Origin of the sequence: Spirulina sp. CCY15215 (genome assembly GCF_016888125.1) — a bacterium.
Lineage (GTDB): Bacteria > Cyanobacteriota > Cyanobacteriia > Cyanobacteriales > Spirulinaceae > CCY15215.
Window position 1 is genome coordinate 1 of sequence record NZ_JACSWA010000358.1, and the last position, 47,428, is coordinate 47,428.

50 protein-coding genes and 2 pseudogenes are annotated in these 47,428 nt (G+C 42.0%); 24 read left to right on the forward strand and 28 right to left on the reverse strand.

Translation table 11 applies throughout. The features are described 5' to 3' along the window. Nucleotides 1-375 precede the first annotated feature (375 nt). Nucleotides 376-1,227 carry a DUF547 domain-containing protein gene (locus JUI58_RS09165; protein WP_204103468.1) on the forward strand — a complete coding sequence of 284 codons (852 nt, stop codon included), beginning with the start codon at nucleotides 376-378 and terminating at the stop codon, nucleotides 1,225-1,227. A 71-nt stretch (nucleotides 1,228-1,298) separates the two neighbouring features. Here JUI58_RS09165 and plsY read toward each other — a convergent pair whose 3' ends face one another. From plsY to JUI58_RS09185, 4 genes are all read right to left on the reverse strand, one after another. Continuing rightward, nucleotides 1,299-1,931, reverse strand: a complete 633-nt coding sequence (gene plsY, locus JUI58_RS09170) for a glycerol-3-phosphate 1-O-acyltransferase PlsY (protein ID WP_204103469.1) — start codon at nucleotides 1,929-1,931, stop codon at nucleotides 1,299-1,301. A 344-nt stretch (nucleotides 1,932-2,275) separates the two neighbouring features. Beyond that, nucleotides 2,276-3,691, reverse strand: a complete 1,416-nt coding sequence (locus JUI58_RS09175) for a DUF3086 domain-containing protein (protein ID WP_204103470.1) — start codon at nucleotides 3,689-3,691, stop codon at nucleotides 2,276-2,278. Next, nucleotides 3,691-4,071, reverse strand: coding sequence for a DUF3119 family protein (locus JUI58_RS09180; RefSeq protein WP_204103471.1), 381 nt, complete (start codon nucleotides 4,069-4,071; stop codon nucleotides 3,691-3,693). The genes JUI58_RS09175 and JUI58_RS09180 overlap by 1 nt, the downstream gene beginning before the upstream one ends. A gap of 289 nt (nucleotides 4,072-4,360) precedes the next feature. Further along, nucleotides 4,361-5,959 carry a TerB family tellurite resistance protein gene (locus JUI58_RS09185; RefSeq protein WP_204103472.1) on the reverse strand — a complete coding sequence of 533 codons (1,599 nt, stop codon included), beginning with the start codon at nucleotides 5,957-5,959 and terminating at the stop codon, nucleotides 4,361-4,363. Nucleotides 5,960-6,053: 94 nt separating this feature from the next. Here JUI58_RS09185 and JUI58_RS09190 point away from each other — a divergent pair, with 94 nt between their 5' ends. From JUI58_RS09190 to JUI58_RS09200, 3 genes are all read left to right on the forward strand, one after another. Beyond that, a complete protein-coding gene (locus JUI58_RS09190; protein WP_204103473.1) occupies nucleotides 6,054-7,322 on the forward strand; it encodes a hypothetical protein in 1,269 nt (422 codons plus the stop codon). 146 nt (nucleotides 7,323-7,468) lie between these two features. Continuing rightward, the gene (locus tag JUI58_RS09195) at nucleotides 7,469-7,669 is read left to right on the forward strand and encodes a hypothetical protein (RefSeq protein ID WP_204103474.1); all 201 of its coding nucleotides are present in this window, start codon (nucleotides 7,469-7,471) and stop codon (nucleotides 7,667-7,669) included. Next, complete coding sequence (locus JUI58_RS09200; RefSeq protein ID WP_204103475.1) at nucleotides 7,656-7,994, forward strand: type II toxin-antitoxin system PemK/MazF family toxin; 339 nt, start codon at nucleotides 7,656-7,658, stop codon at nucleotides 7,992-7,994. The genes JUI58_RS09195 and JUI58_RS09200 overlap by 14 nt, the downstream gene beginning before the upstream one ends. A gap of 191 nt (nucleotides 7,995-8,185) precedes the next feature. On the opposite strand, the gene JUI58_RS09205 is transcribed toward JUI58_RS09200, so the two are convergent. Both JUI58_RS09205 and JUI58_RS09210 read right to left on the reverse strand, forming a co-directional pair. Next, the gene (locus tag JUI58_RS09205) at nucleotides 8,186-8,938 is read right to left on the reverse strand and encodes a hypothetical protein (RefSeq protein ID WP_204103476.1); all 753 of its coding nucleotides are present in this window, start codon (nucleotides 8,936-8,938) and stop codon (nucleotides 8,186-8,188) included. Nucleotides 8,939-8,945: 7 nt separating this feature from the next. Then, nucleotides 8,946-9,371 (reverse strand): hypothetical protein, encoded by a 426-nt coding sequence (locus tag JUI58_RS09210; protein ID WP_204103477.1) that lies wholly within the window; start codon nucleotides 9,369-9,371, stop codon nucleotides 8,946-8,948. An 86-nt stretch (nucleotides 9,372-9,457) separates the two neighbouring features. On the opposite strand from JUI58_RS09210, the gene JUI58_RS09215 reads away from it, so the two are divergent. After that, on the forward strand, nucleotides 9,458-9,682 hold the full coding sequence (locus JUI58_RS09215) for a hypothetical protein (RefSeq protein WP_204103478.1): 225 nt from the start codon (nucleotides 9,458-9,460) through the stop codon (nucleotides 9,680-9,682). Next, the gene (locus JUI58_RS09220) at nucleotides 9,679-9,987 is read left to right on the forward strand and encodes a type II toxin-antitoxin system RelE/ParE family toxin (protein WP_204103479.1); all 309 of its coding nucleotides are present in this window, start codon (nucleotides 9,679-9,681) and stop codon (nucleotides 9,985-9,987) included. The genes JUI58_RS09215 and JUI58_RS09220 overlap by 4 nt, the downstream gene beginning before the upstream one ends. Before the next feature lie 71 nt (nucleotides 9,988-10,058). Here the strand turns inward: JUI58_RS09220 and JUI58_RS09225 are convergent, their stop codons facing one another. The 4 genes and pseudogenes from JUI58_RS09225 to JUI58_RS09240 all read right to left on the reverse strand — a co-directional run bounded on the left by JUI58_RS09225 (nucleotide 10,059) and on the right by JUI58_RS09240 (nucleotide 11,473). Beyond that, on the reverse strand, nucleotides 10,059-10,289 hold the full coding sequence (locus JUI58_RS09225) for a hypothetical protein (RefSeq protein ID WP_204103480.1): 231 nt from the start codon (nucleotides 10,287-10,289) through the stop codon (nucleotides 10,059-10,061). 172 nt (nucleotides 10,290-10,461) lie between these two features. Beyond that, nucleotides 10,462-10,800 carry a XisI protein gene (locus JUI58_RS09230; protein ID WP_204103481.1) on the reverse strand — a complete coding sequence of 113 codons (339 nt, stop codon included), beginning with the start codon at nucleotides 10,798-10,800 and terminating at the stop codon, nucleotides 10,462-10,464. Then, nucleotides 10,785-11,205: pseudogene (locus JUI58_RS09235) on the reverse strand (element excision factor XisH family protein). The gene JUI58_RS09230 and the pseudogene JUI58_RS09235 overlap by 16 nt, the downstream one beginning before the upstream one ends. Nucleotides 11,206-11,311: 106 nt before the next feature. Beyond that, the gene (locus tag JUI58_RS09240; RefSeq protein WP_204103483.1) at nucleotides 11,312-11,473 is read right to left on the reverse strand and encodes a hypothetical protein; all 162 of its coding nucleotides are present in this window, start codon (nucleotides 11,471-11,473) and stop codon (nucleotides 11,312-11,314) included. A gap of 12 nt (nucleotides 11,474-11,485) precedes the next feature. Between JUI58_RS09240 and JUI58_RS09245 the strand changes: the two genes are divergently transcribed. Both JUI58_RS09245 and JUI58_RS09250 read left to right on the forward strand, forming a co-directional pair. Next, nucleotides 11,486-12,601 (forward strand): DUF262 domain-containing protein, encoded by a 1,116-nt coding sequence (locus JUI58_RS09245; protein ID WP_239121357.1) that lies wholly within the window; start codon nucleotides 11,486-11,488, stop codon nucleotides 12,599-12,601. Next, nucleotides 12,594-13,241 (forward strand): MAE_28990/MAE_18760 family HEPN-like nuclease, encoded by a 648-nt coding sequence (locus JUI58_RS09250; protein ID WP_204103484.1) that lies wholly within the window; start codon nucleotides 12,594-12,596, stop codon nucleotides 13,239-13,241. Before JUI58_RS09245 ends, JUI58_RS09250 begins: the two co-directional genes overlap by 8 nt. A gap of 368 nt (nucleotides 13,242-13,609) precedes the next feature. Here the strand turns inward: JUI58_RS09250 and JUI58_RS09255 are convergent, their stop codons facing one another. Continuing rightward, a complete protein-coding gene (locus JUI58_RS09255; protein ID WP_204103485.1) occupies nucleotides 13,610-18,376 on the reverse strand; it encodes a glutamate synthase-related protein in 4,767 nt (1,588 codons plus the stop codon). 369 nt (nucleotides 18,377-18,745) lie between these two features. Between JUI58_RS09255 and JUI58_RS09260 the strand changes: the two genes are divergently transcribed. From JUI58_RS09260 to JUI58_RS09270, 3 genes are all read left to right on the forward strand, one after another. Then, nucleotides 18,746-20,722, forward strand: coding sequence for a phosphodiester glycosidase family protein (locus tag JUI58_RS09260; protein WP_204103486.1), 1,977 nt, complete (start codon nucleotides 18,746-18,748; stop codon nucleotides 20,720-20,722). A 69-nt stretch (nucleotides 20,723-20,791) separates the two neighbouring features. Next, on the forward strand, nucleotides 20,792-21,643 hold the full coding sequence (locus JUI58_RS09265; RefSeq protein ID WP_204103487.1) for a Uma2 family endonuclease: 852 nt from the start codon (nucleotides 20,792-20,794) through the stop codon (nucleotides 21,641-21,643). An 82-nt stretch (nucleotides 21,644-21,725) separates the two neighbouring features. Beyond that, nucleotides 21,726-23,036 carry a tetratricopeptide repeat protein gene (locus JUI58_RS09270; RefSeq protein ID WP_204103488.1) on the forward strand — a complete coding sequence of 437 codons (1,311 nt, stop codon included), beginning with the start codon at nucleotides 21,726-21,728 and terminating at the stop codon, nucleotides 23,034-23,036. Nucleotides 23,037-23,055: 19 nt separating this feature from the next. Here JUI58_RS09270 and JUI58_RS09275 read toward each other — a convergent pair whose 3' ends face one another. Then, nucleotides 23,056-23,607, reverse strand: a complete 552-nt coding sequence (locus JUI58_RS09275) for a thioredoxin family protein (RefSeq protein WP_204103489.1) — start codon at nucleotides 23,605-23,607, stop codon at nucleotides 23,056-23,058. Nucleotides 23,608-23,683: 76 nt separating this feature from the next. On the opposite strand from JUI58_RS09275, the gene JUI58_RS09280 reads away from it, so the two are divergent. After that, nucleotides 23,684-24,088: an NIL domain-containing protein gene (locus tag JUI58_RS09280; protein WP_204103490.1), complete on the forward strand. Its 405-nt coding sequence runs from the start codon at nucleotides 23,684-23,686 to the stop codon at nucleotides 24,086-24,088. Between the two features lie 49 nt (nucleotides 24,089-24,137). Then, nucleotides 24,138-25,502: an ATP-binding protein gene (locus JUI58_RS09285; protein WP_204103491.1), complete on the forward strand. Its 1,365-nt coding sequence runs from the start codon at nucleotides 24,138-24,140 to the stop codon at nucleotides 25,500-25,502. 34 nt (nucleotides 25,503-25,536) lie between these two features. Here JUI58_RS09285 and JUI58_RS09290 read toward each other — a convergent pair whose 3' ends face one another. From JUI58_RS09290 to JUI58_RS09315, 6 genes are all read right to left on the reverse strand, one after another. Then, complete coding sequence (locus JUI58_RS09290; RefSeq protein WP_204103492.1) at nucleotides 25,537-25,923, reverse strand: DUF5615 family PIN-like protein; 387 nt, start codon at nucleotides 25,921-25,923, stop codon at nucleotides 25,537-25,539. After that, complete coding sequence (locus JUI58_RS09295) at nucleotides 25,916-26,248, reverse strand: DUF433 domain-containing protein (protein ID WP_204103493.1); 333 nt, start codon at nucleotides 26,246-26,248, stop codon at nucleotides 25,916-25,918. Before JUI58_RS09295 ends, JUI58_RS09290 begins: the two co-directional genes overlap by 8 nt. A 25-nt stretch (nucleotides 26,249-26,273) precedes the next feature. After that, on the reverse strand, nucleotides 26,274-27,128 hold the full coding sequence (locus JUI58_RS09300; protein WP_204103494.1) for a M56 family metallopeptidase: 855 nt from the start codon (nucleotides 27,126-27,128) through the stop codon (nucleotides 26,274-26,276). After that, on the reverse strand, nucleotides 27,128-27,550 hold the full coding sequence (locus tag JUI58_RS09305; protein ID WP_204103495.1) for a BlaI/MecI/CopY family transcriptional regulator: 423 nt from the start codon (nucleotides 27,548-27,550) through the stop codon (nucleotides 27,128-27,130). The genes JUI58_RS09300 and JUI58_RS09305 overlap by 1 nt, the downstream gene beginning before the upstream one ends. 32 nt (nucleotides 27,551-27,582) lie before the next feature. Beyond that, on the reverse strand, nucleotides 27,583-28,653 hold the full coding sequence (locus JUI58_RS09310; protein ID WP_204103496.1) for a glycosyltransferase family 1 protein: 1,071 nt from the start codon (nucleotides 28,651-28,653) through the stop codon (nucleotides 27,583-27,585). 116 nt (nucleotides 28,654-28,769) lie between these two features. After that, a complete protein-coding gene (locus tag JUI58_RS09315; protein ID WP_204103497.1) occupies nucleotides 28,770-29,624 on the reverse strand; it encodes a prephenate/arogenate dehydrogenase in 855 nt (284 codons plus the stop codon). A 176-nt stretch (nucleotides 29,625-29,800) separates the two neighbouring features. On the opposite strand from JUI58_RS09315, the gene JUI58_RS09320 reads away from it, so the two are divergent. Together JUI58_RS09320 and JUI58_RS09325 are read left to right on the forward strand one after the other, a co-directional pair. Next, nucleotides 29,801-31,420 carry a pentapeptide repeat-containing protein gene (locus JUI58_RS09320; RefSeq protein ID WP_204103498.1) on the forward strand — a complete coding sequence of 540 codons (1,620 nt, stop codon included), beginning with the start codon at nucleotides 29,801-29,803 and terminating at the stop codon, nucleotides 31,418-31,420. 80 nt (nucleotides 31,421-31,500) lie between these two features. After that, on the forward strand, nucleotides 31,501-32,448 hold the full coding sequence (locus tag JUI58_RS09325) for a methyltransferase domain-containing protein (protein WP_204103499.1): 948 nt from the start codon (nucleotides 31,501-31,503) through the stop codon (nucleotides 32,446-32,448). On the opposite strand, the gene JUI58_RS09330 is transcribed toward JUI58_RS09325, so the two are convergent. Beyond that, complete coding sequence (locus JUI58_RS09330) at nucleotides 32,435-32,623, reverse strand: hypothetical protein (RefSeq protein WP_204103500.1); 189 nt, start codon at nucleotides 32,621-32,623, stop codon at nucleotides 32,435-32,437. The genes JUI58_RS09325 and JUI58_RS09330 overlap by 14 nt on opposite strands. 415 nt (nucleotides 32,624-33,038) lie before the next feature. On the opposite strand from JUI58_RS09330, the gene lnt reads away from it, so the two are divergent. The 7 genes from lnt to JUI58_RS09360 all read left to right on the forward strand — a co-directional run bounded on the left by lnt (nucleotide 33,039) and on the right by JUI58_RS09360 (nucleotide 37,266). Then, on the forward strand, nucleotides 33,039-34,508 hold the full coding sequence (gene lnt / locus JUI58_RS09335) for an apolipoprotein N-acyltransferase (protein WP_348539867.1): 1,470 nt from the start codon (nucleotides 33,039-33,041) through the stop codon (nucleotides 34,506-34,508). 109 nt (nucleotides 34,509-34,617) lie between these two features. Further along, entirely contained in the window at nucleotides 34,618-35,700 is a 1,083-nt protein-coding gene (gene leuB / locus JUI58_RS09340; protein ID WP_204103501.1) for a 3-isopropylmalate dehydrogenase, read from the forward strand. Between the two features lie 78 nt (nucleotides 35,701-35,778). Next, the gene (locus JUI58_RS09345) at nucleotides 35,779-36,063 is read left to right on the forward strand and encodes a hypothetical protein (RefSeq protein WP_204103502.1); all 285 of its coding nucleotides are present in this window, start codon (nucleotides 35,779-35,781) and stop codon (nucleotides 36,061-36,063) included. Nucleotides 36,064-36,082: 19 nt separating this feature from the next. After that, entirely contained in the window at nucleotides 36,083-36,208 is a 126-nt protein-coding gene (locus tag JUI58_RS26970; RefSeq protein WP_275414329.1) for a hypothetical protein, read from the forward strand. Nucleotides 36,209-36,340: 132 nt separating this feature from the next. Further along, nucleotides 36,341-36,682 carry a hypothetical protein gene (locus JUI58_RS09350; protein ID WP_239121359.1) on the forward strand — a complete coding sequence of 114 codons (342 nt, stop codon included), beginning with the start codon at nucleotides 36,341-36,343 and terminating at the stop codon, nucleotides 36,680-36,682. Between the two features lie 6 nt (nucleotides 36,683-36,688). After that, complete coding sequence (locus JUI58_RS09355) at nucleotides 36,689-36,868, forward strand: hypothetical protein (RefSeq protein WP_204103504.1); 180 nt, start codon at nucleotides 36,689-36,691, stop codon at nucleotides 36,866-36,868. A 179-nt stretch (nucleotides 36,869-37,047) separates the two neighbouring features. After that, nucleotides 37,048-37,266 (forward strand): type II toxin-antitoxin system HicB family antitoxin, encoded by a 219-nt coding sequence (locus JUI58_RS09360; protein ID WP_204103505.1) that lies wholly within the window; start codon nucleotides 37,048-37,050, stop codon nucleotides 37,264-37,266. A 241-nt stretch (nucleotides 37,267-37,507) separates the two neighbouring features. Here the strand turns inward: JUI58_RS09360 and JUI58_RS09365 are convergent, their stop codons facing one another. The 6 genes from JUI58_RS09365 to JUI58_RS09390 all read right to left on the reverse strand — a co-directional run bounded on the left by JUI58_RS09365 (nucleotide 37,508) and on the right by JUI58_RS09390 (nucleotide 42,028). Then, nucleotides 37,508-37,666 (reverse strand): hypothetical protein, encoded by a 159-nt coding sequence (locus JUI58_RS09365; RefSeq protein WP_204103506.1) that lies wholly within the window; start codon nucleotides 37,664-37,666, stop codon nucleotides 37,508-37,510. A 27-nt stretch (nucleotides 37,667-37,693) separates the two neighbouring features. Next, on the reverse strand, nucleotides 37,694-38,353 hold the full coding sequence (locus JUI58_RS09370) for a retron system putative HNH endonuclease (RefSeq protein WP_204103507.1): 660 nt from the start codon (nucleotides 38,351-38,353) through the stop codon (nucleotides 37,694-37,696). Then, on the reverse strand, nucleotides 38,337-39,650 hold the full coding sequence (locus JUI58_RS09375; RefSeq protein ID WP_204103508.1) for an AAA family ATPase: 1,314 nt from the start codon (nucleotides 39,648-39,650) through the stop codon (nucleotides 38,337-38,339). The genes JUI58_RS09370 and JUI58_RS09375 overlap by 17 nt, the downstream gene beginning before the upstream one ends. A gap of 242 nt (nucleotides 39,651-39,892) precedes the next feature. Continuing rightward, nucleotides 39,893-40,666: a 1-(5-phosphoribosyl)-5-[(5-phosphoribosylamino)methylideneamino]imidazole-4-carboxamide isomerase gene (gene hisA / locus JUI58_RS09380; protein WP_204103509.1), complete on the reverse strand. Its 774-nt coding sequence runs from the start codon at nucleotides 40,664-40,666 to the stop codon at nucleotides 39,893-39,895. Between the two features lie 184 nt (nucleotides 40,667-40,850). Further along, nucleotides 40,851-41,660: a carbon-nitrogen hydrolase family protein gene (locus JUI58_RS09385; protein WP_204103510.1), complete on the reverse strand. Its 810-nt coding sequence runs from the start codon at nucleotides 41,658-41,660 to the stop codon at nucleotides 40,851-40,853. Between the two features lie 80 nt (nucleotides 41,661-41,740). Then, the gene (locus JUI58_RS09390) at nucleotides 41,741-42,028 is read right to left on the reverse strand and encodes a hypothetical protein (RefSeq protein ID WP_204103511.1); all 288 of its coding nucleotides are present in this window, start codon (nucleotides 42,026-42,028) and stop codon (nucleotides 41,741-41,743) included. A 67-nt stretch (nucleotides 42,029-42,095) separates the two neighbouring features. On the opposite strand from JUI58_RS09390, the gene JUI58_RS09395 reads away from it, so the two are divergent. Beyond that, nucleotides 42,096-43,133: a diguanylate cyclase gene (locus JUI58_RS09395; RefSeq protein WP_204103512.1), complete on the forward strand. Its 1,038-nt coding sequence runs from the start codon at nucleotides 42,096-42,098 to the stop codon at nucleotides 43,131-43,133. Between the two features lie 402 nt (nucleotides 43,134-43,535). After that, nucleotides 43,536-45,026 carry an adenylate/guanylate cyclase domain-containing protein gene (locus JUI58_RS09400; protein WP_204103513.1) on the forward strand — a complete coding sequence of 497 codons (1,491 nt, stop codon included), beginning with the start codon at nucleotides 43,536-43,538 and terminating at the stop codon, nucleotides 45,024-45,026. Nucleotides 45,027-45,094: 68 nt separating this feature from the next. Here JUI58_RS09400 and dusA read toward each other — a convergent pair whose 3' ends face one another. The 3 genes and pseudogenes from dusA to JUI58_RS09415 form a co-directional block, all read right to left on the reverse strand. After that, nucleotides 45,095-46,063, reverse strand: coding sequence for a tRNA dihydrouridine(20/20a) synthase DusA (dusA, locus tag JUI58_RS09405; RefSeq protein WP_204103514.1), 969 nt, complete (start codon nucleotides 46,061-46,063; stop codon nucleotides 45,095-45,097). Further along, on the reverse strand, nucleotides 46,038-46,979 hold the full coding sequence (locus JUI58_RS09410) for a shikimate dehydrogenase (protein ID WP_204103515.1): 942 nt from the start codon (nucleotides 46,977-46,979) through the stop codon (nucleotides 46,038-46,040). Before JUI58_RS09410 ends, dusA begins: the two co-directional genes overlap by 26 nt. Before the next feature lie 37 nt (nucleotides 46,980-47,016). Next, a pseudogene (locus JUI58_RS09415) lies at nucleotides 47,017-47,428 on the reverse strand (hypothetical protein); the annotation flags it as partial.

Here is a 47,428-nt window from a genome sequence, read left to right on the forward strand (position 1 = left end):
GTTTCTCGAATAATTAGAACTCTAGTTTCTCGAATAATTAGAACTCTAGTTTCTCGAATAATTAGAACTCTAGTTTCTCGAATAATTAGAACTCTAGGGAGCGAGACGCTCCCACTACAATACCCGATCGGTGAGGTAGTGGGAGCATCTTGCTCGCTGTTTTTAAAAACTTATGGCCTTTTCGCTGTTTTTAAAAACTTATAGCCTTTTCAGGATTTTCTCAGATCGTCATGGGATAAAGATAGTTAAGCTGTTACGCATTTAAAGCGCCGATTTTACAGGCTGAACCCTTTTGACAGCTTAGATCGAGCCAGAAATTTGAATGATTAACAGCTTATAAACATAGTAGTAAGTTCCAAACTCTTTCTTAAAACCATGAATTTAACTAAATATCTTATTATTGTCGGTTTTACGCTTCCTCTTCTCACGGGATGCAATTCTCTCCCTTTTCTACAAGCGGCTACTCCAGAAAATGCGATCGAAGAAACGCGATCGCAAGATTTTAATTTTACTTACGATGAATATGCCGATGTTCTGAAAACCTATGTTGATGAGGATGGTTTTGTGGATTATAAAGGACTACAACTCAATCGACAAAAACTAGATCGCTTTAATCAATCTCTCGCTTTGGTTTCCCAAGAAATGTATGATTCTTGGAATGAAAAGGAACAAATCGCATTTTGGACTAATGCTTATAATTCTTTTACTTTACAATCCATTATCGATCAAGAACCTTTAAAAAGTAGTATTAAGGATATTTTAGGGGTTTGGAAAGGCCGCCGTTTCCAAATTGCTGAACAATCCAAAACTTTAGATGATATCGAACATAAAACCTTACGACCTAATTATAATGAACCGCGAATTCATGCTGTCATTAATTGCGCTTCGATTAGTTGTCCCATTCTCCGAACTGAACCCTATACTGGAGAGAAATTAGAGGAACAACTAGAAGAACAAACACAAAACTGGATTTCTAGCCCTCACGGTATGCAAATCGATCGCGAAAAAAATATTGTTTCTCTCTCTTCTCTTTTTGATTGGTTTGGTAGCGATTGGGAAAAAGATTATAGTGTAGAAGAAGGCAAATTTACGGGTAATAACAAACAACGGGCAACTTTAAACTTTATCAGTAACTATGTTAGCGATCGCGATCGCCAATACCTAGAAGCGGGAGAATATGAAATTCGCTATCTCGATTACAATTGGAATCTAAACATTCAAAAATAACTGACAAGGCAATACTCTACAATTGTAGAATATTGCCCCTATTGTTTAACATTTGTCTAACATTGAGTTATTTAGATTTGTTTGCCGATCGCAGGTTCTGTACCTATTAGCAAGCGTTCGATGTTACTGCGATGGCGTATAATAACATAAAACCCTGCAATGGCTGCGAAGAGGCAATAAGGTAGGGGTTGATGAAAGAAAACCATCAAAATATTAACCGCAAATGCCCCAGAGATAGAACCTAAAGAAACAATATGACGGAGTGCCAATACCAGTCCAAAAACGGTTAAAGTTCCCAAAGCAACCAAAGGATTCATAACAAATAAAACCCCCAAACTGGTTGCTACAGATTTTCCTCCTTTAAATTGTAGCCAAATAGATTTGCTATGACCGAGAATAACTAATATACCTACTAAAGTTACTAACCAAGGTTGCCAACTTAAAGGTAAAAGATCGCCGTTGGTCATCTCATAAAATACACGAACGAAAAGTAAGGCGATCGCGCCTTTCAAAATATCAATCGCCAATACTGCGATCGCCGCTTCTTTGCCGACGCTTCGTAATACATTTGTTGCCCCCGTCGAACCAGAACCGCATTGCCGAATATCAATTCCTTTGAGGGATTTAGCGATTAAATATCCCGTAGGTAAAGATCCTAACAAATAAGCGGTTAACCCAAAACATCCGCAAATTATCCAAGCCATTGACAAATTCCCCAATTTGTAAAAAAACGGTGTTAATTCAGTTTTATCCGACAGATTTTCAGTTAGCAGACCTGCCAACGCGATCGGAATAAATTCTTAATAAAAACAGGGGTGACTTAACCTTGCCTCTTGAAGATTAGTTTCGAGTACAAGGTTATTACCCAAATTATTACCCAGGTTATTACCTGAGAGAAAACGCAAAAAATTGCTTAATTCACAATACAACACTACAAAACCTAAATTTCGTCCTGCCTGCCCAATTTTGAGGCAGGCATAATTGCCAACTGCAAATTCGATCCAACTCTATGCGAGATTAACAGTTATCCTATCACTCAATTTGCAAATTAATACCCATAGCTAGAAATTTGGGTGGGATCTGGGGCAAATGCCAGCCACAAGGGGAATTGCAACAGGGATAAATTTACCATATCTTCGGTTTCATCCATCAGGATTAAGGGAAGTTGCTTCTCCTCAACCAAGCGATCGGCTTTCTGTACAAGGGCTTCTGGCGACTCAAACAAACTAATGCCTCGGTTTGGTCCAAAATCGCTACGAGAAATGCCCAAACAGTCTTGTAAACCCCTGCGCCATTCTCCTAAGCGTTCAGGTGTATTGGCAAGGACTAGAATTCGCAGGCGATCGTCGTAGATTTGCCGGAGTGAGGAAATTGTCGCCGAGGCAATAAGGATATTTTGCAAGCGACTTCCCATCGATCGCACGGTACCGCGTCCCCCTTGTTTAAAAAACCACTGTTGCACTCGTTCTGCGTGAATCGGTTCAAATGTTCGCCGCAGTTGCCAGGGGGGACCGTAATAGTCGGGACGAGTGCGATAGCGATCGAGAATACTATTAATTTGCCGTTGCTGTTCTTTAAAGCCTTGTTTTGCAAATTGGGGGTTGGGGGCTTCTGGTTCGGAAATGCGTGGCGATCGCCCTTCTCGGGGTGGTTGTTCTCGGGGGGCGCGATATTCCGGTAAGTCCAATTGTTCGGCAGTGGTCGCTAAATCTTGCAGGCTTCCCACCAGATAGTTTTTGAAACTCTGAACGCGAATGGAGATATCTTGGGAAACTCCCGAGAAACTCTTACTAATTTCTTCTCGCACGCGATCGCGTCGTTTGTACAGTTTTTCGAGTTCCGCTTGTAAGTTTTCTCGCCGTTCTTCCAGTTCTTTTGTTCCACTAAGAATCATCGAGGCGATCGCCTCTTGCACAGCAGTTGTTTCCGAGGCCAGCAAAAGTTCTCGTTTCCTATCAAGGGCATTCACTTCAGCTTCGAGTGAGGCTTTGCGCTGTTCTAGATCGGCAATACTTTCCTTGAGAGTTTCTTTACGTTGTCGGTTTTCTGTATTGTCTTCTTCGGGAGGAATGGGTTCTGCTTCGATAACCCGAAAAGCAACCGATTCAATTTCTACATCTTCCGGTTTTTCCTCAGCACTTGCTAATATTTCCTCTGTTTCTGATGTTTCTGAGGAAGATATTTCTGGCTGAGTTTCTGATGATTTGACAACGGGGGATACGCGATCGGGCAAGGGTTGTAAGGGGACATCTGCCGAAGCGGTTTCCGGTTCGGATACTGCGGGAGAAGATCCTAATTCTAAATTTTCTAAATTGACTGCTTTCGACTCAGAGGAAGAACTTGCAGAGGAAGTCCCCAAAGTTGTTAATTCAGGGAGGGGTTGTAGCTTGCTTTCCTCGGCTGCATCTTCAGAAGGCCAATTGCTAGATTCTTGTTCGGGGAGAGAATGTTCGTCTGAATTCATCAATCAACGCGAGGTAACGGTTCTAGGCAGTTTTTCAAGGCTTGAGGGTCAAAAAGAACGGGCAGAAAATGAATGCTTTTAACTTCTTTAAAATAGAACAAAATGGGAACAGGATGCCAATAAATTCGCCAATTTAGCCAGTCTTGATAAGGAAAATGGCGGATTAATTTTTCTCCTCGATAGACATCTAACGCTGTTTTGCCAAAGCGCAAGCGCAGGGTAGCGGCTTGGAAGAGGAGAAATAAACCAAAAAGGGCGATCGCACCTCCCAGCCAAGGCAGAAAGAGAATTAACGGTAACGACCCAATTACTACCGCTAACGGTAAAGTATAGCTGGGTGTCAGTTCAATTGTCCCAGAAGCAGAATTCACAGCCGTCATAATTATTCATAATTGTTTACCAAAAAAAGCCCTCGACTGGATTTGAATCGGCGACCCTTCCCTTACGAGTGTAACGGAAGGTTGTTCAATATTTACAATCGCACCAACCAATGCGATCGCGCTTTCCTATTCTGACATATCTGCGCGATCGCCTTTCCATGAGAAACTTAATTTTATTTTTCAGGAGTGCGATCGCCTTCCCATGAGAGACTTAATTTTATTTTTCAGGAGTGCGATCGCCAAAAACCATCATAGTTTTGTTGCAACTATTTTTTTTCAACTCTATCAGTTAATCTAAAACTACTCTAATTTGAGTTTGTAATTCATCAATATGTTTGTTTTTTTGTTCAATCCATAGCATTTCTTGTTCTCGTTGTTCAGGAGTTCTTTGTTGAAACTGTTCTTGTATTTCTAGAAAATTTTCGTATAATAAAATTGTCTTGTGTGCTAGTTCAGAAACTGATTGAACTCTCTGAATGATCGCCATTTCTATCACGTCACTTATTTTTTCAATCAGCTTTTCTTGAGACTGATTAAACTTTTCCCAAACTTTATCAAATACTTTTTGCGAAATAGAAGTTTGCTGAGGAAGTAAATGCCCACCAATTCCAAACTTTCCTACGAATCCACTCATACTTCCTAAGACAGAATCTGTGAAATCAGATGCAAGCTCAAACACATTAAATGAGTCTTCTGTATTGCTCAATTCTTTTGAAATATGTTCCGAAAAATTTTGCTTAGAATTCACTTTTTCAAGCTCTATAATAAGAGATTTTGCTAGAGTTTGGTTGCTCTGATCGTGTATGAATTCAATATTTTGAGAGATAATTTTTAGACATTTTTTAACAGTTTTTAGTCTATCTTGCAAAATTTTATCTATCCAAACTTCAATCTCATTTTTGATTGTTTTTGTTGCATGATTCGCATATTCTTCAGTTATTTTTGTCTTGTCTTCTATCTCATTTTCTTGGATAGGTAAACTTCTTAAATATTTCCACTGAACAGATTCTTTTAATGCACTTATATACTCATTCCAATTTTGTATAGTTTCTGATTTCAACCTTTTTTTATCTTCATTGACTATATTGTTCAATTGACTATAACAGCCACTGCATTCACCAATTTTCAGCCAAATTTGTTCTTGACTAATTTTACTTCCATCAGTTTGTGTTTGTAATTTCTCTTTTGCTTTTGTTAATTCGCTAAGGCATAGTTGTAATAATTCTGTAACTTTATTTGCGGATTTTTGGAGTGTCTTAGAATAGAATTTTGTATCATTTGTATCACTTTCTTTTTGGTGAGGTAATTTTTGTAAGATTTTTCTAACTTCATCACAGAAAATTGGTTCGAGGTGTTTAAAGTCTTCTAACTTGAGTAACGAACGAACATTTAAAATTGCTCTAGAATCTGGAGATGTATTGCGTCCAAATCCAGATTCTATAACAGCTAAGTGTTCTGTATGAATTCCAATTTTCTTAGATATTGCTGTTAAGTATGATTTTTCCCTATCACCGACTGTCCCTTCACAAGACGCAACTTGATAAGCTAAAGCAACACAAAACATTTTTTCTCCATCAGATAATGGTTGGGTTAGTAAGAATAATTTCTCGATACTTGTATGGATTTGCTGCTTTTGCGTTCCTGTAATCAGTAATTGTACCCATTGAAACTCGTCAATTCCCGCAGGTGTCAAGCGATCGATTACTTTCTGAAATTGTTGTTTCTCTTCACTGGTAATCGTACCATCAGCATAAATAGTCCCTAATAGAATAGGGATTAAACTTGCTAGAAAAAAAATTGAGGGGCTAAAGATAGCAGGATCAATTTTTTTATTTGTGATATTGCTAAGTATTGCAAGAGTTTCGGGATGCTTTTTCAAATCTTTCATAAGATATAACAATTGAAATAACCTTATGAGCAAAGTATAGTATACTAGGTAAGCCTATAATGTAAAATTTTGTTACCTACATTAATTAAGTACAATGCTTCCCTCAAACTTGCTTTTTACTTTCCGTCCCGAACACATGGCTGGTTTAATCAATGGGACACTCAAGATAGTAACTTCCAATGGTGTTGCCCTTGGGATGGTTCGTGATGCTGCAACTGGCCGTTTTATTGCTCATGCCGTTGGAACTGGCTTAAATCCTTTAATTGGGGTTGTAAATCCTGTGGGATTTATAATGGGGGGTATACAGATGATTCAAACCCACCGAGGATTTCAGAAAGTTTTGGGAGAATTGAATCTTGTTCAAGCTAGTATTGGAGTGCTACAAACAACCACTGCATTTATTGGTGTGGGTACCGTTGCAGGTGTTGCCCTTTCAGCCGTCAACCTTTGGCAAATTCTAAAACTTAGAGAAGATGTCAAGAACTTACGTCTAGAAGTTAAAGATGGCTTTTTGGATTTAAAACAGGCTTTAAAAGATCAAGAATCGGCAATTCTACAACGCATTAATGATGTTGCTAACGATATCAAATTTGAACAACATCGTCTGGTTCTCGTACAAGCCTATGGTAATTTTACTCAAGCTGTACAGCGCTTACGATCTGCTTTGAAGGTTTCCGATCCAACTCGTAGAAATGCTGAAATTGATGCTGTGCGAGGAATGCTTTATCAAGCCTTGGCAGAATATACTAATCCTCAATTGGTTGCTGACTTGAGTGCAGCAGGTTGGTTGCGACGTGCTGAGTGTAGTTGGCTAATTTCCCAAGTTATCATTCTGACTTATCACTTGCAAAATGAGATGAATGCAGTCAGCGATCGCCTTCAAAATCTACAAAACCAAATTAGCCAAGACTTAAGAACCATTATTGATCGTTGCAACTCTTCAGAAGAACTTGATTTTTTGTTTCCTGAAATTACCAGACTAAAAAACCATGATGTAGCGATTTTAAGAACTTGGCAAGCTCATGTTGATTGGATTCAAGAACTTTCTCCCTCTGAAATGCAAGAACTAGAAAATTTAGAAGCCGATCGCATTGAAAACGTGCAAGTAGATGTTTTAATAAAACCTGAAGAAATCTCAAGCTATGAAAATTTTAAAGAGAAATCGCACTATTTTGCATTACGGGATCAGCTTCGTTTTATGGTAAACCCCAAATCCCGTCGAGACCCTGAAGTTTATATTAGTCAAATGGCAACTAATACTGGACGAAAAGCCTTAGTACCTTCTAATTGGTTAGAAGTCCCCGATTTTACTGTAGCTAATCTTTATTGGTATTTCAAGCAACAAGAAACGGCGATCTCATAAAAAAAATCAATTCACTTCTTTGTTTATTCTAATCGACTAACCGAGTGATCGCGATCGCCTTCCCATGAGAAACTTAATTTTATTTTTCAGAAGTGCGATCGCAGAATACGGTAAAATTCAAAGACGCGATACTGAATGTAAGAATAATGACAAATTCAGAATCAGTTTTATTGGAAAAACTGCGTCGTTTACCTCCAGAACAGATTGAGGTTGTCGAACAGTTTATTGATGAATTATTAGTGCAAAGAGAAAAACGATTTTTAGTGCGTTCTGCTATGACACTCTCAGAAAATTCATTAGCAAAAATATGGGACAATTCTGAGGACGCAGAATATGACAATTTATAAGTTTGGAGATGTTATTTTAGTTCCGTTTCCTTTCACCGACCAAACAACTATCAAAAAGCGTCCGGCTATTGTTATCAGTTCTGATATGTATAATCAAATTCATATCGATCTCATCGCAATGGCAATTACCAGCCAATTGAAAAGTACGCTCATTTTAGGAGAGATTGTAGTTAATGATTGGAGTGCAGCAGGTTTGCTTAAGCCTTCAATCATCAAACCTGTTGTAATGACGGTAGAAAAAGGATTGATACTGAGGAAATTGGGAAAATTAGAGGAGAGCGATCGCTTGGAATTAAAGAAGACATTACAATCTATTTTTGGTTAAAACAATGCGATCGCGCTTTCCTATTCTGACACATCTGCGCGATCGCTTTCCCATGAGAGACTTAATTTTATTTTTCAGGAGTGCGATTTCACAAAATTGTTTAAAAAGCAAGAGTTTGTTACTTTTTTTAATAGAAGTGCGATCGCCTTTCCATGAGAGACTTAATTGATTATTAAGCGAGATCGCTTTGGTTAATTTAATTCTTTCAAATGAGTAGGTAAATCAATTTCTTGGAAATTTTCAACGGGTTCGGGAGGAATACCGGAAAGCTCTTGTATATCACGAATTTTTCGAGTGAGCATTGTTATAAATGTTGCATTTTTGCCTAATTTTAGAATCTCCTCTTTATTGAAAACAACGATATATTTCTGAGTTTTAGCATGAAAAATAACTTGACGTAGTTTACAATCGCTAATTTTTCTTTGTCTACTTTCTTGTTCTTTTATTGGAAAGCCTGTTGCTCCTTCTAAAGTAAAAAATATGCCCAATCCGCATCCAGTTAGATTTGACTCCATAATACTGCAAAGTCTGGCAAAATCTTTGTCTTGTAATTTATCTTTTCGAGCTTTAGATTCGGTAATAATCCCTCGTTGAGTAAAATCGAGATAGAGCAATTTACAAACAGTCATCCATTGTTGGTTATCTCCAGTCACTAAAAGATCGTATTGAGACCCTGCTGATTGAAAACTTTTAAAACTGGTTGCACCTTTCAATCCTTGAAAAACAAGATAGACGATTTGCTCTAATAAGTTTCCTCGCTTTTTAAGTTGAGATTGACTGGGATTTTTGATATTGAGATTATTGGCAAATTTTTCTAAGTAGTTGGGGAGTCTTTTGTCAGCCGTATAACAATAAGATGCCAATTTATCTGTTGCTGGATCGTTTCTATCTAATTTTTCTAAGTTAGAGAGAATCGCATTCACAAATTCTTCTTGATTTGCCATAAACTAATTAAACAAACTCAATTGAATCTTTAGCTTTTGCTAAAATGTCAAAAAACAATTCATCATAATTCTTAACTTCTTTCTCGCACGCTGGACAAGACCAAGGCAAATTGGGAAAACCTTCACCATAAGGAATTGCAGCAACAGGAACATTCGGTTTGCATTGATGATAGATTAAAAGTTGATTTTGGCAAAGTTTTTCTGCTTCTAAAATGACTAAAATTTCTAACGCAAGGGTATAATTCAGATCGAGGAGTGCTGCTAATTGATGAGCCGTTGCAGTTTTATCGGGATCTGTAAAGTGTTTGCTCAACTTCGCTTTTTGGTCGCTAGAAAGAAATTCTAATCGCTGGTGACATTGCAAGCGAAGTAGGGCTGGAGGTCTAGAAATCATCTTTTGTCCTCGTGCTGTTGAGCGATCGCGCTCTCCCATTCTGACATATTTTACGCGATCGCGACACTCTCCTCTGCTCTATTTTTTGCTAAGATAGAAAGAATGATAAGTTGGAAGGAATTTATATGACTGCACTTAATCTCTTGCGATCGCTAAAATTTCAAGAACTTGAAGGAAAACAAGTGGCCATTTTAGAGTTAGAAGATTGGCACAATTTATTAAATTTCTTGGAAACTCTAGAAGATATTCAAATTGTTAAAACGGCTTTGCACGACCTGCAAGAAACAGAAGGAGATCGCCAAAAGGCAGGTTGGTTAAAATGGAATGAAGTTGAAGAGGAGTTAGAGTGAGTCAATACGAAATTTATATTACACCGGAAACCTTTCAAACCATTAAAAAACTTCCCGGTAATATTAAGCAGAGAATTAAACGAGAGATTAAAGGATTAGGAGATGCACCGCGTCCTAGCAGTAGTAAAGTTTTAGATATTCCGGATATTGAGACCGAAATTAGAAGATTGCGATTAGACAATTGGCGAATAATTTACGCGATCGCTGAAACTGAGAAAATTATCGATATTTTAGCTGTTCGTAAGCGTCCTCCCTATGATTATGAAGATTTAGAGGAGTTATTGACAGACTTTGAGGATGATTAGGCGATCGCGCTTCCCTATTCTGACATATCTACGAGATCGCCTTTCCGAACTTCTTGTACAATTTCTAGAAATCACTCCTTCAGCAACTTCAAAAGATTTAACATCGGAAGTTCCCGCAGTGAACAGTTAGAACATCTCATGATTTTACTCAAGACTCGCGCTCTTGATTCTTTCAATCGTTGAGTTAAGGCTAATTTTAATTCAATAAATGTATTTTCTTCTGGGGAAAGCTGTAAAAACTCGGTAGTATTGCTAACTTTCCAACCTGCTGCTTCTAAACGTTGACGTTTCGCTTCATCCATTCGATTTTCCTCCTTTACTGAATTGCATCATATTGCTTAAGTCGTTTTTGGCAATTGGCGATCGCGCTTTCGTATTCTGACATATCTGTGCGAACCGCTTTCACAAAATTGTTCAAAAAGCAAGAATTTGTTGCTTTTCTTAATGAAAGTGCGATCGCTTCTTTTAATTACCTTAACTCACCGCAAATCCTGTATGTTCTCTTATTTTAGGATGGCGAAAACCGAGAACAATATCTTGTTTGGGAATTCCGGCTTCTATTAGATCCGTTGCGACTCCTTCTTCTGTATCATCATATTGAATCCAGATTTTATCGTTAATCAGATCGATATGAATGGGTGTTGCGTGTAAGTATTTGCGATCGCTCCAACCGATATCTAAGACTAAATAGCGCCCTCTTTCGTCATCAAATAGAACATGAGAATGATAGCGATCGGGAATAGAATCTCGGAATTCAGCATGTTCTCGTAAGATATTTTTAATGATTTCTTTGTATTTTATTGTGGTATCCATTGAATAATTTCCTCCTGTTCTGGATCGAAAACAATTAAGCGAAGGACTTGATTTCTAAGTAGAATTTGTCCTAATTCTATCGTAAAAACGCGCTTTGAAAGCATCTTGGGAAATTGCAAGATATAAAAGGCGATCGATTTTTATCTCATTCATCACTTGACGATATAGAGTATACTGTCCTAATGCTTGCTCTAAGTCTTTAACATCAGACTGTCCGATAAAGCTCTTAATTTCAATAACAATTTTTTCTGTTCCTTTTTCTGCACTAATCAAACGTTCTACACCCAAATCAACAGACAAGCGTTTATTCCCTACAACCAAGGGAAAAGGATCGTGAGTGATTTTCCATCCATCTTTTTCTAAGGCACGTTTCACAGTATTGTGATAAATATCTCTTCTTGCCATATTAATTATACAATCACTTTCTCAGTTTGGATTTGTTGCGATCGCACTTTCCTATTCTGACACATCAGTGCGATCTCGATCGCACCTCCCATGAGAGACTTGTATTTTATGATTTTAGCGATCGCCAGAAATCATCATGTTTAATTCCTCCCGTTTTTTGTATTCTTTCCTCTGCTTCGGTTAAGATTTGATTTAATGCTGCATTATCGGATAGTGCCAAACTTTCTAGATCGGATTCTTTAGCTCGTGCTAAAATACCAGAAAACAATAGAAAAACACAATGATTGATATTGATATTGCCGAAAAAATTGATGAAGTTGTTGGAGAAGTGAATATCGTCACTTTTGACATGACTTTTGGGGAAATTGTTCACTTATATGAAGCGGAGGAGTTTATTATTCAGCCTGAATATCAACGCCTTTTTCGCTGGACAGACGAACAAAAATCGCGTTTAATTGAATCTATTTTACTGAATTTTCCCATACCACAGATTTTTGTAATTGAGCGATCGGATTCAGTTTTTGAGCTTATAGATGGCTTACAACGAATTAGCTCAGTTATTCAATTTATGAATCCTTCCATTTTGAAATTAGGTTCTACTCCAGACAGTTTTCCACCTCTTGTCCTCCAAGGCTGCGATCTAGTTAAAAATTTGAATGGCTATACATTTGAAAAATTACCTTTAAGGCTTAAACTAACTATTAAGCGATCTGCAATAAGAATGGTTATTATTAAAAAGAAAAGTCAAGATTTTCTTCGATATGCAATGTTTAAACGATTAAATACAGGAGGGGCAAATCTAGAACCCCAAGAAATCCGCAATTGTTCTGCTAGAATGATGGGAGATAAAGGAATTAGTTTTTATACCTTTTTGAGCGAAAAAGCTCAACATCCTTCGTTTAAAAACTGTACCAAAACATTATCCCGATCCGCTCGAGAAAAAAGAGGTGATGAAGAACTTGTGTTAAGATTTTTCGCAAGTAAAAATGCTCCAGGTTTGTTTAACGAAAATATAACAGATTGGTTAGATGATTATATGGAAAAGATAATTCTTGAAGACAATTTTGAGTATGAACGGGAAGAAACACTCTTTGATAAAGTATTTACATTTCTAGAACAAACTATGGGAGAAGACGCTTTTATACAATATCGTGATGGAAATCCCTATAGAGATCTAGCCCCTACTTATTATGAGGCAATAACAGTCGGAACAGTTAGAGTTTTAGAAAAAATTCAAACGTTATCCCATGATACGATCAAGCAAAAAATAGTTGAAACTGTACAAAGCGATCTCTTTAAAAGCTATACAGGTTCGGGAACAAGTAAACAAAGCAAACTACAAGGTCGAATCAAAACTATTGAAGATGCCCTATTAGAGTTAGTTGAAAATGAGTGATTATTGGATTAAACAACTAGAAGATGATATAGAATGGAGAGAAAAAGAACTTAGCTTATTAAAGTTCCAAGTCCTTCAAGCATCTACAAAAAAAGATCCGCGTCAATATAAAATCCTCTTACGAGCAATTAGTGTCATGCTTTATGCACATTATGAAGGGTTTTGTAAGTTTGCATGGGATATCTATCTAGAAGCTCTTGCAAGAAAAGGAATTAAAAGAAAAGAATGCAAAGACAATATTGTTAAATTATCTCTTAAAAGCGAGTTTGGTCAACTTAGAAAAGATTTATCTTCTGATAAGATATGGGATTTTGCACAAACATTTCATTCTACTTTGCTAGAGAAAAAATTAGTTTTTACGCAGAAACTCGGTACTCAATCTAATCTTAGACCAACATTATTTATATCTAATATAAATGAAGTTGAGCTAAACTGTACTCTGGCAAATTTCTATAAAAATGAATTGGACGCATTAGTGGATAATCGAAATAGTATTGCTCATGGGGAAAACTTTAAAATATCAAATATTGCTGAGTATCAAAAGTATGAACAAATTGCTATAGAAGTAATGTATGAATTAGCTATTTCAATTATTGATGCTTTAGAAAAAAAATTATATTTAAAGACTCCTACTCCTTAGCTAAACTGAAAAAAACTTGACAAGAACTGAGTAAATCTGGTACAATGGGGGTAGTAAGTATATTTTTTAGTACAGATGATAATTTTAGTTCTAAACTTAACAACTATTCTAAATGGAAAAATTAAACAACAAACAAAAGCGAACTCTAAGCCAAGAGTCTCGTGTTCTATCTTTAATTCGTTTATCAATAATCTGCTTCTTTATTCTTGCCATTATCGAGCCAGATATACGCCCAAATTTTGCTGAGTTAGCAAAACTTGGTATTACTGGCATAGTTGGCTGGTTATGCCCACGAACAGAGGAAAGTTAATTTAGTGACAAAAGGGAGCTGATATAAATCAGTTCCCTTTTCTTATAGGTTTAAACTATCACACAGAGGAAAGAGCTTTTTCCTCACTCGCCACAGCACTCGCTTCCGGCGTATCAGCCTCCGAAGGCGGTACTACTTGCCAGAACTTGCCTAAATACTCAGACCAGTTCGCCAGAATAGCCTTCGCCTTCGCACTTCCGGTTCGTTCTGCATGGGCAGAAATCAACCCCTTCAACTGTGCCTCACCTGCGGGAGTTGTCACACGCTGAATTGAGACGATCTCTGGGTTGACCCGGGCGGCAAACTTGCCATCCTCATCGAGGAAATAGCCTAAACCTCCCGTCATCCCGGCACCGACGTTGCGCCCCACAGAACCGATCGCCACGATCGTTCCACCAGTCATATATTCACAACAGTGATCGCCGGCACCTTCAATCACCGCGACACCCTTGGAATTCCGTACCGCAAAACGTTCGCCCGCCCGTCCGTTGGCGTATAATGTACCGCCAGTGGAACCGTATAAGCAGGTATTGCCCACGATCGCATTCTCGGAAGGGTCGTAGGTGGCTTCAGCAGGAGGAGTGAGAATAATTTCACCCCCGTGCATTCCTTTACCCACATAGTCATTCGCCACCCCAGATAGGCGCAGAATCATGCCAGGTAAATTAAACGCCCCGAAACTCTGACCCGCAGCCCCTTTGAAGTTCAAATTCAATTGACCCTCAAAGCCTCCATTGCCGTAGCGTTTGGCGATTTCCCCGGCGATCCGGGTTCCCGTGGCGCGATCGGTGTTCACAATGTCAATTTCCTTCGTTACCGCCCCTTGATGGGCGATCGCATTTGCAATTTCTGCATCTTTCAAGAGGCGATCGTCTAACACGGGACCATTACTGTGAACTGGTTCGTGGTTTAAGAAGGTGCGATCTTCAGTGACAGGAGGCAGGGTAAAACAGGTTAAATTTAAGTGTTGGGTTTTGGTCACTTGTTTACCGCGCACTTTCAGCAAATTAGAACGCCCGATGACTTCCAATAGACTGCGATAGCCCAATTTTGCCAATAATTGCCGCACTTCTTCCGCGACAAACAAGAAGAAATTCACTACATGATCTGGGGTGCCGGGGAAACGCTTGCGAAGTCGTTCTTGTTGCGTCGCGACTCCCACCGGGCATTGATTGGTATGACAGACTCGTGCCATAATGCAGCCTTCCGCCACCATGGCCACGGAACCGAAGCCATACTCCTCTGCCCCCATTAACGCCGCGATCAGGACATCGTAGCCGGTTTTCAGACCGCCATCAGCACGCAATAAGACGCGATCGCGCAGGCCATTTTCCATCAGCATTCGGTGAACTTCCGTGACTCCCAATTCCCAAGGGACTCCCGCGTGTTTGATGGAAGATAAGGGAGATGCCCCAGTACCGCCATCATGTCCGGAAATTTGAATCACATCGGCATTGGCTTTGGCAACCCCCGCAGCTACGGTACCGATGCCAATTTCTGCCACTAATTTCACGGAAACTTTCGCTTCTGGGTTAATTTGATGCAAGTCAAAAATCAACTGGGACAGGTCTTCAATGGAGTAAATATCGTGGTGAGGAGGAGGAGAAATTAAAGGAACTCCTGCTTTCGATCGCCGCAACATGGCGATATAAGAACTCACTTTCGGTCCCGGCAATTGTCCCCCTTCTCCCGGTTTTGCCCCTTGCGCCACCTTAATTTCTAGCTGTTTACCATTCATTAAGTATTCCGGTGTCACCCCAAAGCGCCCCGAAGCAACCTGTTTGGTAAAGGAGGAAGCACTATCGCCGTTTCGCAGTCCTTTTAGGTGAGGGAAGGTGGGAGAATGTCCGTTTTCGTCCACATCGTTAATGGTGAGGAAGCGTTGGGGGTCTTCTCCTCCTTCTCCGGAGTTGGATTTTCCTCCTAAACGGTTCATGGCGATCGCCAATCCTTCATGTGCTTCTCGCGACAATGACCCCAAGGACATCGCCCCAGTACAGAAGCGTTTGACGATTTCTTCTACGGATTCCACTTCATTGAGGGGAATGGAAGCGCGATCGCTTTTGAAGTCCAACAAATCCCGCAAAGCCGTGGGGGGACGGCCTTCCATGTATTGTAAATAGGTTTCGTAATGGTCGTAATTCTCGGCAATTAACTCACTTCCCTCTTTCCCCCCCTTATTAAGGGGGGTTAGGGGGGATTCCTTATTAAGGGGGGTTAGGGGGGATTCCTTATTAAGGGATTCATTGCGGCTCTTTTTCATCTCCTCGAAACCCCGCACCGCCTTATGTAAGGATTTGGCCATTTCAGGAGAACCCATGTGATATTCTCCACCGGGTTTATAGTTAATAAAGCCGAAATTCTTTAACTTTTTATCTGCCAATTCTGGGAAGGCGCGATGATGAAACGCACAAATTTCTTTGGCCAGATCGGACAAATTCATGCCGCCTAAACGGGAAGTTGTACCATTGAAACTCAGATTTACAACTTCTTCACCCAAGCCGATCGCCTCAAAGATTTGCGCCCCATGATAGGAAGACAGCAGGGAAATTCCCATCTTCGAGAGAATTTTCAGCAGTCCCGCTTCAACCGCCTTGCGATATTGAATTTGGGCGGTTACTACGGTCATTTGGGGAACTCGTCCGTTCTCCATTAACTTCTGAGTTTTAGGATTATGCCACCAACCGCGAATGGTTTCCAAGGCCAAATAGGGACAAATTGCCGAGGCACCATTTCCCACCAAACAAGCAAAATGATGGGTACTCCAACATTGTGCCGTATCTACCACTAAAGAAGCCCTCAGCCGCAATCCTTCGCGAATCAAATGATGGTGAACTGCACCCACTGCCAACAACGGCGGAATATATAGGCTATCTTGATTCATCATGGTTAATTGAGCGTCGCTGCGGGAAACGCGATCGCTTAAAATGAGAATCTTACTGCCTGCTTTGACTGATTCTGCGGCATTGTTGCACAGTTTCTTCAGGGCTGCTTCTAAGCCATTTAACCCCGTTGCTACATCAAAGAGAGTAGATAGTTCCGTGACAGCAAACCCAGAGGCTTTAATTTCCTCTAACTCTGCATTGTTCAAAATCGGGGTTTCGATTTTGAGAACTTTCGCGCTTTCCGGTTGAATTTCTAGGAGATTGCCGCGATCGCCTAATGTCATATTCAAGGACATGACTAAACTTTCTCGCAAAGGGTCGATTGGTGGGTTTGTTACCTGTGCGAAACGTTGTTTAAAATAGTCGTAAAGTAAGCGAGGCTTATTCGACAACACAGCTAGAGGGATATCATCTCCCATACAAAAGGTCGGTTCTTTCCCGAGAGTCGCCATCGGTACGACAATCATATCGACATCTTCTGCGGTGTAGCCAAATGCCGTTTGCGTCTGCAATAATTCCGTGGCTTCTAAAGTTGGCGTTTCCGTGAAAGACTGGGGAGACACTTGCACCCGATGCGCTTTCACCCACTCTCCATAGGGATGCTGTTTGGCGATCCGTTCCTTAATTTGCCAATTTTTCAGCACTTCATGGGAGTCTAGGTCTACTGCAATGGTTTGACCGGGCCCGAGTCTGCCCTTTTCCACGATATCCGCTTCCGGCAGTTCGACCACCCCGGCTTCCGAGGAAACGACGATGTAATTATCCTTAGTAATACAGTAGCGGGCGGGGCGCAAACCGTTGCGATCCAAAGTTGCCCCAATGGTTTTACCATCGCTGAACACCAATAAAGCGGGACCGTCCCAAGGTTCTTGAATGCTGCTGTAATAGTCGTAAAAGCCGACAATTTCTGGGCGATCGTCCAAATCTGGTTGATTCTGATATGCCTCTGGGACGAGAATCATGGCCGCTTCTAAAGGCGATCGCCCGGTTCGGACCAACAATTCCATCGCGCTATCCAAGTTCGAGGAATCGCTGTTCTCTTGATTAACAATGGGGGTTAAGCCTTTTAACTCTGTAGAAGTCCAGCCTGGGAAGTTCAGATGATTTTGCCGTGCCGCCATCCAGTTAATATTCCCCAGAAGGGTGTTTATTTCGCCGTTATGCCCCAATAAACGCATGGGTTGAGCTAGATACCATTTGGGCATGGTATTGGTGCTGAAGCGGCGATGATAGACGGCAAAGGCGCTGCGATAATCGGGGTTCGCTAAATCCTTGTAAAACTGCTCTAAAATCTCAGCGCGAACCATCCCCTTGTAAACGAGGGTACGACAGGAGAAAGAACAGATGTAGAAATCATCGCTTAAGCGCTTACCGACGCGACTGCGGGCAATGTAGAGGGCGCGATCGAGTTCATCTCCGGCCAAGGTTGAAGATGTTACCATGACCTGTTCGATGCGAGGTAAATTTTCTTTCGCCTGTCGTCCCAATATTTCTGGAATAATGGGAACTTCTCGCCAGCCCAAGAACTCTAATTTTTCCCCCTTAACCACTTCTTCAATGTACTTGCGATGTTCTTTCGCTTTTGCCTCATCTTGCGGTAGGAAAACCATCCCTACCCCCAACCGATCCAGGCCGGGCATTGTAATATTATTCTCGCTAAACCATATTTGAAATACTTCTCGGGGAATTCCGGTCATCACCCCAGAACCGTCTCCTGTATCGCGATCGGCACTACAGGCACCCCGATGTTCCAAGCACCCCAAAGCAATTAAAGATTGTTGGACGAGTTTATGCGTTCTTTTGCCGGTCGGATCGGCGATAAAGCCAACACCACAGGCATCCCGTTCTTCTACCAGCCAAGGTTGACCGGGATAGGGATGTTCGGCAACGGAGAGGGTTGAGTGTTGCCGAAGCGAAGAGAAAGAGTTTCGGTTTTCCATATTTACGACTTGACTTAAACGAACAATAGCAACTTGGGGAAGGAGACAAGATTGAATCAAACGAAATGGCGAGAGACTATGAATTCTAGCCAGCTACATTTCTGAACCGCAAACGGCACAACTCAAAATGGATCTGGCGTATAAAAAAGGGGAAATAGTGTTTCCGCTTGTCTTTTGCCCTCGCAGAGTCTCTGGGATCGATCCCACTGCGCTTTGCGTAGCAATCGATTGTAATACGATCTTGCGATTCAATTAAGGTTAGTCTGAACATTATCATGGGGAATGCTTGAACTTGGCAAATTTTTCACATTATTTTCGATCGCCAACCCATCCAAGAAATCGCGTTTCGATCGCTAGGAGAGAAAAAGTATGAGTATGGAGAATCAGTATCGTAACCGAGGGCGCAGCCGCCACTTACGGCGCAGGAGAAGGGGTAGAATGTCTTTGCGCTTGGGATTGGCGATCGCGATCGCGCTACTCACTTTCGCGTTATTAATTTCCAGTTTATCGATGGCGCGAATGGTTTTCACAGCAGGCGATCGCCCTCCCCCATCTCCGTATCCTACAGCCCTACTGGTGGCCAATGATTCCCCGGTTGAAGCTGCCCCGGTTGAAGTTACTTCTGCGATCGCCATCGAGAAAGGCGATCGCCTCTCCCTGAATGGTAAAACCTTTTCTGGGGCCTGGATCCAGTGGCAAAATGGGGACGAGACAAGAACTGGACTCAGCGATACTGCGACGGAAGCCATTTTAGGTATCGAGTTACTCGACACGGAGGATGCAAATATTCAACCCATGCGCTGGTTTGGCATCTCTCAAACCTTATCCGTCCATTTTATCGATGCTTACCGCTATCTCGATATTACGGATATCCTCACAGAGATTAACTGCCAAGTGCAAACCCATGAAAGTATTTTAAGTATCGATTTTGCTCCTCCCAGAATTAACAATATCGAACAACAACATCAGGGGGAAGGAGGAAAAATGACGATTTCTCTCGATCGCCCCACATTTTGGCAAGTCAGCCAAAATCCCAAGGAAGGAGTTGTCATGCTGGAAGGAAGCAATATCGCTGAGTTGCCCCTTGATGGTAGCGAAAATGGCAGCCAATTTCAACATCTGTTTTTATTTCCCCAACTCTTCCCTTCCCGCCAAAATCAACCTGCAAAACTGAATGCGAAGATCGAACTAGAAAAATTACGCACTAAAATCCAGATTGACCTACCGGAAGGCAACCAACTCCAAGTAACCTCGACGGCTTCTCCTCCCCAACTTATCGTTGATGTCCGTCCCGATGCCCTGGCAGAACGAAATATTATTGTTGCACCTGGAATGCGCTGGCAGCAACGTTATGTTCCTTCTGATAATACCCGTTTTCCCGTCACTTCCTTAGAATTTAATCCCCGCGATCCTAATATTGCCCTGAGACCGATTTGGGGCAACCCGCGATCGATGCAGGGCACCGAACCTTTAGTGACGATGGGACGGCAGTGGCAAGCCTTTGCAGCCATTAATGGGGGCTTTTTCAATCGTGATAATCGTTTGCCTCTGGGGGCTATTCGTCGGGATGAAAAATGGTTTTCGGGGCCGATTTTGAATCGGGGGGCGATCGCCTGGGATGACGCGGGGAATGTGGCGATCGGGCGTTTATATCTGCGGGAAACCCTTGTCACCTCAACTCGTCAACGCTTGTTTGTGCTTTTCCTCAATAGCGGCTACTTACAGGCAGGAATTGCCCGTTATACCTCGGAATGGGGGGCGCAATATACCCCTCTCACCGATAACGAAACGATTGTTCTAGTGGAAGGCGATCGGGTTACGCAACAGCTTCCGGGGGGAAAAGCGGGACAGTCAGCATTTCCCATTCCTTCCGGGGGTTATCTTCTCACGATTCGCGGGGGCAGTGCTTCCTCTCGGGATCTGGCGGTAGGAACTCAGGTGAGTCTTGAAAGCGAAACCGTACCGCCCAATTTTGGCAATTATCCCCAGATTATGGGGGCGGGTCCCCTTTTACTCCAAAATGGACAAATTGCCCTCAATGCAAGCGATGAAAAGTTTAGCAATGCTTTCAATGGTCAAGCAGCCTCTCGCAGTCTTATCGGCATAACTCGCCAAGGTACTTTAATCATTGCTGCTATTCACAATCGTCCTGGGGGACGGGGACCCACTCTCAATGAACTGGCTCGGCTGGCTTTAAATTTGGGCATGGTGGATGCGTTAAATTTAGATGGGGGAAGTTCTACTTCTTTTTACTTGGGAGGTCAACTGGTCGATCGCTCTGCCGTTACTGCCGCCCGCGTTCATAATGGGATTGGGATTTATCTGAAAAGCGCCAACTCTCGTTAGCGATCTGTCATTCTGTATAATTCTGTATAATAGAGTCAATTTGTTTGACTCTTTCTTAACTTTGAGGCAATGGTACAACAACTTTTTCCTCCTTCCATTCAAGAAGACCTTATCTATCCCGATAGCGACGGTAAACCTTTGGCTGATAATACCACTCAATTACGGTTAATTTTTACCATTAAAGGGGGTCTCGATGCTCTCTTTAAAGACAGAGATGATGTGTTTATTGCTGCGGATCTCTTGTGGTATCCGGTTAAGTTAACCAAATCTGAAATTATTACTCAAAAAAAGCCGAAAAAACAAGCGCCCGATGTGATGGTCGTATTCGGACGACCGAAGGGAGACCGAGGTTCTTATATGCAGTGGAAAGAGGATAATATTGCTCCGCAGGTGGCTTTTGAAATTCTTTCTCCCGGTAATCCAAAAGCAGATATGGAGACCAAATTTGATTTTTATCAAGAGCATGGTGTCGAGGAATATTACTTGTATAATCCGAAAAAGAATCTGCTGCAAGGATGGTTGAGACAGGGGAAGAAGTTGAAAGAAATTGCTCAAATGGACGGCTGGAGAAGTCCACTGTTAGGCATAAGGTTGAGTACAAGTGAGGGAGATTTAGCTTTATTTCATCCCAATGGGGAGCGTTTTGTTGATTATGTTACGGTGGTTGAACAACGCGATCGCGAACGATTAGAAAAAGAGCGGGAAAAACAAAGGGCTATTCTGGCTGAAAACGATCGCGATCGCGAACAATTTGAGAAAGAACTCGAAAAACAAAGAGCCGATCGCGAACAATTGGAGAAAGAACGAGAAAAACAAAGAGCCGATCGCGAACAATTGGAAAAAGAACAAATCCAATCCGAGTTACAAAAACTACAAGAAAAACTAAAACAGTTGAATATCGATCTCGATTCTCTCACTTGATTCTTGATAGCGCAATGGTATTTTTTCTCACTATTCTAGAGGCGCGATCGCCATTTTCAGCCAATCTACTCAGAGGGACAATATGACAGAAGATTTTTACCAAGAAGGACTCGCAAAAGCCAAGCTGGGGGACTATCTAGGGGCGATCGCGGCATTTACCCAAGCCCTGCAATGCAATCCCTATTTTGCCGATATTTATTACCAACGCGGTTTGGCTTATTTTGACACGGGGGAATTACATCAAGCCAGTTTTGACTATTCCCAAGCAATCGATCGCGATCGCGACCATTTTTCAGCCTACTACAGCCGCGCTTTAGTTCGTGTCGCCTTGAAAAATCTACCCGGTGCGTTGGAAGATATTGAATGCGCCCTTCGTCTCAAGGATAACTCTGCCCCAGCCCATCAATTACGAGGAACGATCCGGCGTAAAATGGGAGATGGTTCCAGTGCAGTTCTCAGTTTTAAACGAGCAGGAGAACTTTATCTCGCACAAAATGATAGTGAGAGTTGTCGTCGTTGTTTAGCACAAATTGAACAACTCAAACCAAAAACGCCTTCCCCCACTCCTCCCACTTCTCCCACTCCTCCCACTTCCCACGCTTCCCAAAAAGAATACTACCTTCAGCTTTTAGAACGGGCAGAAAAAGGGGACGATCGCCAAGCCATTCAAGATTTAGATTGGTTGCTGCAAGTGGATTCTCTTGATGCCCGCGCTTATTGCTGTCGTGGTATTCTGAAAGGTAGAAAAGGCGATCACCACGGTGCGATCGCGGACTTTAATCAAGCCTTGCGACTCAATCCCCAAGATGATATTGCCTATCGTAATCGAGGTAAAATACGCAGCCAACTGGGGGATAATGGGGGCGCGATCGCGGACTTCGATCGCGCTTTACAAATTGATTCTCACAATGCTTTGCTATTCTCTGCCCGGGGAGATGCTTATCAAGCTAACAATAATTACCAAGATGCGATCTTAGATTATTCGCGATCGCTGGAATTGAATCCCGAAAATGCGGAAGTTTATCTCTCTCGCGCCAAAGTTTACGAGTATTTAGAGGACAAAGAGAAGGCGATCGCCGATTATCAACAAGCGGCGGATCGCTTTTGTGAGAAAGAAGATTGGACGAGTTACCAACTCGCCTTAAATGGGCTGAAAAAATTCCAATGGTTTCTACCGCGATCGGTCGTTTCAGAAGGTTCTGATATTCCTCAAATCTCAACACCTTATGTTCAATCAAATGCCTCTCATCGACAACTTTTAACTCTTGTTGGAGGTCATTGGTCCCTTGCTGAACGCTTAATTGGCCAAGCTAAATATGATTATCCTGGAAAATCTGAGATTTGGTATTTAGAAAAGGTAATTTGCGATATTGAACGCGATCGGGGTACGTAGGGGTTTGGTCTCCAAACCCTCATCTTTCTGTTTCTTGAACTTGGCTGCCATGACTGCGAGGATCTTCGGGAGTTGCATTCGGTTTAATTTGGGCATCAAATTGAGAAACCTTGCCCGTTGTATGGGCATAAGGCAGCGTAACATCGGCAATTAAGGCTTGTAAATCTGCCTCCAAAATAGAGCGAGGTTGTTCCCCCAAAGATTCTCCAACGGTTTCTCCCTGTCGATCCAAATAGACAAAATGAGGAATACCATCAACTCGATAACGAAAGATTTCTGGCAACCATTTGTTATTATCCACATTGAGCATGACAAAATTTACTGCATCCCCATACTCCCCCTTAAGTGCCTGCAAATCTCCCGCCATTACTTGGCAACTGGTACACCAAGTCGCATAAAATTCCATTAACGAGGGTTTACCATTCTCTAAAGCAACTTCTAAAGGTATGGCTGCTTCTGCTTGACTGTCAAGAGATGCGTCGCTTCTTTCCGTTTGCAGGGCAAAGAAAAGCGCAAAACTTAAAACAAATGCTACCAGTGCGATCGCAATTTTTCCGAGACGATTGTTCATAATAATTAATAACAGGATATTGAGAAAGTCTTCTGTTTAATACTTTAGCAAATAACCAATCACTCAGCACAACACAATGAAAAAAAGAGTAACTTTAACTTTTCCGAAACGTACCGTACAGATGGCAGTCACTTATCGACTGGCAAAAGATTTTAATGTCGCTGCTAATATTATTCGAGCGCAAGTTGCCCCCAATCAAATTGGTAAATTAGTCCTCGATCTTTTGGGGGATATTGATGCCATTGAAGCAGCCCTCGAATGGATGCGATCGCAAGATATTAATGTTTCCTTAGCAAGTCGAGAAATCCTCATTGATGAAGAAAGCTGCATTGACTGCGGTTTATGTACGGGAGTTTGTCCTACAAAGGCATTGACCCTCGCGCCAGAAACCTTTAAACTACAGTTTCATCGCTCTCGATGTGTCGTCTGCGAACAGTGCATTCCTACTTGTCCCGTCCAAGCGATTTCAACTAACTTTTAAAATAGCCTGGTAAAATAGCCTATATCATAAAAATTTTTAAATTTAGCGAATGCAGAACAAATTTGGTTCTGAAAAATCTTCTCATGCTTCAAAAATGGAGCGAGATCTCGATCTCGATACAACCCTCCAAGAACTTCCTCTCTACGATAGCGCGATCGCCATTTCTTGTTTAGGGGTTGAACTTGCCGATCTGATCGCCCAAAATCCTCGGCTTCCGGGGGTACTGTTAACAGATGGCGAAGAATTAGTGGGCATTGTTTCTCGTCGTCAGTTGTTGGAGTATTTATTACTTCCTCAAGGCATGGGCTTCTTTTTAGATCAACCTTTGCAAGTATTTTGGGGACATAATAACGCCGATATTTTGATTCTACCCGGTAATATGCACATTTTAACAGGAATGCAACGGGCATTAAAGCGATCGCCTCGCATTATTGCGGACCCTATTGTTGTACAACTCTCCTCTAGTGAATACAGAATTTTGGATTTTGGACAATTGAGTTTAGTCTCATGGCAAATTCGCGGTATCGAGGCTCAAGTTCGCTACGAACGTTCTCACGCACAAATGATTCAAACTGAAAAAATGGCGAGTTTAGGGCGTTTAGTGGATGGAATTGCCCACGAAATTCTCGATCCAGTGGGTTTTATTTGGGGAAATCTGACCCATATTTCTAGCTATAGTCAAGATTTATTAAACTTACTCTCTGCTTACGAAGGAGATAATATGAGTGTTTCTCAAAAAGTCGAGAATCTTCGCGAAACCATTGAGATTTCCTATTTACAAAAAGACTTTCCTCAAGCAGTTGAAAGCATTGCCACAGGAGCAAAACGCTTGCGGGATCTCGCCATGAGTCTGCAAAACTTTTGTCATGTTGATGAAGTTTATCCCAAACCTGCGGATCTCCATTCTTGCTTAGATGGCATTATTTTGCTCTTAAAAAGTCGTCTTAGTAGCGATATTCAGATTGTGCGAAATTATGGACATTTACCTCCCATTGTCTGTTATATCGGTAAGTTAACGCAAGTCTTTACTAATATTTTTACAAATGCGATTGATGCGTTACTCGATCGCGCTGCAACGCAAAAATGGAAACAAGAATTCGATCGCACTTTTTTAGCTCAAAATCCACCCAAAATCGAGATTGAAACCCAAATTTTTTCCCGTTCTTCTTCGCGAGATAAATCAATTAAGGAGAGATTTATTTCGATTCGCATTGTAGATAATGGTATCGGCATGACTCTCGAACAACAGGAACAAATTCGCGACTCTTTTTCGATAGAAAGAAGAGCAGCTAAAGAAACCAGTTTGGCTATTAGCTATCAAATTGTCACGGCCAAACACGGAGGAACATTCAATTTTAAATCCCAGTTGGGAGAAGGCAGTGAGTTTGAAATCATCCTACCTTTGCTGCAATGATTCCCATTAACTGCCGAGGAAAATTCATTATAATTCACCGTTGATATTCTCGAATCATAAAAAATGGGCGATCGCTCCCTTTTTGATTTTTCTGGAGTACCCTAATCAAGCGATTCTGCAAACTTTGTTGAGCAATTAGATAATCGTTGAGTACCTGCACTAAACTCATGCAATCCGGATCGTCTTTACAAACGACAATCCCCCCATGTTCGATACCGCTAAGATGCAAATTGAGGAAATCATCTCGATTGAATGTTACCACGCAGCGATCGCTTTCCGTTGCCATTTTTAAGACGCGATCGTCCGCAATTCCTTGGTTTGCATTTCCCGCTTCGTAAGAGGTTAAAACATCATACCCCAATCGTCGCAACTCATTCACCAATCCGGCTGATAAGTTTTCATTGGCATAAAACTTAAACATCCCAATCATCCTTGCTATGGTGGGAGGCAATCAGAGCATCAATTTCTTCTGTATTGGTTCGATAATAGGTTCGTGCAGCTAACAGATCAAACTGAGTTAATCCTGGAAAATCCCTCGCTAATGCGTCTTCATTCATCCCTTGTTTTGCCAGGGAAATTAACGTCCAGACTGCAATTCTCGTGTTGCGAATGCGGGCGTGACCACCACAAACACCGAGGGTTTTTTGGATGGTTTTTGCAATCAAGGTGGACTGAAACAAGGCATAATCTTCCGGTGAGAGAGCATTAACCGCTTCAGCTAGGGATTCGACTAATTTTGCGTTCATGACCGAGAAAGTGCCAATTCACTTATTAATAATGAAATGGGATGAAAATGAGAGGAAATAAAGCGATCGCCAATCCACTCCAATCTAACCATTTAAAATCGTCTAGGCGATCGGGTTCTGATAATAGAGCATCAACTCTTTCTTGTAGGCGATCGCGGGAATAAGGGCGATTAAATTCAGCAGTAAAACTCGCAAATTCGCGGAAAGGGGCGCTTACGGTTAATAATAGGGATTCGGCTAAAACTAAGCCATCGACTTGTTGACAAGCCCAGCGATCGGCACGTAATTCTCGCAACGCCAAAAGTTCTTGCCATAATGACTCTGTGTTGGGCAGCCAAGGGGTTATGCGACGCAACCATCCCAACCCAAAAAAGCAGAAGGTATCGCGATAATAACAGTGTGCCTGTTCGTGGTTTAAAACGGCTTGTAAATGCTCTTCATCGAGATTTTCTAATAATCCTTGACTAATTACTAATTCTGGCTTAAAAAAGCCTACTTGAGCGCTATATAAGCCGGAATCCTCTAACAAGCGTGCTTGTATTTCTTGGCGATTGAGGTGTAATTTTATTTGAGGATAGGAACGAATCATTTTCAGAGAAGTTAACCCATCCCCTAGCACCTTCATTCCTGAAAAAAGCACGAAAACAAGATAGGCGATCGCCAGATAATAACTCAATCTTCCTGTTTCCATGCCGATCATTTGCCCGCGATAGCCCATGACTGCGATCGCGATCGCAGTCATTAATAATAATAAGGGAGGTAACAGGAAAGCAAATAAAGCCGAGTGCCATCGATCGCCCCATGTTTGAGCATTTCCTTGCCAACTCAAACGGAAGGCGATCGCGCCACTCAAAACGATAATAATCAAGAATAAGTGCATTATTTTTCCTCCTCTCTTTGTTGACGAACAGCACGTAAACGAGAAGCGATCGCTTCAATTTGTTCGACACTTCCCGCATCAAGACTATCGGCGAAAGCGGCAACAATATCGGGATTACTAATCGCTAAAAAATTATTGAGGCGATCGTGAGAATGTAATACTTTGGCTTCTTGACAGGATACCAATGGAGTCCAATAAAATGCCCGGCCTCTTTTTTGACTTTTAACCCAACCTTTCTTTTCCAAACGATTGAGAACCGTTGTGACAGAAGTATAGGCAAGTTCGCGATCGGGATCGGTTAAAATGCGTTCGTGAATATCTTTAACCGTAGCACAGTTAAAATCCCAGAGAATTTGCAGAATTTCTCGTTCTAGGGGACCGAGAGAGAGCTTTTTGGGACGGCGATCGGGGAGTGGGGACATTAATTCAGTAATTCAATTAACAATTATCAATTCTATAAAAATGGTTGTAAAACTTCAACAGTTTTTGCTCCAGTTTTTGCCCAACTAAATTCGCTGGCACGTAATAAGCCTAATTCGCTTAAATTATCTCGGAAGGCCAGATCTGTAACCATTGTATTCATTGCGGCAGTAATTTCTTGGCTATTGTAGGGATCGACTAAAAGGGCAGCTTCTCCGGTAACTTCAGGAAGAGAAGAAATATTTGAGGTAATCACAGGAGTTCCGCAGGCCATAGCTTCTAAAAGAGGCAGGCCGAAACCTTCCCAAAGAGAAGGAAAAACAAGGGCGATCGCGCCATTGAGCAAAATTGGCAGTTTTTCATAGGGGACATACTCCATAAATTTGACTTCTTCTCGGATATCTAATTCCCGTGTCAATTCTTGCCAGTGGGGTGTATAACGTTCATCTGTGGGACCTGCCAGCCACAGTTCATAATCCCTACAATTGGGAAGATCCGCAAAGGCTTTGAGGAGACGTTCGATATTTTTATAGGGGTCTTGTCGTCCCAAATAAAGAAAATAAGGGCGGCCTCGCCTCGGGATGAGTTCGACGGGGCGAAAATTTTGGCGATCGTAAGCGAGAGGAATAGGGGTGATTTTGTTGGCAGACACATCACAAAAGTCAATCAGATCGTTAGCAGTGGCAACAGAATTACAGATAATATGTCTGGCTTGGGAAACTACTCTCGGTAAGGCATAGCGATGATAATAATTGAGGCGAGATTTCCGATTGGGAAACCGTAGGGGAATGAGGTCATGTACCATGACAATGAAGCGACACCGACTGTAAAGCGGGGCTTCAGGGACTGGGGAAAATAGGAGGCGCGATCGCAGTTTTCGATAAATTGCGGGGAGGCGAAATTGTGTCCATAACAAGCGTAAAATATGACCTTGAGTTCCATATTCCGGGGTTAAGTTCCTCGGAATGCGATAGCAATCATATCCGAGAATCTCTTCAGAACTTAAAAGAATTGGATCAAGAGGTTTTAACTGAGGATAAAGATTGCGAGTATAATTAGTGATTCCCGTCGGTTTGGAAAAGAGAAATGATAGATTAACCAGCACGAAGGCTTATCCCTTGTAATCGGTTGTGTCATCCTATAGCATATCCATACTTTGCCGCAATTTAGTGACCTTGCCGGAATTCTCTTGTCCTCTCAGTTCTTCTTTCTGATCCTTTTCTAGCAACTTCTAGCAACAAATTTTTTGCGCTCAGACTCCGTATGTTGTAGAATGGCGGCCAGTTTTTGCCAGTCTTCTTGTTCGATCGCCGTTATTAACCCATCTAAATTTTGACGATAGCGGGAAAGCGATCGCAATATCTCCTCTCGATTAGAACGGGCGATCTCAACTCCTAATTCTGGATTGCCTCCTCCGACGCGACTGGTATCGCGAAACCCAGAACCGGCAAACTGTTGCGCCAATTGTAGAACTTCCTCCTCTTCTTCCCCCAAACAACTCTCGATCAACCCCGCACTTGCCAATAAAGGGAGATGAGAAATCCAGGCTACAGCGCGATCGTGCTGTTGAGGAGAGCAAAAATATAATCTTGCACCGATCGCCCCGATAATCTCCTCTAATTGCGCGATCGCCCTAGTCGATGTACTCTCAACAGGAGTCAAAACATAAGGGGTATTCACAAACAAGTTTCGTTGTGCTGCGTCAATGCCTTGTGACTCGGTTCCTGCCATAGGATGCCCACCCAGGAAATTCGGACACCAAGGCATTATTGCCTCTACGATCGGGGTTTTTACTGACCCCACATCCGTCACGATCGCCTCGGGGGAAAGATGGGGAAGGAGGGCGGCGATCGTTGGCGCGATCGCCCGAATTGGCGTACAAATGAAAATAACTTCCGCCGTCGCTAATTGCGATAAGTGTATGCTGGCTTCATCAGCAACTTTTCGTAAAACAGCAGTTTGGCAAGTTTGTCGCTTGCGGGAAACCCCGATCACTCGGTATCCTTGCGATCGCAAATCTAATCCCAAAGAGCCACCAATTAACCCCAAACCCACAATTCCAACAGTTGTACCCACAGTTTGTTCTACTTAAGACTTACGCATTAACGGGCAAGATGCCCGCACTACTATAACAGGAGAATACCGTAGTGGGAGCGTCTCGCTCCCTAAGCGTCTCGCTCCCTAAGCGTCTCGCTACTCTCAAAACATTGGCTTTACTCTATTAAAACGCAAAACTTTGCCACTCCCCCACCATGAACGTTAAAGAACTACGCCGCTTATACGCCTCGGGAACAAGAAACTTTAGCAATATTGATCTCAATGAAGCTAATTTAAGAAATATTAATCTCAGTGGGGCAGATTTAAGAGGAGCAAAACTCAATGTCGTTAACCTAAGCGGGGCCAATTTAAGCGGGGCCAATTTAAGCGGGGCAAAACTCAATGTGGCCAGATTGAGTGGAGCAAATTTATCGAAAGCAATTCTCAATCATACTCACTTTAATGTTGCCAATCTCATTCGCGCTGATTTGCGAGAAGCCGAATTTATAGAGGCTCTCATTATTCGTGCCGAACTTATTCGAGCAGATTTAAGTGGGGCGAACTTAAGTGGATCAAACTTAGAAGGAACGGACTTGCGGGAAGCGAATCTCCGGGAAGCAACCCTCAGTTATTGCAATTTGAGCGAGGCTAATTTACGGGGAGCATTTCTCACGGAAAGCGTACTCGAACAAGCAACGTTAAGTGGTGCGGATTTAAGGCGGGCGGATTTACAAAGAGCAAATATAAGAGAGGCGGATTTATCCCAATCTACCCTAACACGAGCAATTTTGAGTGGGGCGGATCTGCGCGGGGCAAATTTGCGCTGGACGGATTTAAGCGGGGCAGATTTACGCTGGGCGGATTTAAGTGATGCTAAATTAAGCGGTGCGAATCTTACCGGAGCCGATCTTAGCCATGCTAATTTGGTCAATGCCAGCTTAGTACATTCGGATCTGAGCCGCGCTCGTTTAATTCAGGCAGAATGGACGGGAGCCGATCTCACAGGAGCTACTCTCACAGGAAGTAAAATCTATAATGTCTCTCACTTTGGCTTGAAAACTGAAGGTATTTCTTGTGACTGGGTAGATTTGAGTCCCGAGGGAGATGAGAGTCAAGTTTATCGTCTCGATACGGATAAAACCCAGAAATTTTTCAATAAAACGCCCCCAACCGTACAAGTGACAATCGATTCTCCGTTCAATCTTTATGCAAATTTAGCCCTTGCAACCATTTACCACCAGATTTCTTTAGCCAATCCAAAGTTGGAAAAACCGCCCAGCATTAAAGTGAGTTCTCGCCGTACTTATCTAACTTTCAAGACCGATAATAATGAAGATTTGTTCTTAACGGCATATTATGCAACCCTCCCTTTTCGAGATTGTAAAGCTGTAGAGCGCAATTTAAGGATATTATTGCAGACAGTACAAATGCAGAAAAATGGGGTTTTCAAAACAACACAACACAAACATTTGCGAGAATTGGGTATGGAACTATCCGAGGCGATCGCCGCTCTTGAAGCCATCGAAAAGGATAAAATGAACTTATTACCCGATGAAGCCAGAGAGTTTCTCAATGCCTCCACTTATACAGTAATTAGCAATTCTCGCAATAAACAGGTTGATGTTTATCATAATCCTGAGTTTGGTCAGCATTTCTCAGCTAATCCAACTCTACTTGAGAGTACGATTCGCAAGAATGCTTTAGGGAAAGAGTTGGTTTTACCCCCCACTAACATTTTAGTTCAGTTCATCCAAGATTTTTTCTATGATTTCGATATTTTGGGGCGATCTCATGAGAGAATAAACAATAGGCAATGGGCAACCAAAAAACTCTAAAAACAAAGTTGAGAGTTTGATTCCTATTCCTTCTTCATTGATAACTGATAACTGATAACTGATAACTAATAACCGATAAAATGGCAGGAAGCGAAGTTAAAGCAGATGCGTGGATTAAAGAGTACATCACCCCCTGGGATGTATACGAGCATGGCATTCAACAACTGATTGCCTATAAAAAGACAGCTTTTCAGGAAATGTACATCATTGAAACAGGAGTATATGGAAAAGGTCTGATTCTGGATGGTAAATGGCAGTCTTGTACTGGGGATGAATTTCTCTATCACGAACCCCTCGTTCATCCTGCTTTATTATCTCATCAATCCCCTAAAAATGCCCTTGTTCTCGGGGGAGGAGAAGGGGCGACTATTCGCGAAATTTTGCGTTGGAATACCATCGAAAGAGTGGTAATGGTAGATATTGATGGGGAAGTTGTAGAAGCGTGCAAGGAACATCTTCCGGAAATGCACCAAGGTGCTTTTGAAGATCCCCGTTTAGAGTTAGTCATTGGCGATGCGTTAAAATATATTGATGAAACTCAAGAAAAATGGGATATTGTCATTTCCGATCTTTCCGATCCTATTGAAGAAGGTCCTTCTTTTCAACTGTTTACCAAAGAGTATTTTGAGCAAATTAAAGGGGTGATGGCACCAGATGGCTTTTTTGTGGTACAAGCGGGTCCGGTTGCTATTGGAGAAATAAAATTACACGCCCGTTTGGTGAATACTTTAAAAACAGTTTTTCCTAATGTTATCTCCTATAATTCTGCTGTTCCAACTTATGCAGTTCCTTGGGGTTTTGCTCTCGCTTCTAACCAACTTATTGATACTCGTCCCGATCCCGAGGCGATCGATCGCCTATTAGCAGAAAAAACCAAAGGAGGATTGAAACTGATTGATGGGATTACTTATTTAGGATTAGTACAAACCCCGAAATACGTTCGTAATGCGATCGCGGAATATACAGAAGTTTACACCCTCAAAGAACCTCCGAAGTTTTTTGGTAAAGGAGTTATTAAGGATCATTAAAATCCTCACTCATCCAAATCTGCCCTTGGTATAAACCAGGAGTACGGGGCAAATTTTCTGAATCAGAGACGGTTGTAGAAGCAATTTTGTTCAATTGGATAAAATCAAGAACTTTCACAAGCAATGGTTCCGGTGCTGATGCTAATTCAGTCACTATTTTTTCTAAAAGAGTCATTGTTATATTGGATTTACCGATCGCACTTTTTCTCTATTCTAACCCGAGTTGCTAGTTACAAATATTATGTGTGTCGATCCCCCTAAATCCCCCTTAATAAGGGGGACTTCCGGATTCTCCCCCTTTATCCCCCTCTTATCCCCCTTGAAAAGGGGGAGGATAGAGGATGCTTCGCTTTTCAAGGACGGGGGCTGGGGGGGATCAAATTGATAATTAGCAAGTTGAGTTATTCTACGAGATTGTAATGCGATTCATGACCAAATTTCCTCAAATTCTGCAAATTAGACTCTAAAATGAGTCATTGTTCTTTCTGAATAGTGCTTTAATGCGATCGCTTTCTTGGCCTAACTCTTTACAATTCTTATCGATTCCCTCCTATCCTCAACTTATTTTTGCCTTACTGGGGGGCGTTTTCATGGGCTTGACCATTGCCCCCGTAGAAGCCTTTCCCTTGGCATGGATTGCCTTAATACCCCTTTGGATAGTCACGATCCGCGCCTCTCGTAAAATGGCGATTTTCGCCGCGATCGCCTGGGGATTTGGCTATTATGGGTTAGCGCTATTTTGGATTACAGGAATTCACCCGATGACCTGGTTGGGAGTGCCTTGGTTGGGAAGTATCGCGATCGCGCTATTTTGTTGGCTTTTTATTACATTTTGGGGAACAGGTTTAGTCGTTGTTTGGTCAATTTTATTACCCAAAACGAACCATAAAAAAGGATTATTGTCAAGTTTATTAAGAGTTTTAATCGGTACATCAATTTGGTGCGTTTTCGAGACAATTTGGAGTTATACCCCTTTATGGTGGTCGCCGTTAGCTTATACTCAAAGCCCCCATAATTTAATCATTCTTCACTTAGGCCAAATATCGGGAACAACGGCGGTAACTGGGGCAATTGTTGCGGTGAATGGGTTGTTAGCAGAAGCCTTAATCTTGAAAGAGAAAAAATGGCAATTAACCGGAATTGCGATCGCCTTACTCATCGGCTTACATGGATTAGGTTTGAGTTTCTACAATCGCCCGCTTTTGAATCAAAATCCTTTGAGAGTGGGGATTATTCAAGGCAATATTCCCAATGAAATTAAACTCAACCCGGAAGGATGGTATAAAGCCATTGAAGGTTATACTTCAGGCTATAAAGAATTAAGCGATCGCGGTGTCGATGCCGTGCTAACACCAGAAACAGCGTTACCCTTTGTTTGGCAAGATCGGGGACAATTTACAAGCTCATTTTATCAGGCTATTTTAGAGAAAGGCGTATTAGCATGGGTAGGCGGTTTTACCCAAGAAGATAATAAAATCACCAATAGTTTATTTACCGTAACAGGAGCAGGAAAAACCGTCAGTCATTATGATAAAGTCAAACTTGTTCCTTTAGGAGAATATATCCCCTTGCAACAAATTTTAGGGAAATTTATCAATCGTCTTTCTCCCTTAGAAGCAACTTTAATTCCAGGAAAACCCACGCAAATTTTTGAGACTCCCTTTGGACGAGCAATTGTGGGAATTTGTTACGAATCTGCCTTTTCTTATCACTTCCAACGACAAGCCGCACAAGGAGGAGAATTTATTCTAACTGCGTCCAATAATGCCCATTATAGCGAAGTCATGCCCGCCCAACATCATGCCCTAGATGTCATGCGAGCCATTGAAAACGATCGCTGGGCAGTTCGTGCCACAAATACAGGCTATTCTGGTATTGTCGATCCTCATGGCAAGACCTTATGGAGATCGGGAATTAATACCTATGAATTGCATGACGCAACAATTTATCGGCGCACCACAAAAACATTATATGTGCGTTGGGGAGATTGGTTAACTTGGTGCTTTTTGGGGTTGGGGGCGATCGCTTTGTTTCTGAATAAGACCAAGATTTTCGATTGAGGTAGAATTTGCTTTTAAAGCGATCGCGAAACTCAATAAATTTTCTCAAAATTATCATAATTTACCGATAACAGGTTAAAATAAATTCTCTTTGTAGCAAACCAACTTTATGACACGGCAATACCGCATTACCTTACTACCGGGGGATGGCATCGGCCCCGAAATTATGACCGTTACCGTTGCAGTGTTAAAGGCGATCGCGCCAGAATTTGACCTCCAATTTGAGTTTACAGAAGCCCTCATTGGCGGTTCCGCGATCGAAGCAACGGGAAACCCTCTCCCAGAAGCAACCCTAAAAACCTGTAAAAATAGCGATGCGGTATTGCTGGCGGCGATCGGGGGCTATAAATGGGACAACCTACCTCGCCATCAACGCCCAGAAACGGGTTTATTAGGGCTGAGAGCGGGCTTAGACCTCTTTGCCAACCTGCGACCCGCCACGATTTTACCCCAGCTTATCGACGCTTCTAGCCTCAAACGAGAAGTCGTGGAAGGGGTCGATATTATGGTGGTGCGAGAATTAACTGGGGGAATTTACTTCGGACAACCCAAAGGCATTTTTGTCACAGAAACTGGGGAAAAACGGGGCGTTAATACAATGGCTTACACCGAAGCAGAAGTCGATCGCATCGCCCGAGTTGGCTTTGAAACCGCCCAGAAACGGGGAGGAAAACTCTGCTCTGTGGATAAAGCCAATGTTTTAGATGTTTCTCAATTATGGCGCGATCGCGTCGTCCTGCTCGCAGCAGAATATCCCAAAGTAGAACTCAGCCATCTTTATGTTGACAATGCCGCCATGCAATTAGTGAGAGCGCCCAAACAGTTCGATACAATTGTGACAGGAAATTTATTTGGCGATATCCTCTCCGATGCCGCCGCCATGCTAACAGGAAGTATCGGAATGCTCCCCTCCGCCAGTTTAGGCGCACCAGGCAAACCAGGGGTATTTGAACCCGTCCACGGTTCCGCACCGGATATCGCAGGACAAGACAAAGCCAACCCCCTCGCGCAAATTCTCAGTGCAGCCATGATGTTACGTTACGGTTTAGACCAACCCGCCGCCGCCGATAAGTTAGAAAAAGCAACAAGTAAGGTATTAGATGACGGGTATCGCACGGGAGATATTATGTCCCCTGGATGTAAATTAGTAGGGTGTCAAGAAATGGGAGAAGTATTGCTAAAAGCCTTGTAAAAAGGTTTCTCTGCATTCCCCGTTCCCTTTTGAGCCTTGATTTGATATTTTGAGATAGAGTTGTCGATTGGTGGATTGATGGTTTCTTTTGATTTAAGCGATCGCTCCTATGCCCTAGAGCGAGAACAACACATTCAGCAAATGCGGCAATCTATACGCCCCCCTACACCCGATCGCCTGGTCATGCGATCGGCACAAGCGATCTTTTACGTTTTCTATCAAGTCCATCAACGGTTTCCCTCACCTCCTACCGGGGTGGCGATCGATCCTCAAAGTCATTGGGGGAAACTTCTCTTTGGTCCCCAACCGATCTTGCTACCGAGGGAATTTTTTATCCCCATCGATCATTTAGAAACCGAATAATATTGACCCTCGTAGGGGTTTGGTCTCCAAACCCTCCAAACTTTTTTTAGTTACCATTCCCGAGTTTAGCGATCGCAATGTTCACCAAATCACTACCAATGCGATCGCGCAACTCCAAGAACAAAATCCTGACAACGAAGAATAAAACGAAAGCGATCGCCAATGCGGTTCACCAGTAGATTATGAAGGAGAAGAAATCATCAATGGAGATATTTGACAATAGAACAATTTTGCAAGAATGCGATCGTATAATCAGATAAACGAGATCGCTTTCAAAATGGCAAAACTTCCAATTGAAATCACAAATCTGCTCGGTCAATTAAAACAACAAGCCCTAGATATTGTTGATGAATCTCTAGCTCTAGAATTCCAGATTTTTGAACGATTTGGAGAAACAGAAGAAACCCTTCCTGCTTTAGAAGAAATGAAAAATGCTGGAGAAGATGCTGAATCTACCTATTCTCAACTATCTAACCTTCAATTACAAATTGCCAAAATACAGCCCTCTCCTCCTCCTGATGTGTTACAGTTGTTGACAATAGCGATCGAGCGATCGCAACTCCGAATTCCCGCACTAGAAAGAAGCATTCAAGAAGTTAAACAAGAATATAATCTGTAATTTATCATGAATAATCAACCCAAAATTCCCGACAAAGAAACATCGCAACGCTTGTTAAATAATCTTCGTCACACGCGCTTAGAAGTTCGCGAAGTCAACTTAGAGCTTGCAGCAATTAATGCAAGATTAGAAAACTATATTCGTCAACAACAGTTAGAACGAGTAAGAAAAATCTTAATTAGTTGATTGGCAAAGATGAATCAATATTCGCCAAATTGCCACCAATGCGATCGCGCAACTCCAAGAACAAAACCCCGACAATGAAGAATAAAACAAAAGCGATCGCCAATGCGGTTCACCAGTAGATTATGAAGGAGAAGAAATCACCTTGGCCGAAATTGAAAAACGACAGGAGGAGAAAAAAGATGAATCAATATAGTATGTTAATTCAATGGTCGGAAGAAGACCAACTTTTTTTAGTTACTATTCCCGAGTTTAGCGATCGCGTTATCATGCCTTGCACTCATGGGGAAACTCGCACTGAAGCTATTCGCAATGGAGAAGAAGCAATTGATATGTATTTAGAAGCATGGGAAGTGGAAAGAGAACCAATTCCTCAACCGAGTACGCTTAAAATTGCCTAATTGCTTTTCTCCTAATGGGTTATTTCCGAATTCTCTCCCTTACCTAAGCGCAAAACGACCCCGATCGCAATGTTCACCAAATCGCTACCGATGCGATCGCTTCCTTCAAATAAATTCCACATGATTCTCCATGTCTAAGGGTTCAAGAACCTCCCAAATCAAAATCAATCCCCGCACGATTTCACCAATTGAACGACTATTGAGATGACAATAAGCAATTCCGTAATGTTTTAAACCTTATCTAATTTTTGCCAAGATTTCCTTTCCTCAATTTTTGTTGTACTTTGGAAGAGATTTTTGCTTGCATTTCTCGCACAAAATGTTCGCTTTCTTGAATTTGTCGTCGAATTTCATCAAAATTATCGTGATAATAAGCCAATGTAACATCCGTAAAATTCAAGTTAGTGTCTATAGAGATAGTTTTAGATCAACGCAAATAGCGTTTTAGATGAAAATTGACTACATCCCAATTCTCTCGATATCGACCATTGTTGAGTTGTAGATATTTCTCATATTTTTTGGCTAGAGTTTGTTTTTCTTTTGCGCTTTTTGCTCTTTTAAAATTTTCCTTAATCCATTCAAATACTTCTACTCTCCCATCTTGGATTTCAGGATGATTGAGGTTTAAAATTTCAATGGTTTTCTCTGCTTCAGTTTTCTCGGTTTCTTCTTCTTGTTTTAGGTTGGTTTTGCGAGAACGAATTCTACCATCTTTTAAAAACTCGAAATATTCTTCACAGCGATATTGTAATGGGGTGATGGGAAGTTCGCGATCGCCTTTATGATTACCACAATATTCAGGAAAGCGTTTTACAGAGCCACAAGAAGCTAACATATTCTGATAATCTAAAGCAAGTTCCGGATAATCGACTTGTGCTTTAAGATGTTCGATATGACTTCTTTCTAGTGTAATTCGTCCGCAACAATAACAGCAAATATAACCTTGTTCTTGAAGCAAAGACTCGTGAATATTTCTTTTTTCAGGATTTTGTAAATTATCGTAACTATAATTTGTTTTTTCAGCTTTGGTCTTAGCTTTCCATTCGGTAAAATTGTTTGGTGGTTGTTGTTTACGAATCTGTTTCATCTTCCTCCTGCATGATTTCTAAGTCAGCAATTGCCCAATCTGCTCTCGCAAGTTCGGGAATTCCTGTTCCTACTTTGTCTTCAATTTTGGCTTTTAATGCTTTTGCTTCTACAATATTTTCATCTCCAATTAATTCAAACAGGCGATTGAGATCGTCTTGAATATCTTGCGATCTCTTTACAGTTCCCATCAGGGTTTCTAGTATTATATTACTATCTTTACCATAGGTTCGCACGGGATCGCAAAGAATTTTTCCTTCATCTGTTTCATATAACAGGTGAACTTGTCGTACTTCGCTAATGACTTGAGGGGAATGGGTAGTAATGATAAATTGACAATTGGGAAAGGTTTTAGTTAAGTTATTGATAATACTGCGTTGCCATTGGGGATGTAGGTGTAATTCGATTTCGTCAATTAAAACTATACCTTCTCCTTCGAGAGGATTGGATCTACCAGGATTGGCGATCGCTAATCTTCTTGCTAAGTCTCCCACCATTGCTAAAACGCATTTTTCTCCTTCTGAGAGTTGATTTAATCTAAGCGTCTTACCTCTTTTCTCGATAATCATTCTGGGAATCTTTTCGTTATTTCTACGCTGAACCTGAAAACCAGAAAAACCATCCAAAAATGTATATATTGCATCTCTTATTCCTTTCAAATAAGGGTTTTGATAGCTACGATCTTTTATCAGTTTTTCATATTCTAATTCTTCTAAAGAGCGACAATCGTTAAATAAAGAAGTAAAGTCATCTTTTCTATCGGAAAATATATTATTGTAAGCGCTAACTTGATTGAACAAATTCTCATATTCATATTTAACCTTTTTATTTAAAAGAGCGTTTGAAAAGGTTCTATGAATTGGATAAGATACAAATAGAGGAATGTTGTAGTTTTTATTGTCTTTTAATCCAGTTTTAATCTCTTGTTTTAACATTGCTATATTCTGTATTTGTAAAAAATCTATGATGTTTTTGGAAGATTTCTGCTTGCTTACCCTAAATCCCCAACCTATTAGTTTAGGTTTTAAAATATTTTTTATTTTGATTTCCATAAAATTTTCATTGTTTTTTATTTCGTTTTTTAAATTACTCAAATAACTGTCCTCTATTCTAAAAAATCCAGATGTAATATCATTCTTGACTGTTATTATAAATAAAAGAAATACCAAGCAATCTAAAATACTAGATTTTCCGACCCCATTTACTCCCACAAAAATAGTAGGTTCATTTTGCTCAAAATCTATCGTTATATCGTCAAATCCCCGAAAATTTTTCATTGTTAGCTGTTGGACTTTCATTTTTATATTCCTCTCGAATTGAATAAAAAATAACTCTAGTGATAATCTTTGATTATAAACGAAACTTGCGCTTAACTTCTGCAATTAGAACCCTTCTCTTTATTAGGTGCGTAATACTGAGTAAAGATATCCTTATAACCGACCCCCGATCGCAACATCCATCAAATTGATGCGATCGCCTAACTCCAAAGGGCGATCGTGTTTTTTCTCAATGAAAATATATTAATTTGGATAGCAAAAAATTAGCCCCAAGCAGAAGACCCCAAATCTGGAGGTACATCTTGCAACCGTCCAGGACCGATCGCCCCCACCGCTTCCGTTAAAGAAACATCTCCTGTATAGAGAGCGCGACCGATAATCACTCCTGTTACTCCGCTCGGTTCCAGAGACAATAAACTCAGAACATCCGTGAGAGAACTAACGCCCCCCGAAGCAATAATAGGAATATTGACCGATCGCGCTAATTCTCGCAATGCCTCCATATTTGGTCCCGATAGGGTTCCATCCCGATGAATATCGGTGTAAATAATCCCTGCAACCCCCTGAGACTCCATCCTCTGTGCTAAATCCATCGCTTGCACTTCGGAAGTTTCTAGCCAACCCTTCGTGGCGACTTTGCCATTGCGAGCATCAATTCCGACTATAATTTGACCTGGGAATTTTTGACATAAATCCCCCACTAAATCGGGATTTTCTACCGCCACCGTCCCCAGGATCGCCTGTTTCACCCCCAAATCTAAAACCTGACGGATCTTCTCCTCATCCCGCAGTCCTCCCCCCACTTGCACGGGAATGGACACCGCAGAAACAATCGCCGCGATCGCCTCTCCATTCACAGATTCCCCCTGTTTGGCTCCATCCAAATCCACCAAATGCAGCCGCGTCGCCCCTTCACTTTCCCAACGACGGGCAACCTCCACTGGGCGATCGCTGAAAATTTGCGAGCGATCATAATCTCCTTGATACAGGCGCACGCAGCGACCTTCTAATAAGTCAATAGCGGGAATAACATCCATTTATAGTTGATAGTTGATAGTTGATAGTTGATAGGTATGATAGTTGATAGTTGATAGTTGATAGTTGATAGTTGATAGGTATGATAGTTGATAGGTATGATAGTTGATAGGTATGATAGTTGATAGGTATGATAGTTGATAGGTATGATAGTTGATAGTTGATAGTTGATAGTTGATAATTAGGCTAGAAAACGCGATGGTTGAGGGAGGGCATTTGAGAACGCACACGAGAGAGACGACGGGGATCGATTTCGGCGATCGCAATTCCAGGTTTATTGCCAGCATCAGCCAAAACTGTCCCCCAAGGATCGACAATCAGGGCGTGACCGTGAGTGTAGCGCGTCCCGTAATGATTGCCCGTTTGTGCTGGGGCGATCGCATAACAAGTATTCTCGATCGCCCGCGCTTGAATTAACGTTTGCCAGTGATCCTTCCCGGTATAGGCAGTAAATGCCGCAGGAATAAACAAAACATCCGCCCCTTGCTTCGATAAATGGCGATAGAGTTCCGGAAAACGCACATCGTAACACACAGAAAGCCCTAAAGTTCCCAAAGTATCCGAATGATACACTGGCGGCAATTCCATCCCAGCCATCACCGTACTCGACTCTTGATAAGTGTTCCCATCAGGTACATTCACATCAAAAAGATGCACCTTGTAATAGCGTGCCAGTTCCTGACCATTGCGATCGATCAATAGAGCCGTGTTATAAACCTTATTATCTGCGGCGGGAATTGGGAATCCTCCCCCCAAAATAACAATTTGAAACCGTTGGGCAATGGTTTTGAGAAACTGCTCGCTTTTTTGCGCGATCGCATCTGCTTGTTGAATTTTTTCAGCTTCCGGTCCCAAAAAGGAAAAATTTTCCGGCAAACAGACTAACTCCGCCCCTTGACGCACAGCCAGATCGATTAACTCTTCGGCTTCGGTTAAATTGCGATCGAGATCGGGTCTGCTCGTCATTTGTATCGCAGCAGCAAGATAAGATTTCATGGGGCGATTCAATTAAGTCGAAAATTTGTCACGATATCGATCCTACCTTACCAGGAGATGGAGAACAAGAGGGAGAATAATTATCCGTTGTAACTCTTCACCGATTCATCGGATACCAGCGATACCAGTGGAGTGGCGATCGCCACTTGAATACTCGACCCCGAGAGTGCCAAAAAGCGATGATAATTATCTGTATCCCCTCGCAGAGCAAAAGCAATGAGGGCGATCGCCATCCCTAAAAACCCCGTCATTAAAACCAAAAAGAAAAATAGTTCCATTGCTTGCTGACCGAGGGCAAGCAATTGAGTGGGTTGAGTCAGATCGGGAAGATCGGGAATTCCTTGGGCAGCTTGCAACATAATAATCATTACAACTCCTGGGTACTTTTACGCTTAAAGTCAGACAGGGGGAAATGTTACTGGAGGATTTTGGGGAATGGATGGGACAACCACCTTAAAGAAGGGAGATATCTTAATTGTGGATGATACGCCCAACAATCTACGACTTTTATCAACCCTGTTGCAAAACCACGATTATGAGGCGCGGAGCGTGCTGAGTGGGGAAATGGCCTTAAGAGCCGCCCGCTCTGCTGCGCCGGATCTAATTCTCCTTGATATTAGTATGCCAATTATGGATGGTTATGAGGTCTGTAGAAAACTCAAAGCGGATACCAGGACTCGGGAAGTACCGGTTATTTTTATTAGTGCTTTCAATGAAGCAATGGATAAAGTTCGCGCTTTTGAAGTGGGAGGTGTGGATTATATCACCAAGCCTTTTCAATGGGCTGAAGTCTTAGTGCGAGTAGAAAATCAATTAAAAATTCGTTCTTTGCAAACTCAGTTATTGGCACAAAATGCTCAATTGCAACAAGAAATACAAGAACGCCTTAAAGTAGAATACGCCTTGCAAGCCGCCAATCAAAAATTACAGAATCTCGCCAATTCTGATGGGTTAACTGGAGCCGCCAATCGTCGTCGCTTTGATGAATACTTGCAAATGCAGTGGGAGGAACTACAACAGCAATGCACTCCCCTTTCCCTAATTTTATGCGATGTGGACTATTTTAAACGCTACAACGATACCTACGGTCATTTAGCTGGAGATAGTTGCTTGCAGGCGATTGTACGCGGTATTGAAGAGGCGATCGTCCAGCCGGAACAAGAGCTTATTCCCAAGATATTATTAGCGCGATATGGCGGGGAAGAATTTGCGATCGTGATTCCCCATGCCGATCGCCAATTGGCGTACAAAGTTGCCCGAGAAATTCATGAGGCGGTACAACAGTTGCAAATTGCTCACAGTCAATCATCCATTGGAGAATGGGTGACGGTAAGTGTGGGGGTTGCCACGACGATCCCCGCTCCCTCTCTCGATCCCAAAGATTTGATCGCCCGTGCTGACGATGCTCTCTATGCAGCAAAAGCCCAAGGCCGCGATCGCGTTGTCGCCGATGAAACCCTCAAGAAAAACTGACCAAAGCAAAAAATTGCCACTAAACCTAAAAATGGAGAGTGAAGGTTAGCCATTGATTAAAATCAATGGTAGCCCTTCCGAGACGGGTTTTAACCCGTCAAGAGATATTAAGAGAAAGAAGCTATTTTGTGGTAATTTAAAAACAAGGAGGTGATGCAAGATGTATGGATGTCAGCAACATTTAATCAAAGATTCCCCAGAGGTTATGGCGGTTCTCGAATATATCTGTTCGGAAGCCAATAAGCTAACGAACTGCGGGATTTACTATTGCCGTCAAATACTGTTCAAAGCCAGAAGATTTCTAACAAGAGGAGAACTGGACAAAGAGTTAAAAAGTAACATTCACTTTAAAGCAATCTGCTTTAAGAGATCGGTATTGTACCTTACTCATTGTTCATTGAAATGACGGATTTGGTTCCTAATCCTCAAAAGAGTTTTGAAACCTCTAGCGGCGATATCTTAGCTATAGATGATGTTCCCAACAACCTCAGAATTTTGTCGTCCCTTTTGAGCCAAAAAGGATATAAAGTTCGCAGCGTAATTAGTGGGGAAATGGCTTTAAAGGCTGCACAGTCGGCTCCTCCCGATTTGATTTTGCTGGATATTAATCTACCCCGCATGGATGGTTATGAAGTTTGCCAAAAATTAAAACAAAATGAAATCACTCGCGATATTCCTGTTATTTTCATCAGTGCTTTAAGTGATGTCCTGGATAAGGTGAAGGCCTTTGCGGTGGGTGGAGTGGATTATATTACCAAACCTTTTCAATTTGCTGAAGTTGTGGTGCGAGTGGAGAATCAATTGCGGTTGCGACGATTGCAAAAAGAATTGGAGTCGCAAAATACCCAGTTAGTAAAAGAAAACCGCGATCGCATTGCCGCAGAAGCAGCATTACAAGCATCAGAGGTTGAGTTAAGGGCATTATTTGCCGCAATGGACGATATTATTTTGGTTTTCGATCGCCAAGGAATTTGTTTGAAAATTGCCCCCACTAAGTCAGATCGCCCTCTCTTAGAGAGAGAACATTCGAGTCATTTAACAGTCAGGGATTTATTTCCCCCAGAACAAGCGGCACTACACCTACATCACATTCAAGAGGTCTTAAAAATGCGCCAGACGGTTACAGTAGAGTATTATTTACCGATTGACTATAAGAAACGCTGGTTTTCGGCCAATGTTTCCCTCCTGTCTGAGGATACAGTAATTTGGGTGGCTCGAGATATTACAGCAAGCAAAGAAGCAGAATCTGCTTTGCGACAACAAAAAGCGCGATCAGAACAATTATTATTAAATATTCTTCCGGAACCGATCGCCAAACGTTTACAAGCTGAAGAGAGTACCATTGCTGATAAGTTTGATGAGGTAACTGTATTATTTGCCGATTTGGTCAATTTTACGGAAATTTCGACGCAACTTTCTTCGATTGAATTAGTAGAGATTTTAAATGTTATTTTCTCGGATTTTGATTATCTAGCACAGCGTCACGGTTTGGAGAAAATTAAAACTATTGGTGATGCTTATATGGCAGTTGCAGGGTTGCCTTATCCGAAAAGCGACGGGGTAGAAGCGTCGGCAAATATGGCATTAGATTTATTAGAAACTATTAAGGAATTTAATGCGGGTACGGGTAAAAATTTCGCGTTGAGAGTGGGTTTGCACGTGGGTCCGGTAGTAGCGGGAGTGATTGGAGTGAGTAAGTTTATTTACGATCTTTGGGGGGATACAGTGAATGTTGCCTCGCGCATGGAATCCCAAGGATTACCTCATCAAATTCAAGTTTCCCAGGCAATTTATGATGTTCTACAGGAGTCTTATCTCTTGGAAGAACGAGGAGCAATTAAAGTAAAAGGAAAAGGAGAAATGATCACCTATTGGTTGCACGGGAAGAAATAAGCTATATTTCCTTGATAAACTATAAACTGTTTCTCTATCGCTTATGCTCAATTTTTTGGAGAGGGAAATCAAGGCACTCGGGTTAATGCTTCGCGAACTACTTCAACTCCTGCACCCAAGGGATAGATATTTTCTGTAATATAGCGTTTCCATGCTTTTGCCCCTGGTTGTCCTGCAAATAATTGTAAGATATGGCGGGTGATACTGTTCGGTTTTAGTCCTTTCCCTGTCCAGTATTCAAGATAAGGGAACATTGCTTTTGCTACTTCTCGACGAGTCGGTGGTATATTAGCATCCCCATAAAAATCGCGATCGCAGCTAACAAATAAATAAGGATTATCATAGGCAGCACGTCCGATCATTACCGCATCAATAGATTGTAGTTGTTCTCGCACCTGTTGCCAGTTAGTAAATCCACCATTAATTTCTATGATGAGATGGGGGAATTCTTGCTTGAGACGATGAACATCGGCATAACGCAAAGGAGGAATGGTGCGATTTTCTTTGGGACTCAATCCTTGCAACCATGCCTTTCGCGCATGAATGGTAAAATGCAGACATCCGGCTTCCGAGACAATACGAACGAATTCTCGCAGATCTTCATAGCGATCGCGATCATCTACCCCAATTCTATGTTTAACTGTGACGGGAATCGAGACGGTTTTTTGCATTGCTTGGACTGCTTTGGCTACAGTTTCCGGTTGCAGCATCAAACAAGCGCCAAAATTGCCACTTTGCACTCGCGAACTAGGACAGCCTACATTTAGGTTTACTGCGTCATAGCCCCACTCTTCCGCAATTTTTGCACAAGTTATCAACTCTTCTCGATTATCGCCTCCTACCTGCAAAACGAGAGGTTTTTCTTCTGGGGAGAAACCGAGGAGTTTTTCGCGATCGCCGTGCAGAATAGCTGCCGTTGTTACCATTTCTGTATAAAGGAGCGTCCGTCGCGTAATTTGCCGTATAAAATAGCGAAAATGGCGATCGGTGCGATCCATCATCGGTGCAATGCTAACGGGATACTGAATTCTGTTCATTTCTTTCTTCTCCAATAACCTTTTCTTCTCCAATCTCCTTTTTCCCCTCTATTCTACTCTGTAAGTTCTCTAATAATGCTTGACGCATAATCTGGGCAGGGATAGGCTGTTGCAACCAGAGTCCCAATGCTGCGGCACCTTGTTGTACTAGCATTTCGCTACCGTCGATCGCCATTGCACCACATTTTTTTGCCAGTTGTAAAAAGCGGGTAGGACTGGGGGTATAAATGAGATCGTAGGCGATCGCGCCTACAGGTAATTGTTTTAAAGTAGCTTCATCTAGAGGAGAGCGATCGACATGAGGCGACATTCCCACAGGAGTAGAATTGACCAAAAGCTGAGTTTCCGATACCAGTGTAGGTAATTCATCCCACAGATGCACCCGAACAGCCCCAGCAAAGGGCGTATCTTGCCAACTTAGTTTAAATTTGTCCAATTTACCGCGATCGCGTCCCACAACGCGGATTTCTGAGCAACCCAATTCAACGCACCCCGCAACAACCGCCCGCGCCGCACCGCCATTGCCTAAAATAACTGGAGTAATCTTGCGCCAATTGCATTCTAATTCTCTTAAAGGCGCAATAAAACCGATCGCATCGGTATTTGTTCCTTCCCATCCCTTCTCACTGCGCCAAACCGTATTCACCGCCCCGATCGCCTGCGCTACGGGAGAAACTTCAGCTAGTAGGGGAATAATTGCCTGTTTGTGAGGAATAGTAATATTAAATCCCACCAAGGCGATCGCGGCAAATCCGTCTAATGCTCGGGCTAAATTCTCCTTTTGGATGGGAAAAGGAAGATAAACATAATCTAACCCCAAATGCGCGATCGCGGCGTTGTGCATGGCAGGAGAGAGGGAATGTTCCACCGGATCGCCAATGACTCCCAATAATTTTGTTTTTCCGGTAATAGGCATTGTTAATAAGCAGTAAATAATTGAGCGATCGAAACTATTATTCTGGTTCTTGAAAGCGATCGATTAACTCTTCACGAGATAACTGCAACAGTAGAGGCGTAAATTCTTCCGAAGATAGTTTCATAATAGATGGAATAATTGCTGCCAATTTTTCATCCATTTCTCCAAAGCGAACTTGGAAAATATTTTCGATGAGACGGCGAGTAGCTTCTTTTTCACCTTCACCTTTTCCTTGTTGAAGAAATTCTTCTTTGGCTTCTTGACGAACTTCTTGACGAACTTCTTGGCGAACTTCTTGACGAACTTCTTGGCGAACTTCTTGGCGAACTTCTTGACGAACTTCTTGGCGAATTTCTTGACGAACTTCTGCCATTGCTTCTTCATACATTTGGGTCAAAGTCATAATCAAATCCTCATCATCACGATCTAAATCTTGTTCTTTATTTTGG

What these genes read in the sequence shown, in the direction of transcription:
- JUI58_RS09165 (WP_204103468.1), top strand. Translation starts at nt 376, where the DNA reads ATGAATTTAACTAAATATCTTATTATTGTCGGTTTTACGCTTCCTCTT.
- plsY (WP_204103469.1), bottom strand. Translation starts at nt 1,931, where the DNA reads ATGGCTTGGATAATTTGCGGATGTTTTGGGTTAACCGCTTATTTGTTA.
- JUI58_RS09175 (WP_204103470.1), bottom strand. Translation starts at nt 3,691, where the DNA reads ATGAATTCAGACGAACATTCTCTCCCCGAACAAGAATCTAGCAATTGG.
- JUI58_RS09180 (WP_204103471.1), bottom strand. Translation starts at nt 4,071, where the DNA reads ATGACGGCTGTGAATTCTGCTTCTGGGACAATTGAACTGACACCCAGC.
- JUI58_RS09185 (WP_204103472.1), bottom strand. Translation starts at nt 5,959, where the DNA reads ATGAAAGATTTGAAAAAGCATCCCGAAACTCTTGCAATACTTAGCAAT.
- JUI58_RS09190 (WP_204103473.1), top strand. Translation starts at nt 6,054, where the DNA reads ATGCTTCCCTCAAACTTGCTTTTTACTTTCCGTCCCGAACACATGGCT.
- JUI58_RS09195 (WP_204103474.1), top strand. Translation starts at nt 7,469, where the DNA reads ATGACAAATTCAGAATCAGTTTTATTGGAAAAACTGCGTCGTTTACCT.
- JUI58_RS09200 (WP_204103475.1), top strand. Translation starts at nt 7,656, where the DNA reads ATGACAATTTATAAGTTTGGAGATGTTATTTTAGTTCCGTTTCCTTTC.
- JUI58_RS09205 (WP_204103476.1), bottom strand. Translation starts at nt 8,938, where the DNA reads ATGGCAAATCAAGAAGAATTTGTGAATGCGATTCTCTCTAACTTAGAA.
- JUI58_RS09210 (WP_204103477.1), bottom strand. Translation starts at nt 9,371, where the DNA reads ATGGGAGAGCGCGATCGCTCAACAGCACGAGGACAAAAGATGATTTCT.
- JUI58_RS09215 (WP_204103478.1), top strand. Translation starts at nt 9,458, where the DNA reads ATGACTGCACTTAATCTCTTGCGATCGCTAAAATTTCAAGAACTTGAA.
- JUI58_RS09225 (WP_204103480.1), bottom strand. Translation starts at nt 10,289, where the DNA reads ATGGATGAAGCGAAACGTCAACGTTTAGAAGCAGCAGGTTGGAAAGTT.
- JUI58_RS09230 (WP_204103481.1), bottom strand. Translation starts at nt 10,800, where the DNA reads ATGGATACCACAATAAAATACAAAGAAATCATTAAAAATATCTTACGA.
- JUI58_RS09245 (WP_239121357.1), top strand. Translation starts at nt 11,486, where the DNA reads ATGATTGATATTGATATTGCCGAAAAAATTGATGAAGTTGTTGGAGAA.
- JUI58_RS09250 (WP_204103484.1), top strand. Translation starts at nt 12,594, where the DNA reads ATGAGTGATTATTGGATTAAACAACTAGAAGATGATATAGAATGGAGA.
- JUI58_RS09255 (WP_204103485.1), bottom strand. Translation starts at nt 18,376, where the DNA reads ATGGAAAACCGAAACTCTTTCTCTTCGCTTCGGCAACACTCAACCCTC.
- JUI58_RS09260 (WP_204103486.1), top strand. Translation starts at nt 18,746, where the DNA reads ATGAGTATGGAGAATCAGTATCGTAACCGAGGGCGCAGCCGCCACTTA.
- JUI58_RS09265 (WP_204103487.1), top strand. Translation starts at nt 20,792, where the DNA reads ATGGTACAACAACTTTTTCCTCCTTCCATTCAAGAAGACCTTATCTAT.
- JUI58_RS09270 (WP_204103488.1), top strand. Translation starts at nt 21,726, where the DNA reads ATGACAGAAGATTTTTACCAAGAAGGACTCGCAAAAGCCAAGCTGGGG.
- JUI58_RS09275 (WP_204103489.1), bottom strand. Translation starts at nt 23,607, where the DNA reads ATGAACAATCGTCTCGGAAAAATTGCGATCGCACTGGTAGCATTTGTT.
- JUI58_RS09280 (WP_204103490.1), top strand. Translation starts at nt 23,684, where the DNA reads ATGAAAAAAAGAGTAACTTTAACTTTTCCGAAACGTACCGTACAGATG.
- JUI58_RS09285 (WP_204103491.1), top strand. Translation starts at nt 24,138, where the DNA reads ATGCAGAACAAATTTGGTTCTGAAAAATCTTCTCATGCTTCAAAAATG.
- JUI58_RS09290 (WP_204103492.1), bottom strand. Translation starts at nt 25,923, where the DNA reads ATGTTTAAGTTTTATGCCAATGAAAACTTATCAGCCGGATTGGTGAAT.
- JUI58_RS09295 (WP_204103493.1), bottom strand. Translation starts at nt 26,248, where the DNA reads ATGAACGCAAAATTAGTCGAATCCCTAGCTGAAGCGGTTAATGCTCTC.
- JUI58_RS09300 (WP_204103494.1), bottom strand. Translation starts at nt 27,128, where the DNA reads ATGCACTTATTCTTGATTATTATCGTTTTGAGTGGCGCGATCGCCTTC.
- JUI58_RS09305 (WP_204103495.1), bottom strand. Translation starts at nt 27,550, where the DNA reads ATGTCCCCACTCCCCGATCGCCGTCCCAAAAAGCTCTCTCTCGGTCCC.
- JUI58_RS09320 (WP_204103498.1), top strand. Translation starts at nt 29,801, where the DNA reads ATGAACGTTAAAGAACTACGCCGCTTATACGCCTCGGGAACAAGAAAC.
- JUI58_RS09325 (WP_204103499.1), top strand. Translation starts at nt 31,501, where the DNA reads ATGGCAGGAAGCGAAGTTAAAGCAGATGCGTGGATTAAAGAGTACATC.
- JUI58_RS09330 (WP_204103500.1), bottom strand. Translation starts at nt 32,623, where the DNA reads ATGACTCTTTTAGAAAAAATAGTGACTGAATTAGCATCAGCACCGGAA.
- lnt (WP_348539867.1), top strand. Translation starts at nt 33,039, where the DNA reads ATGGGCTTGACCATTGCCCCCGTAGAAGCCTTTCCCTTGGCATGGATT.
- leuB (WP_204103501.1), top strand. Translation starts at nt 34,618, where the DNA reads ATGACACGGCAATACCGCATTACCTTACTACCGGGGGATGGCATCGGC.
- JUI58_RS09345 (WP_204103502.1), top strand. Translation starts at nt 35,779, where the DNA reads ATGGTTTCTTTTGATTTAAGCGATCGCTCCTATGCCCTAGAGCGAGAA.
- JUI58_RS09350 (WP_239121359.1), top strand. Translation starts at nt 36,341, where the DNA reads ATGGCAAAACTTCCAATTGAAATCACAAATCTGCTCGGTCAATTAAAA.
- JUI58_RS09355 (WP_204103504.1), top strand. Translation starts at nt 36,689, where the DNA reads ATGAATAATCAACCCAAAATTCCCGACAAAGAAACATCGCAACGCTTG.
- JUI58_RS09360 (WP_204103505.1), top strand. Translation starts at nt 37,048, where the DNA reads ATGAATCAATATAGTATGTTAATTCAATGGTCGGAAGAAGACCAACTT.
- JUI58_RS09370 (WP_204103507.1), bottom strand. Translation starts at nt 38,353, where the DNA reads ATGAAACAGATTCGTAAACAACAACCACCAAACAATTTTACCGAATGG.
- JUI58_RS09375 (WP_204103508.1), bottom strand. Translation starts at nt 39,650, where the DNA reads ATGAAAGTCCAACAGCTAACAATGAAAAATTTTCGGGGATTTGACGAT.
- hisA (WP_204103509.1), bottom strand. Translation starts at nt 40,666, where the DNA reads ATGGATGTTATTCCCGCTATTGACTTATTAGAAGGTCGCTGCGTGCGC.
- JUI58_RS09385 (WP_204103510.1), bottom strand. Translation starts at nt 41,660, where the DNA reads ATGAAATCTTATCTTGCTGCTGCGATACAAATGACGAGCAGACCCGAT.
- JUI58_RS09390 (WP_204103511.1), bottom strand. Translation starts at nt 42,028, where the DNA reads ATGATTATTATGTTGCAAGCTGCCCAAGGAATTCCCGATCTTCCCGAT.
- JUI58_RS09395 (WP_204103512.1), top strand. Translation starts at nt 42,096, where the DNA reads ATGGATGGGACAACCACCTTAAAGAAGGGAGATATCTTAATTGTGGAT.
- JUI58_RS09400 (WP_204103513.1), top strand. Translation starts at nt 43,536, where the DNA reads ATGACGGATTTGGTTCCTAATCCTCAAAAGAGTTTTGAAACCTCTAGC.
- dusA (WP_204103514.1), bottom strand. Translation starts at nt 46,063, where the DNA reads ATGAACAGAATTCAGTATCCCGTTAGCATTGCACCGATGATGGATCGC.
- JUI58_RS09410 (WP_204103515.1), bottom strand. Translation starts at nt 46,979, where the DNA reads ATGCCTATTACCGGAAAAACAAAATTATTGGGAGTCATTGGCGATCCG.